Source organism: Porphyromonas crevioricanis (genome assembly GCF_900476255.1).
Classification (GTDB): Bacteria; Bacteroidota; Bacteroidia; order Bacteroidales; family Porphyromonadaceae; genus Porphyromonas; species Porphyromonas crevioricanis.
Window position 1 is genome coordinate 949387 of record NZ_LS483447.1, and the last position, 57671, is coordinate 1007057.

General features: G+C 45.5%; 48 protein-coding genes (2 of these 48 only partly in view). 33 read left to right on the plus strand and 15 right to left on the minus strand.

Annotated elements, in window-relative coordinates; translation table 11 throughout:
- The 5 genes from rpsO to DQN70_RS04305 all read right to left on the minus strand — a co-directional run.
- Positions 1-57: the 5' portion of a 30S ribosomal protein S15 gene (gene rpsO / locus DQN70_RS04285; protein WP_023937190.1), read on the minus strand. 213 nt of this gene lie to the left of the window's left edge; only the first 57 of its 270 coding nucleotides appear in the window; it begins with the start codon at positions 55-57; the stop codon falls past the left edge of the window.
- A 152-nt stretch (positions 58-209) separates the two neighbouring features.
- Entirely contained in the window at positions 210-1082 is an 873-nt protein-coding gene (rfbA, locus tag DQN70_RS04290; RefSeq protein WP_023937188.1) for a glucose-1-phosphate thymidylyltransferase RfbA, read from the minus strand.
- Between the two features lie 10 nt (positions 1083-1092).
- A complete protein-coding gene (locus DQN70_RS04295) occupies positions 1093-2067 on the minus strand; it encodes a DUF5106 domain-containing protein (protein WP_023939624.1) in 975 nt (324 codons plus the stop codon).
- 164 nt (positions 2068-2231) lie between these two features.
- Entirely contained in the window at positions 2232-2900 is a 669-nt protein-coding gene (locus DQN70_RS04300; RefSeq protein ID WP_023937186.1) for an OmpA family protein, read from the minus strand.
- 89 nt (positions 2901-2989) lie between these two features.
- Complete coding sequence (locus DQN70_RS04305) at positions 2990-3970, minus strand: dihydroorotate dehydrogenase-like protein (RefSeq protein ID WP_036887276.1); 981 nt, start codon at positions 3968-3970, stop codon at positions 2990-2992.
- A gap of 550 nt (positions 3971-4520) precedes the next feature.
- Here DQN70_RS04305 and DQN70_RS04310 point away from each other — a divergent pair.
- The 25 genes from DQN70_RS04310 to DQN70_RS04430 all read left to right on the plus strand — a co-directional run bounded on the left by DQN70_RS04310 (position 4521) and on the right by DQN70_RS04430 (position 34926).
- Entirely contained in the window at positions 4521-5138 is a 618-nt protein-coding gene (locus DQN70_RS04310; protein WP_036890372.1) for a TetR/AcrR family transcriptional regulator, read from the plus strand.
- 70 nt (positions 5139-5208) lie between these two features.
- A complete protein-coding gene (locus tag DQN70_RS04315; protein WP_023939622.1) occupies positions 5209-7596 on the plus strand; it encodes an efflux RND transporter permease subunit in 2388 nt (795 codons plus the stop codon).
- 10 nt (positions 7597-7606) lie between these two features.
- Entirely contained in the window at positions 7607-8026 is a 420-nt protein-coding gene (locus DQN70_RS04320; protein ID WP_023939621.1) for a hypothetical protein, read from the plus strand.
- A 16-nt stretch (positions 8027-8042) separates the two neighbouring features.
- The gene (locus DQN70_RS04325; protein WP_023939620.1) at positions 8043-8831 is read left to right on the plus strand and encodes an outer membrane lipoprotein-sorting protein; all 789 of its coding nucleotides are present in this window, start codon (positions 8043-8045) and stop codon (positions 8829-8831) included.
- Positions 8831-10099, plus strand: a complete 1269-nt coding sequence (locus DQN70_RS04330) for a DUF1302 domain-containing protein (protein WP_111759335.1) — start codon at positions 8831-8833, stop codon at positions 10097-10099. Before DQN70_RS04325 ends, DQN70_RS04330 begins: the two co-directional genes overlap by 1 nt.
- A gap of 18 nt (positions 10100-10117) precedes the next feature.
- Entirely contained in the window at positions 10118-11869 is a 1752-nt protein-coding gene (locus DQN70_RS04335; protein ID WP_023939618.1) for an ABC transporter ATP-binding protein, read from the plus strand.
- A 44-nt stretch (positions 11870-11913) separates the two neighbouring features.
- Positions 11914-13635 (plus strand): ABC transporter ATP-binding protein, encoded by a 1722-nt coding sequence (locus DQN70_RS04340; RefSeq protein ID WP_023939617.1) that lies wholly within the window; start codon positions 11914-11916, stop codon positions 13633-13635.
- 512 nt (positions 13636-14147) lie between these two features.
- Positions 14148-15470, plus strand: coding sequence for a UDP-N-acetylmuramoyl-tripeptide--D-alanyl-D-alanine ligase (locus DQN70_RS04345; protein ID WP_023939616.1), 1323 nt, complete (start codon positions 14148-14150; stop codon positions 15468-15470).
- On the plus strand, positions 15464-16900 hold the full coding sequence (gene rpoN / locus DQN70_RS04350; RefSeq protein WP_023939615.1) for an RNA polymerase factor sigma-54: 1437 nt from the start codon (positions 15464-15466) through the stop codon (positions 16898-16900). The genes DQN70_RS04345 and rpoN overlap by 7 nt, the downstream gene beginning before the upstream one ends.
- Positions 16901-16934: 34 nt before the next feature.
- Positions 16935-19079: a tetratricopeptide repeat protein gene (locus tag DQN70_RS04355; protein WP_023939614.1), complete on the plus strand. Its 2145-nt coding sequence runs from the start codon at positions 16935-16937 to the stop codon at positions 19077-19079.
- A 7-nt stretch (positions 19080-19086) separates the two neighbouring features.
- Positions 19087-20487: a tRNA uridine-5-carboxymethylaminomethyl(34) synthesis GTPase MnmE gene (gene mnmE / locus DQN70_RS04360; RefSeq protein ID WP_023939613.1), complete on the plus strand. Its 1401-nt coding sequence runs from the start codon at positions 19087-19089 to the stop codon at positions 20485-20487.
- A 245-nt stretch (positions 20488-20732) separates the two neighbouring features.
- Positions 20733-21635: a helix-turn-helix domain-containing protein gene (locus tag DQN70_RS04365; RefSeq protein ID WP_042225711.1), complete on the plus strand. Its 903-nt coding sequence runs from the start codon at positions 20733-20735 to the stop codon at positions 21633-21635.
- Positions 21636-21722: 87 nt separating this feature from the next.
- A complete protein-coding gene (locus tag DQN70_RS04370) occupies positions 21723-22826 on the plus strand; it encodes a site-specific integrase (protein ID WP_042225702.1) in 1104 nt (367 codons plus the stop codon).
- A gap of 100 nt (positions 22827-22926) precedes the next feature.
- Complete coding sequence (locus tag DQN70_RS04375; RefSeq protein ID WP_023939610.1) at positions 22927-23655, plus strand: hypothetical protein; 729 nt, start codon at positions 22927-22929, stop codon at positions 23653-23655.
- A 92-nt stretch (positions 23656-23747) separates the two neighbouring features.
- Positions 23748-24110: a helix-turn-helix domain-containing protein gene (locus DQN70_RS04380; protein ID WP_023939609.1), complete on the plus strand. Its 363-nt coding sequence runs from the start codon at positions 23748-23750 to the stop codon at positions 24108-24110.
- 6 nt (positions 24111-24116) lie between these two features.
- Complete coding sequence (locus tag DQN70_RS04385; protein WP_023939608.1) at positions 24117-25493, plus strand: DUF3987 domain-containing protein; 1377 nt, start codon at positions 24117-24119, stop codon at positions 25491-25493.
- 98 nt (positions 25494-25591) lie between these two features.
- On the plus strand, positions 25592-26653 hold the full coding sequence (locus DQN70_RS04390) for a DUF6371 domain-containing protein (protein WP_023939607.1): 1062 nt from the start codon (positions 25592-25594) through the stop codon (positions 26651-26653).
- A gap of 100 nt (positions 26654-26753) precedes the next feature.
- Positions 26754-27107 carry a MobC family plasmid mobilization relaxosome protein gene (locus DQN70_RS04395; RefSeq protein WP_111759336.1) on the plus strand — a complete coding sequence of 118 codons (354 nt, stop codon included), beginning with the start codon at positions 26754-26756 and terminating at the stop codon, positions 27105-27107.
- Positions 27104-28030 (plus strand): relaxase/mobilization nuclease domain-containing protein, encoded by a 927-nt coding sequence (locus DQN70_RS04400; protein WP_023939605.1) that lies wholly within the window; start codon positions 27104-27106, stop codon positions 28028-28030. The genes DQN70_RS04395 and DQN70_RS04400 overlap by 4 nt, the downstream gene beginning before the upstream one ends.
- 8 nt (positions 28031-28038) lie before the next feature.
- Positions 28039-28722, plus strand: coding sequence for a hypothetical protein (locus tag DQN70_RS04405; RefSeq protein WP_231968871.1), 684 nt, complete (start codon positions 28039-28041; stop codon positions 28720-28722).
- Positions 28723-28893: 171 nt separating this feature from the next.
- Positions 28894-29115 carry a helix-turn-helix transcriptional regulator gene (locus DQN70_RS04410; protein ID WP_042225699.1) on the plus strand — a complete coding sequence of 74 codons (222 nt, stop codon included), beginning with the start codon at positions 28894-28896 and terminating at the stop codon, positions 29113-29115.
- Positions 29116-29199: 84 nt separating this feature from the next.
- Positions 29200-30057: a DNA adenine methylase gene (locus tag DQN70_RS04415; protein ID WP_023939601.1), complete on the plus strand. Its 858-nt coding sequence runs from the start codon at positions 29200-29202 to the stop codon at positions 30055-30057.
- A 56-nt stretch (positions 30058-30113) separates the two neighbouring features.
- Entirely contained in the window at positions 30114-31931 is a 1818-nt protein-coding gene (locus tag DQN70_RS09595; protein WP_145980601.1) for a hypothetical protein, read from the plus strand.
- Positions 31928-34078, plus strand: a complete 2151-nt coding sequence (locus tag DQN70_RS04425) for a hypothetical protein (RefSeq protein ID WP_023939599.1) — start codon at positions 31928-31930, stop codon at positions 34076-34078. The genes DQN70_RS09595 and DQN70_RS04425 overlap by 4 nt, the downstream gene beginning before the upstream one ends.
- 44 nt (positions 34079-34122) lie before the next feature.
- Positions 34123-34926, plus strand: coding sequence for a TIGR02391 family protein (locus DQN70_RS04430; protein ID WP_023939598.1), 804 nt, complete (start codon positions 34123-34125; stop codon positions 34924-34926).
- A gap of 249 nt (positions 34927-35175) precedes the next feature.
- Here the strand turns inward: DQN70_RS04430 and DQN70_RS04435 are convergent, their stop codons facing one another.
- The 8 genes from DQN70_RS04435 to DQN70_RS04475 all read right to left on the minus strand — a co-directional run bounded on the left by DQN70_RS04435 (position 35176) and on the right by DQN70_RS04475 (position 42941).
- On the minus strand, positions 35176-37440 hold the full coding sequence (locus DQN70_RS04435) for an AAA family ATPase (protein ID WP_023939597.1): 2265 nt from the start codon (positions 37438-37440) through the stop codon (positions 35176-35178).
- 1 nt (position 37441) lies between these two features.
- The gene (locus DQN70_RS04440; protein ID WP_023939596.1) at positions 37442-38083 is read right to left on the minus strand and encodes an ABC-three component system middle component 1; all 642 of its coding nucleotides are present in this window, start codon (positions 38081-38083) and stop codon (positions 37442-37444) included.
- Positions 38076-39320, minus strand: coding sequence for an ABC-three component system protein (locus tag DQN70_RS04445; RefSeq protein ID WP_042225697.1), 1245 nt, complete (start codon positions 39318-39320; stop codon positions 38076-38078). The genes DQN70_RS04440 and DQN70_RS04445 overlap by 8 nt, the downstream gene beginning before the upstream one ends.
- A complete protein-coding gene (locus tag DQN70_RS04450) occupies positions 39310-40263 on the minus strand; it encodes a HipA domain-containing protein (RefSeq protein ID WP_023939594.1) in 954 nt (317 codons plus the stop codon). Before DQN70_RS04450 ends, DQN70_RS04445 begins: the two co-directional genes overlap by 11 nt.
- On the minus strand, positions 40253-40588 hold the full coding sequence (locus DQN70_RS04455) for a HipA N-terminal domain-containing protein (protein ID WP_023939593.1): 336 nt from the start codon (positions 40586-40588) through the stop codon (positions 40253-40255). The genes DQN70_RS04450 and DQN70_RS04455 overlap by 11 nt, the downstream gene beginning before the upstream one ends.
- A complete protein-coding gene (locus tag DQN70_RS04460; protein WP_023939592.1) occupies positions 40585-40809 on the minus strand; it encodes a helix-turn-helix transcriptional regulator in 225 nt (74 codons plus the stop codon). Before DQN70_RS04460 ends, DQN70_RS04455 begins: the two co-directional genes overlap by 4 nt.
- 543 nt (positions 40810-41352) lie before the next feature.
- Complete coding sequence (locus DQN70_RS04465) at positions 41353-41838, minus strand: HU family DNA-binding protein (protein WP_042225695.1); 486 nt, start codon at positions 41836-41838, stop codon at positions 41353-41355.
- A 623-nt stretch (positions 41839-42461) separates the two neighbouring features.
- On the minus strand, positions 42462-42941 hold the full coding sequence (locus DQN70_RS04475; RefSeq protein ID WP_036890387.1) for a Dps family protein: 480 nt from the start codon (positions 42939-42941) through the stop codon (positions 42462-42464).
- A 364-nt stretch (positions 42942-43305) separates the two neighbouring features.
- Here DQN70_RS04475 and clpP point away from each other — a divergent pair, with 364 nt between their 5' ends.
- The 8 genes from clpP to DQN70_RS04515 all read left to right on the plus strand — a co-directional run bounded on the left by clpP (position 43306) and on the right by DQN70_RS04515 (position 56330).
- Entirely contained in the window at positions 43306-43983 is a 678-nt protein-coding gene (gene clpP / locus DQN70_RS04480; protein ID WP_023937162.1) for an ATP-dependent Clp endopeptidase proteolytic subunit ClpP, read from the plus strand.
- A gap of 10 nt (positions 43984-43993) precedes the next feature.
- Complete coding sequence (gene clpX / locus DQN70_RS04485; protein WP_023937160.1) at positions 43994-45220, plus strand: ATP-dependent Clp protease ATP-binding subunit ClpX; 1227 nt, start codon at positions 43994-43996, stop codon at positions 45218-45220.
- A gap of 62 nt (positions 45221-45282) precedes the next feature.
- A complete protein-coding gene (recQ, locus tag DQN70_RS04490) occupies positions 45283-47463 on the plus strand; it encodes a DNA helicase RecQ (RefSeq protein ID WP_036887178.1) in 2181 nt (726 codons plus the stop codon).
- Between the two features lie 36 nt (positions 47464-47499).
- The gene (locus tag DQN70_RS04495) at positions 47500-48888 is read left to right on the plus strand and encodes a peptidylprolyl isomerase (RefSeq protein WP_023937157.1); all 1389 of its coding nucleotides are present in this window, start codon (positions 47500-47502) and stop codon (positions 48886-48888) included.
- 6 nt (positions 48889-48894) lie between these two features.
- The gene (locus tag DQN70_RS04500) at positions 48895-51006 is read left to right on the plus strand and encodes an OstA-like protein (protein ID WP_023937155.1); all 2112 of its coding nucleotides are present in this window, start codon (positions 48895-48897) and stop codon (positions 51004-51006) included.
- A 17-nt stretch (positions 51007-51023) separates the two neighbouring features.
- Entirely contained in the window at positions 51024-51287 is a 264-nt protein-coding gene (locus tag DQN70_RS04505; protein WP_023937153.1) for a hypothetical protein, read from the plus strand.
- 3 nt (positions 51288-51290) lie between these two features.
- Positions 51291-53234 (plus strand): DNA mismatch repair endonuclease MutL, encoded by a 1944-nt coding sequence (gene mutL / locus DQN70_RS04510; RefSeq protein ID WP_023939587.1) that lies wholly within the window; start codon positions 51291-51293, stop codon positions 53232-53234.
- Between the two features lie 30 nt (positions 53235-53264).
- A complete protein-coding gene (locus DQN70_RS04515; RefSeq protein WP_023939586.1) occupies positions 53265-56330 on the plus strand; it encodes a glycoside hydrolase family 3 N-terminal domain-containing protein in 3066 nt (1021 codons plus the stop codon).
- 10 nt (positions 56331-56340) lie between these two features.
- Here DQN70_RS04515 and DQN70_RS04520 read toward each other — a convergent pair whose 3' ends face one another.
- Complete coding sequence (locus DQN70_RS04520) at positions 56341-57201, minus strand: class I SAM-dependent methyltransferase (protein WP_023939585.1); 861 nt, start codon at positions 57199-57201, stop codon at positions 56341-56343.
- Positions 57202-57303: 102 nt separating this feature from the next.
- Positions 57304-57671, minus strand: partial view of an asparagine--tRNA ligase gene (gene asnS / locus DQN70_RS04525; protein ID WP_036887267.1) — the 3' end only. Its footprint extends 1039 nt past the window's final position; only the last 368 of its 1407 coding nucleotides appear in the window; its start codon lies off the right edge, out of view — the gene reads right to left on this strand; the stop codon is at positions 57304-57306.

The following is a 57671-nucleotide window of genomic DNA, read 5'->3' on the forward strand; positions in this document are numbered from 1 at the left end:
TGTAGCCTTACCATACTTGCCGAAGATCTCTTCCTTCTTTTCTTTGTCGAGATACATTCTCTTATTGTTTTTTATTAAACATAAATACTACCCCCGCCTAATACGGGCGTAGATCGATAATCAGCCACGAAGGTACAACTAACATTTCTCCTGCACAAGCCCTCTCAAACACCATACAAGTGGAGTATGTGTCCGGGGAGGTTTCCTTCTTAACCCAACAAGCTGTACAAGTAGAGGCCATAATCGTTACCCGGCATGAGAGCCGCCCTTTCTTGCAACTTTTCCCGAGACAGCCAGCCATGCCTGTAACCGATTTCTTCGAGACAGGCTATCATTAACCCCTGCCTTTTCTGTAAAATTTCCACATAGGTAGAGGCTTGAGCCAGAGCCTCGTGTGTGCCAGTATCCAGCCATGCAAATCCGCGCCCCAGCATTTCTACGTAGAGATTTCCTTGGGTGAGGTAGGCATTGTTTACAGATGTGATTTCCAGTTCCCCTCTATTCGAGGGGCGTACATTGGCTGCGATGTTTACCACAGATGGTGGGTAGAAGTAGAGACCTACAACGGCCAGATCGCTTTTGGGGTTGGAGGGCTTTTCTTCGATACTGATCGCTTTGCCGTTTTTGTCCAGCTCTACCACTCCGTAGCGGTTAGGATCCTTGACTCGATAGCCGAAAATGATAGCCTTACCCTCTTTCTCCACTTTGTCGGCAGCTGAAAGAAGGGTAGAGGAGAATGATTGTCCATAAAAGATATTGTCGCCCAACACCAGACATACAGCTTCGCTGCCGACAAACTCTCGCCCTATGATGAAGGCTTCTGCCAGCCCTCGTGGTTCGGGTTGCTCAGCATAGGCAATTGATATGCCGAAAGCCGATCCATCACCCAGCATACGGCGATATTGCGGTAGGTCTTGTGGGGTGGATATGAGCAGAATTTCGCGGATGCCGGCCAACATAAGTACCGAGATCGGATAGTAGATCATAGGTTTGTCGTAAACTGGCAATAGCTGTTTGCTCAGGCCGATGGTGAGAGGATAGAGTCGTGTGCCGGATCCACCGGCAAGTACGATGCCTTTCATCGAAGTGTATTTATAAGTGGAAGTTTAGATAATCCAGAACAGTCTCTATGGATACATCTTTGAGAAGGACTTTCTTTTCTTTGTCCAACAGATATATGGTGGGGGAGGCCTTGAGGTCATACAGCTCTCGGGAGAGGATCGCCCCATCCGTGTTCATCCCATTGTAGGCATAGGAGGGCAGTTGGGAACGGTAGTTGAGCCATGCTTCTTTGTCGTTCTCTGCATATACATAAAGGGAGCGCACACGTTTGGAGGTGTGTAGGCGTCCTATTTCCGGTGTATTGTTGATTTGCTCTATTGTCATCTGGCAAGTATGGCAACCCGGAGAATAGAATATGAGCAATAGGTATTCACCTGCGAAAGAGTGGAGCTTACGTTGGGAGCCGTCGGCCATTTCAAGAGCGAAGTCGAATGCTTTTGATCCCACCCTGTTGCGGCGGACAAGTTTAGCTCGAGCTTTGAGACGCTCCTGTGAGGCAAAGTCGAGTTTGGGTGATTGTTCAGCCCAGTCGAGGATGGGGATATAAAACTCTTCATTGTGCATCGGGGAGTTGGAGAAATAGTAATACTTCTCGTACATCTTTAGGAAGAAGTTGAGCATTTTTCCTGACGATTTTTCCAGAGGCACCAGCAAAGACTGTTGTATTTCTGCTAATGGCATATTGGCTGCCAATGCTGCGAAGTTGGCAAAACTGGCTTCCATACGTCCTCCTTTTTGTAGCTCGGTTGTGTCGGTAAAGGAGCATTTGTCCCAATAGTGTAGCAGCAAATATTTTGCGCGATCATGTGGCTCTATTAGATAAGAGGGCACATCCGGCAAGGGGAAGGCCAGCGTTTCCAGCTCGTGAGCTACCTGAGTGTTTCGGGTTGTGTCTGCCTGTGCCTCCGTTCGGCTGCGAGATCCGGAACAAGCCAAAAGGGAGAGAGATGTCGAGCTGAGAGCGAATGCCAGAGCGCAGACCGGAAAAAGGTTTCTTCGTTTCATTTGTTGGCTGCTAATCAGTTTGAGGTAATATTATGTGACTGTGAAAAAACAAAGACAGCGACAAGCGAGAACGGGGCTCGGATACCGGCCTTCTTCTCCGCTTGCGCTGTCTAATTTTCGTTGTCTCCTTTGCGTTTGATGCGGAGACTCTTGATAAGTTTTGCTTACAGAGAGCCCTGCTTTGCTTCCTTTATCATCTTGGCATTCGGCAGGATGTACACTTCCACACGGCGGTTCAGACGACGACCTTCCACTGTGCTGTTGTCTGCAATAGGCTCATAGCTACCCTTGCCACTGTATTGCATACGAGAGGTGGCAACTCCTTGAGCGTTAAGGAAGCTATACACAGCCTTGGCACGACGTTCTGAGAGCGGATTGTTCACCCTATCACTACCGGTACTGTCGGTATGACCTATAATCTCAATATCCGTATCTGGATTTTCGTTGATGTTTTTCGCAAATTTGCTCAGAGCGGAGCGTGAAGCGGCGTTCAGGTCACTCTTGCCTGTCTGGAAGAGGATACCGCTGTCAAATGTTACTCGGATAGCTTCGCCATCGTTGATTGCTTCTATCTTGGCATCGGGGAGTTGAGTTTCTAGCTCCTTTTTCTGCTTGTCCATCTTGTTCCCGATGATAGCACCGGCTGCTCCTCCTATGGTTGCCCCTATGATGGCACCCATGCCGGAATTCCCGGCCACCTTACCTATACCGGCTCCAATAGCGGCACCGGCACCTGTACCTATGGCTCCTCCCTTGATTGCGTTGCTGAGTCCGCATCCGCTGATCAGTAGAGCTGTGGCTGCCAGAGCTGCAATAATACTTGTCTTTTTCATGTTTTTTCTATCCTTATTTGTTTCTGTGTTGCTCCTGTTTTGCGACCGATATGTACCCGACACAAGTCCTCTGACAGGATGCGTATTGCTTAGTTGGATTCGTGTCTCGAAAAGTACTTCATAAATTGCATACGCTCAAACATTGTAGCCGATTTGATGTCAGCAGCGTTCAGGCGTCCTCTAAATTCCTCTATGGAGCGATAACCTTTGCGCTCCATCCACGTGGTCAGGCCAAGTATAGCTTCTTTGATAGCAGTGCTGCCCCCCTTATACAGGGCCGAACACATCTGCACTGCCGAAGAGCCTACCAAAATACATTTAACCACCTCTTCCCAGCCATGTACTCCGGTTGAGGCTGCCAAGCTCACACCAGGGATCAGGGCGGAGCAGATGCCTGTATATCTGAGAGTGTCGCAGATGTCTGTTGGTTGAGAGAAAACATTTCCGGAGCACAGACTTTCTGTCTCTATGTCTACATCGGTGCGATAGGAGCGGTTAAATAGCACGATTCCTTTGGCTCCGGTAGCACGCAATTTGTCTACCAATGCAGGGATGTTGCTTAATGTGCGAGAAAGCTTCACTGTCACAGGGATTTTTACAGCCTTGACAATGGATGCTACGATGGCGACATACTGGTCTTCATAGCTTTCTTTGGCAAACAGATCTGTCTCCAGGCGCATTACATTCAGTTCGATAGCATCTGCTCCTGCTTGCTCTATGCGACCTGCAAAGTCTGCCCATGCATCCGCCCGGAAGCAGTTGATACTGGCGATTACCGGTACATCGGTACTTTGCTTGGCTTGACTGATCAAGTCGAGGTATTGATTCACCTGTTCTCCACGCACATACTGGGCTATATAGTCGGCTGCCTCCGGGTAGTCGGTGTGCTCCAGCATTGACTGTCCCTGCATCTCGATTTGTTCCTCAAAGAGAGATTTCAACACGATAGCTCCCACTCCCTGAGCTGCCAGCTCTTTGATCTTGTTGATATTGCTTGTCAAACCCGAACTGGCTGCTACGATAGGATTTTTGAGTTGCAGCCCTGCATAAGTAGTCGTAATATCTATCATCTTGCTTGTTGTTTCAATGGGGAATGCCCCTGCCATTATAAATCGGTTCTTTCCTAATTTGTTCAACAAAGGTACAAAATGAAATTAAACACTTTGCCACACAAGGGTTTCCTCAACTTTACCCCCTTTTGACCCATCCTGAAAAAGCCCTATTCATCGGTGTTTTGAGAGAGCCGAAATTCTCTCCTCAGAGAATTTTTGTTCTCTCCTGTGTTAGCGAAAATTCTCTGAGGAGAGAATTTTCGCTCTCTCCCGTGCAAATAAAAATTACGTCCCGCTGCCCATTTATAGGATGTTGTATTCTATTAAAATGCAGTCTATTTGCCTATGTTTTTGATAAATGATCGTTTTGGGTCCGAAGGCCTCTAATTGGCAATTCGTCATCCATACTAAAAAATACTGAAAAAAAGAGAAGGAAATACCCAACTGTAGGCATTGTGAACAGTGTTCATGCTCGATACTTTTGTCTCAGATCTTGGTAATAAGCCTTTGGATATGAGGAGACTTCTTCCTTATTCTCCGTTGTGCCGAACCCTAATGAACAAAACAGATGAAGTCAACGAGCAATAACACAACTCGCCAAAGGATCGTACGAGCAGCTCGGGAAGAGTTCCTTGCCAAGGGGTTCCGTGGAGCCTCTTTGCGTGTGATAGCTGCAGAGAGTGCGGTGGCAGTTAGCAATATATACAACCATTTCGATCATAAGGATTGCCTTTTCAGAGAGGTACTCTCTCCTTTGTTGAATGCATTCAACAAGATGTTGGAGGAACACAATAGCGATGAGGATATGGAGTTGTACATGTCTGCTCCGGATCGCTATCGAGAGAAAATGGTGCAAGAGTTTATGTCTCTTACCCGTACATATCGGGCAGAGCTTAAGCTCCTGCTGTTGCTCTCTGGAGGATCTTCCTTGGAGTCTTTCAGAGAAGAGGTTGTCCGTCGCCAAACCGAGGTGGGTAAGGTGTATCTGGAGCGATTTCGAAAGAAATATCCGCAATTCAAGGCGGAGGTATCCCCTCTCTTTGTCAAGCTGAGTTCCACGTGGTGGATGATCATATTTACCGAGATCATAGCCAACGAAGAGTTGACCGAGCAGGAGATAGAGCGAGCTCTCTCGGAATATATTGCATTCGGAACGGCCGGTTGGACTGAGTTGATGAGAGGATGATGGCCGTTGGATCCGGTTTGAGAGAGGCATTTGGTCGGGAGTATTTTGAATAACCACATTATTTATAGCAATGAAGATCGAACGAATCAACAAATGGTTTTATCGTCGTGCGGAGTACATTATTCACAGGCGTTTTCTCTCTTTGGGGCTTTTTGTTTTGCTGCTTGTTATAGGGCTCTTTGGCTTGTCTTTTCTGAACATCAAGACCTCTTGGGAGGATTACTTCCTCGAAGACGATCCCATGATGGTCAAAACAGAAGAGTTCAAGTCCATTTTCGGTAACGACAACTATGCTGCCGTCCTTACGCGCTGTGAAGACAGTTTTAGCAAGGAGAGTCTGGAGCTGATCCGCAAATTGTCCAACGAGATGTTGGATAGTATGTCTTATGCGGATAAGATTACTTCGCTTACCGATATAGAATTTATGGAAGGCAATGAGGAGGGAATATCCATCGAGCAGATTGTTCCCGAGGAGATCCCTTCTGATCCGGCAGCCTTGGCTGAGATACGGCGCAAAGCCTATCGCAAGCCACACATTGCCAGCCGTCTGGTTTCCAAAGACGGTACATTGACTTGGGTGTTGCTCAAGCTTCGCCCTTTCCCGGAAGATTCTGTCTGGAATAAAGGAAAGGGGAGTGTTGCGCCTGAGATGCTTACAGGTAGAGAGCTTCACCGGATACTAAGCAAGAGCGAATATGCCCCGCTGAACCCGAGAGGTACCGGTATGCCTTATTTGTCTGCCCGTAAACTGGATTGGATCGGGAAGGAGATGACTCGAGTAATGAGTTTGGCTATTGTCTGTGCTCTAATCGTTCTTGCTCTCTTTACTCGCTCAGTCCGAGGAGTAGTGGTACCGATTCTCACGGCTGTGAGCTCTATCATCATTGCCTATGGCTTAGTGGGCTATTTCCGTTTGAGTATAGATAGTGCGATGATATTGATCCCGATGCTTTTGGCTTTTGCCATTGCGATAGCCTACAACATACATATCCATTCTTTCTTCAAGCGGCAACTTCGTCTGCATGGGAAACGCAAGTTGGCAGCTATCGAAACGATTGGAGAAACTGGTTGGCCCATCTTGTTTAGTGCCTTGACCACTTTTGCTGCTCTTCTGTCTTTCCTTACTATTCCTGTAGTTCCGATGCATTTTGTCGGGATTGTTACCTCACTCAGTGTACTTCTGACTTTCTTCATTTCTATGTTGGTCATGCCAGTAACTCTGAGCTTTGGTAAAGATCGCAAGCCAGTGGAGAACGCTGCCACGATAGGTAAGCAGTGGATCGATCGCCATTTGGAGGCTTTTGGGGATTGGATCCTGAACAATGAGAAAAAGATCTTGCTGGTGTTTGGAATATTCACTGTTGGTCTCCTCTACCACTTTACCAATATAGAGGCAGCTTTCGATATAGACAGGACTATGGGACGGAGGATCGACTATGTAAAGGATATAATGGAAGTAGGGGAGAGTGAGCTTGGTTCGGTCTATTCCTATGACATCATGATAGATCTCAAAAATCCCGGTGCAGCCAAAAATCCCGAAGCTCTCAAGGCTCTGGACTCCGTGGCTCGTGTTGTGGAGAACTATCCTCTCACCAAGCGTACTACATCGGTTTTGAATGTGATTAAGGATCTCAACCAGACTTTGCACGATGGTCAGGCAGCCTATTATACCATTCCCGACAGTCAGGAGGAGGTTGCCCAACAGCTCTTACTCTACGAGAATGCCGGTGGCAGTGAGGTGGAAAACTGGATTGACTACGAATACAGCCGTCTGCGCATTAAGGTAGAGTTGCAGGCCTACAACTCCGGAGAAGCCGAGCGGGAGATGCAAGATATTACCGATCTGGCACGCAAACTTTTCCCGGATGCACAGATAACACCGGTGGGATCGTTGCCACAGTTTACCACGATGATGCAATACATTGTGCGCGGACAGATCAGCTCATTTGTGATTTCGCTACTGATTATCGGCATCTTGATGATGGTTGTTTTTGGCAGTGTCCGTGTGGGGCTTATCGGCTTGATACCTAATATAATGCCTGCCATTGTTGTTGGTGGATTGATGGGTTGGATGGATTATCCTCTTGATATGATGACGGCCACTATCATGCCTATGGTACTCGGTCTGGCTGTGGATGACACGATACACTTCATCAATCATGGCCATTTGGAGTTCGATCGACAACGAGACTATCGTGGAGCTATTCTGAAGACTTTCCGTATTGTGGGGACTCCCATTGTTCTGACGAGCCTTATCGTTTCCTCCAATTTTGCCGCCTATACAACTTCGGAAAATCTCTCTTTCATCCATATGGGTATTCTTTCTGTGGCAGGGATGCTTTCGGCTCTTTTGGCCGATTTGTGTATTACTCCTTTGTTATTCCGTCGCTTCAAAATTTTCGGCAAGGAAGAGGGAGACAAGAGGAGAGAAGAAGAGAATCGTACAACCTTAAAATGAAGAAGTAGTTATGAAACAAATCGAGCAAATTAAGTTGGCTTTTCTGTGGCTATTGGTTGTCACAGGGATCATTTCCCACTCTGTTTTTTCTCTGGACAGTCTCTTCTACGGAGCAAATATTCAGCTGCCGGGAACGGATGGCTCCGAGCCGACCATCTTCGTGGTCAGTCATATTGTTTTCGGAGTAGGCTCTTTGCTGATGGTGCTGCTTACTCTTTTGATTGAGAGCAGAGGTTTTGTTTGGTTCAATCGAATATGGGCTTCTTTGATGGGGCTTCTCAATGCAGTTCACTTGATTGCAACCTTCGGAGAGAGTCCTTTCTGCATAGAACAGATTTTGCTCCTCTCTTTCGTCTTGGCAACAAACATTGTTCTCGTTGTTCGCTTGTGGAAACCTATGGAAAGTAAACCAGAATTAGAAACCGAATAAAAACATAATTGAAACAATGAATCGTATCGTATTTACAGGCCTTGTCATGGCCTTTCTCTGGACGACCGGATCTTTTGCGCAGAAGACAGGGCGAGATGTTATGCAGAAAGTGAAGGATCGCTCAGATGGAGACACTCGACAGTCGGAATTGGGCATGACTCTGATCAATAAACGTGGAAGTACCAGAGAGCGCAAATTGCTCTCCTATTCGATTGATATGGGCAAAGGGAAGAAAGACCGCAAGACAATTCTGTTTTTCCTTTATCCTGGAGATGTCAAAGGAACCGGATTTCTCACTTGGGATTACGATTCGGCAGACAAAGAAGATGATCGTTGGCTCTATCTCCCCTCAATGAAAAAAGTCAGACGGATCAGTGGTTCCTCAGCTAAGAAAGACTACTTCATGGGAAGTGACTTTACCTATGACGACATGGGGGGCAGACATGTGGATGAAGACACACATTTTCTCCTGGCAGAAGAGACTCTTGCCGGGCATAAATGCTGGAAAGTGGAGTCCAAGCCACGAGATAACCGTGATGTCTTTTCGAGCAAGATGACTTGGGTACGCCAGGATTGTTTGATCCCTGTCAAGGTCGAGTACTACGACAAAATGGGCAAGCTACATCGTCGGCTGGAGCTATCCGAGATCAGTAAGGTGAACGGATTTTGGGTGGCCAAGAAGATGCACATGACTAATGTACAGAATGGACACCAAACGATTTTGGAAATCAAAAACCCTAAGTTCGATTTACCTCTGGATGAATCGAAGTTTAATGTTGCCACTCTCGAGAAAGGCGGTATGTGATGATGTATCGAGATACTGTTTGTTTATATGCGATTCTGTTGCTTGGCCTGATTGTCGGGGCTTTGCCTCTGCGAGCCTTGTCTCCGGAAGGAGAGCGAGGAGTGACATTCGATACAAAGGGCTTTGTAGATACCTACCATGCGATGCGTGTAACCTCTCCTCATGATATTATGAGTTCGCGTACACGGCTGCGAGGAGAGTTTACCAAGCGTTTCGACGAGTCGGTTGTTATTGCTTCTTTCGATGCTGCGTATAACCCCATCACCGGAGGGCCTTGCAATCTGAAATTGAGAGAAGCCTATTTTGAACATCAAGAGGAGTTTTGGAAGATCAGTTTTGGGCGACAGTTTGTGATTTGGGGAACTGCCGATGGAGTACGTATTACCGACTTGGTCTCTCCAATGGATTTGACAGAGTTTCTCGCTCAAGACTACGATGATATCCGTTTGCCGGTAAATGCTTTGCGCTTCTCTCTGTACAACGAAAAGCTACGATTCGAAACCATATTGGTACCCACTTTCGAGGGGTATATATTGCCGACTGGGGAAAACAATCCATGGAGTATATTCTCCTCTTCAGGTCAAAAAAAGTCTTACGAAATCGAATGGGATGACAAGGATAGTAAGCCTGCCCTCAAATTGGCCAATATAGAATATGGCGGTCGTTTGAGCTTTACTCTGCCGGGTGTAGATTTTTCTCTTGCAGCTTTGCATACATGGAACAAAATGCCTGTTTTGCAGATCGAAAGAGGAATGACTCCTGGCAGTGTGCGTGTCTCTCCTCGCTATTACCGCATGGGTTTCGTTGGGGGAGACATTGCCAAGCCTCTCGGTGCTTTTGTCCTTAGAGGAGAGGCGGCATTCAACATAGATAAGCATTTTCGTTCTCCAGAGCAGGGATTCAATTCTCTCAATTGGCTTGTTGGAGCTGATTGGTATGCTCCTTACGAATGGATGCTCTCAGCTCAGCTTTCTTCAGAGAGCATTTTCGACTACGATCCTATTGCCGAGCAAGATGAGCATACCTCTCTGCTTACACTTCATATCTCAAAAAAAATGCTGGGTAGTACACTCTCTCTTGCCAATTTTACTTATCTCGATCTCAATAATGGAGCGTGGTTCAGCCGTTTTTCAGGAGATTATGCTCTGAGTGATCAGTTGCATTTATTGGCCGGTTACGATTGGTTTGCCGGGCAAGACAATGGGAGCCTGTTTGCCCGATATAGAGACAATTCGGAAGTCTGGATCAAAGCTAGATACAGCTTCTAAAAAGACATTGCATTTCCGATGAATACGATTCAAAAAATCCAATCCTACATGGGGCAGCGTAAGATTCTTCTGCCCATATCCTTTGCTCTCTCGGCCATGAATGGTTTGGTGTCATTGTTGCCTTTCATTCTTATTTGGTTTATCGTCCGTGAACTGTTGTCCGGTAGAGGCTTGGCAGATAGCTCTCTTGTGAAGACTTATGCTTGGTGGGCTGTGGGCGTCTCGGTCATAGCCATACTCCTCTATTTTTGCTCCCTGATGTTGTCGCATCTGGTTGCTTTTCGGGTCGAGCTAAATATGAGACGAGAAGCGATGCGTCGTGTATTGAGAATGCCATTGGGCTATTTCGATAAGAAACTTAGTGGCAAAATACGGAAAGTCATAGACGAAGATACCTCCCAGACACATATCTTGCTGGCGCATTTGTTGCCGGATATCATTGGGAGTATAACTGCTCCCTTGGGTGTCTTCATCCTTATATTCGTGTTTGACCCACGTCTGGGATTGGTTTGTCTGATACCCATATTGGCTGCCTGTCTTACGATGTTTATTATGATGAATCCGAATCGTAATGATTTCCAGCGGAGATACCTTGATGCACAGGAAAAGATGAGCAGCGAAGCTGTTGAATATGTACGAGGGATCCCGGTGGTGAAGGTTTTTCAGCAAACGGTATTCTCTTTTAAGCGATTTTACGATAGTATTATCTCCTATCGAGATTTGGTGATGAAGTACACTCTTAGCTGGCAGAAACCCATGTCTTTCTATATGGTGGCGATACATAGTTTTGCCTTTTTCCTCATCCCGGTGACGATCTTGCTGATCGGCAAATCAGATAATCCAACGGAGTTGCTGGCAGATATGTTCCTGTATTTATTGGTCACCCCTCTTTTTGCCACCAATATCATGAAGATCATGCATCTTGGACAAAATCTTTTCTTGGCAAATGAGACAATTAGCCGCTTGGAGCAACTTACCTCTGAGAGTTCTTTGCCTATTGCCGAGAAAACCCTTAGGCCTCAGCAGCACGACCTTGCATTCAACCAGGTGAGCTTCGGCTATCCGGGAACGACACAAAAAGCTGTCGATGGTGTAGACTTCATGATCCCGGAGGGCAAGACCTATGCTTTGGTAGGCCCTTCCGGCAGTGGCAAAACAACTATCGCTCGGCTAATCCCTCGCTTTTGGGATGTCTCTCATGGCAGTGTACGGATAGGTGGGGTAGATGTGCGTGATATGGCCAAGGAGGATCTGATGGAGAGAGTTGCTTTTGTTTTCCAGAATACCAAACTTTTCAAAACGACACTTCGGGAAAATATTACCTATGGAACTCCCGATGCTACAGAGGAGGCGATAAATAGGGCTATCGATCTTTCTCGAAGCAGGGAGATTGTCGATCGCTTACCTAATGGCCTGAATACACGAATTGGAGCGGACGGTATCTACCTCTCCGGTGGAGAACGACAGCGGATTGCCTTAGCCAGAGCTATTCTTAAGAATGCCCCTATTGTGGTGCTTGATGAGGCTACTGCTTTTGCCGATCCCGAGAGTGAGACACTTATACATCAGGCTTTGCAAGAGTTGATGAAAGGCAAGACAGTGTTGATGATTGCACATCGCTTGACAAGTGTGCAGCAGGCAGATCGTATTCTGGTGGTAGATAAGGGGCAGATTGCAGAGCAGGGGAACCATGAAGAGTTGCTCGCCAAGAAAGGTCTGTATAGTTCCATGTGGGATGAATACCAGCGATCTGTGGCCTGGACAGTATAGGAGGAGGCTTGTATCACTAATCCGAATAATAAATTGACACAAAGATGATTTCATACTTCCAAAATAGATTTGCTCTATCGAGACAGGGGGGCAAGTCCCTTTTCGGGGGGATTGTCTGGACTACGCTGCTCAATATTGCCCTGATGTTGCCGGCTGTGTTTACTTTCCTGTTTCTTGATGATTATTTCCATGCTCTTGCTTTGCATGGTTGGCGTTTTTATATAGCTGTTGCACTTGCTTTTATGCTGATATTGTTTGCCCTTGCCATGATTCAATACACCAATACTTACACGAACGTGTATGTGGAAAGTGCCAATAGGCGTATTGGTCTGGCTGAGAAGTTGCGCAAGTTGCCATTGGCTTTCTTTGCGGAGAAAAATCTCTCTGACCTTACTGCAACGCTTATGGAGGACAATTCGGAGCTTGAGAAAATGTTCTCCCATTCCATTCCACAGCTTTTTGCCTCTTTCTTGAGTTTATCGATGGTTGGACTTGGTTTGTTCTGTTTTAACTGGCAACTCTCTCTGGCCCTGCTTTGGGTTGTACCAGTGGCAGCTGCAGTGATTTTTGTATCCAAGAAGTTTATGTTGCGTCTGCATAGGAAGCATTACTTCGTCAAGCGAGCTGTCACGGAGCGTATACAGGAGGGTTTGGAGGAAATTCAGGAAATTAAGTCCTACAACGGAGAGGCAGACTACTTGGCTAAGCTTGATGACGAATTGGATAGCTGTGAGCAAGGCATGATCAAGGGAGAACTGCTTGTTGGCTGTTCTATCAATATATCTTATATCATCCTGAAACTGGGGTTGGCCTCGGTTATTCTCGTGGGGGCTTACTTGTTAGTCTCAGGAGAGGTTGATCTATTTACATATCTCGTATTTCTCATGATCGGGTCGACTATCTACAACCCGATTATGGAGGTATTCAACAACATGGCTATTCTTGCCTTTCTTGATGTTCGCATTGACCGTATGCGAGAAATGGATGCTATGCCTATCCAGCAAGGAACATCAGACTTTCAGGTGTCTAACTATGATATTACTTTCGAGGAGGTAGATTTTTCCTATGGAGGCGATAGACAGGTCTTGCGCTCTGTCTCTTTCACTGCCCGTCAGGGAGAGGTGACAGCCTTGGTGGGTCCTTCTGGTGGAGGTAAGAGTACTTCGGCCAAGCTGGCTGCCCGGTTTTGGGATGTTGATCATGGCCGGATTTTCTTAGGAGGGGTAGATATTTCTACTATCGATCCCGAAAGTTTGCTTCGCCATTACGCAATTGTCTTTCAGGACGTCCTTCTTTTCAATGCAAGTGTGATGGACAATATCCGCATAGGCCGGCAAGATGCAACCGACGAAGAGGTCAGAGCTGTCGCCCGATTGGCTCGGTGTGATGAGTTTGTCAGCCGTCTGCCGAATGGCTACGATACGATTATCGGGGAGAATGGAGAGAGACTCTCCGGAGGGGAGCGTCAGCGCATCTCTATTGCCCGGGCTTTGCTTAAAGATGCCCCTGTCGTCTTGCTGGATGAGGCTACGGCCAGTCTTGATGTGGAGAATGAGAGTCAAATACAGTCCGCTATTTCGGAGTTAATTCGCAATAAGACGGTGCTGATCATTGCCCATCGGATGCGTACAGTGGCCAATGCCCACAAGATCGTTGTACTCAAGGATGGACGGGTCGTTGAGAGCGGACATCCAGCCGAATTGTTGAAGCAAGGAGGTGAATTTGCCCATCTGTTTCAGTTGCAACATGCTTTGCCTCTGAGTTGATCTCCTCTCGTTTTTCTTTCTACAAAGGTTATGTGCCATAAGGGTGAACATTTGACAATGTACAGGATACAGACGGAGTGCCATAATACGCAAACTGCTGTGTTACTTGCGACATTCGGCTTTCCAGTATGCTCCCCTCAGCCTCAGTCTTAGAGCCTTGCTTTTTGCGCATTCTAACGCACATAAATGGGGCTGTGGGCAAAATCGAATTTTGCCACAGCCCCTTATTTCTTCTTCTGGAGAGTCTGTTGGGCTACAATGGCTTTTGCCTTACATTTGTGCTTAGAGATCATTGCGTAATACGGCAGTCACTGCATTATTGTCGACATTCGAGTATGGTCACGTACCAGAAAGTGCGTTCTCTTTCACTCTCTGTCTAAGAGCTTTGCGGTTACTGCAGTCTGAAAAATGGCCAAAAACAGCTGAAATAGCCTTTTTGATGGCCCATGTGACGGTCTCGTTTAAGGTAAAAAGGCCCTTCGCCTTGTGAAGGGATGCAAGCAAAGCTTCTTATGAATATCACTCAACTTTATAGTCATTTCCTTGCGCATCCGGAAGTCTGTACAGACAGTCGTCAGGTTAGTACCGACTGTCTGTTTTTTGCGTTAAAAGGGGAGCACTTCGATGGTAATAAGTTTGCTGCGGCTGCCCTGCAATCGGGTGCAGCTTATGCAGTAGTGGACGACCCAGCCGTCATCCCTCCCGAGGATGCGGAGCGTTATATTTTGGTATCGGATTGTCTACTCTGTTTGCAGCAATTGGCCGCACATCACCGCAGGGAATTGGGTTTGCCAGTATTGGGAATTACCGGTACCAATGGCAAAACAACGACCAAGGAGCTTGTTACAGCTGTATTGCGTCAGGCCTATAATGTCCTTTCTACGGAAGGAAATTTGAACAACCACATCGGAGTACCGCTCACCCTGCTTCGGTTGCAACCGAAGCATCAAATTGCGGTGATAGAAATGGGAGCTTCTCATCCCGGAGATATTCGGGAGTTGGTCGAGATAGCAGCTCCCGACTACGGATTGATCACCAATGTCGGTAAGGCTCATCTGGAGGGCTTTGGCTCCGTCGAGGGAGTGAAACGAACCAAGGGAGAATTGATGGATTATTTGCGTGAGCACAACGGTATTGCTTTTGTTTTCTCGGATGATCCTGTTTTGGTCGAGTTGGCTCATGACCTTCGGCAGGTTACCTATGGTACCTTCACTTCGGCCACTTTTTATGGCAAGATCATTCGCGCCAAACCCTATACACTTAGTTTCCGCTGGAAGCAAGTCGCCATCCCTCATGATATCTCTACACAGCTGGTTGGTGACTACAATTTGCCTAATGCCTTGGCAGCGGTGGCTGTCGGTCGCTACTTCGATGTGGCCACGGCGGGTATTCTTCGAGCATTGGAAGACTACAAACCTCAGAACAACCGCTCCCAACTGACCTGTACCCAGTACAATACCTTAGTGGTGGATGCCTATAATGCCAACCCTGTGAGTATGAGCTTGGCCATTGCCAATATGCAACAGATGCGTGGCAAGCAACCCAAGGTTCTTATTCTGGGGGATATGAGAGAATTGGGTAGCGAGAGCCTATCCGAGCATATTGAGGTCTTGGGCAAGATAGCGACAGGCGTGTATAGTCGCATTTGTCTTGTCGGATCTCTTTTCGGACAGGCAGCTGCTCATGCGAATTTGTTCGAGAAATTGCCATTGGAGCTTTATCCTTCAGTAAAAGAGTTGACCCTGCGTTTGGAGCAAGAGCCTCTGCGGGATAGCTTGGTGTTGATCAAGGGATCTCATGGTATCCATTTGGAGCAAATCCTACCTCTATGCTGAAAAATCGTTTGCAGCAGCAGTTGGAGCAATCGCTCTCGGCACGACAAATACAGCAGATAAAGTTGCTGGAATTGCCGATGCAGGAGTTAGAGCTGCGTATCAAGAAAGAGATAGAGGACAATCCCGCTCTTGAGCTGGAAGATTCGATACCGGAGAGAGAGAGTTCGGAACAGGATGTCAATGAAGAAGATCTTTCCTTGGATGATTATCGCAACGAGGACGACATTCCTGGTTATAAGCTCCGGCAGATACAGGATAGGGAAGCCCGGAACGACAATATTCCTTTTGCTGCTTCGGCCGAGACAGCTTCCCAACAGTTGCTCGGTCAGCTGGAGCTATTGCCCCTCACCGATAGGCAGCGCAGTATTGCTCCTTTCGTGATCGGTAGCATAGATTCCGATGGTTATTTGCGTCGTTCGGCCGTTGATCTTTCGGACGATTTGATTTTCAATACCGGCATTAGTGCTTCGCCCGAAGAACTTGCCTCTGTGATAGATTTGATCAAGACGCTCGATCCTCCGGGCATTGCTGCTGCGGATTTGCGTGAATGTATGCTATTACAGTTGCAGAGAATACCGCCGGATCCCAAACGTGATCTTGCTTTGGTCATCATCCGGGATTATTTCGATGATTTTGCCAATAAGCATTTCGATCGCCTGACCTCTCTGTTGGATATTTCCCCCGAAGAGTTAGCCGAAGCCTCACGACTGATTGTTCGCTTAAACCCCAAACCTGGGAATGCTCTGGCATTCGATTCTGTCGAAGAAATGCAGCAAATACGGCCGGATTTTGTCGTAACTGAGGACAATGGCGTTTTTTCTGTTTCCATGCCGGGCACGAGAGAATTGCCCGTATTGAAAATAAACCCCGAATACGTAGATATGGCCAGAGACTACAAGGCTTCGGCTGGGAATAGAAGTAGGGAACGCAGAGAGACGCTGCTCTTTGTCAAGCACAAAATGGAGCGAGCGAAATGGTTTATCGAGGCGATACGTATGCGACAGGAGACTCTGCTCAATACGATGCGGACGATCGTATCCCTCCAAGCCGACTATTTTCGATCGGGAGAAATATCCGACCTCAAGCCCATGATACTGAAAGATGTGGCCGATCTTGCTGGTTTCGACGTTAGTACAATTTCTCGAATTGTCTCCGGCAAGTATGTTGAGACGGACTTTGGCATTTTCTCTCTCAAGCATTTTTTCTCCTCAGCGATGACTACTGATGAGGGCGATGAGATCTCGAATATGGAGGTCATGGCAGCTCTGAAAACTCTTATCGAGAAAGAGGATAAGAGGCATCCGTTGTCGGATCAGGCTCTGACTCGCTTGTTGGAGGATAAAGGTTATCGAATAGCCAGACGTACGGTGGCCAAGTACAGACAACGATTGGGATTTCCCACCGGTCGTATGCGCAGGGAGATTCTCTGAAAGGGAAGTGTTTGACTTTGTACCTTTGTAGACCATGAATGATCGTAGACAAGACATATACAAGCTCATAGAAAAGAAACGAATCACCGAAGCTATAGAGCTATTGAGAGAAGTCCTGACGGCAGAGCAACCCTCCTTGCTGCCTCGGCTTGATAGATCGGCAGATGTTTATAGACATATGCTGGAGTTTTTTGTCTCAGGTGCGCCCGATCCTGATCGAGACCGGATACTTGCGAACTTGCGCTTGCAGCTTCTGGAGCTTTGTGATGAACTGCATCGTAGTATAGCTATCGTTTCAGACAGTGCTCAGTACTACGAAACTGTACGGATTCGCAAGGGTTTTTCGGATGAAAGTCTTTCCGGCTTGTTTTCTCTCCTGCAGGACAACTCTCGCCAGCCAGCTCAGTATGAGGAATTACTCAAGACCATTTTCTTTAGAATCTGGACGGCCTATGGTCTTACTCCCGAGGAGCAGGATGCTATTGTCGCAGCTCCGACCTCTCTCAAGCCGATGTTGATTTCTGCTCTTGGTTTAGGTTTGAGGACTTGGTGGCATACGGGAGATGTGACCTTCTTGCTTGGGCTTATCCAAAATCCTCACCTTGAATACGACAATCGTGTGCGTGCTCTCGTTGAGTTAGTGTTGGTGTTAGAGACCTATCCGCTCCATACCCGGCTTTTTGAGCCTGTGATTAAAATTCACTTGGATGCGGCTCAAGAGAGCTTTCCCTTGGGAGCTGTTTTGGAGCAGCTCTATATCCGGCTTTTCCGTGCACAACATACAGAACGGCTAACTCAAGAGCTACAGGAGGAGCTTTTGCCGGCTATGCAGAAAATATGGTCTGAAGGTAAGTCCTCGGGGATGCAGCAAGATTTGGAGCGACTGTTCGAAAAGGCAGCCTCTGATCCCGAGTGGATGCGCAAGATGCGTGAGTCCGGTATAGAGGATAAGATGAGGCGGATTTCCGATTTACAGGCAGAAGGGGCTGATGTGGTCTTTGGATCTTTTCGTCACCTCAAGGCCATGCCTTTCTTTTCGGATTTGCATAATTGGTTTCGCCCCTTCTCTCCGGAGGATCCTCAGGTAAAAGCCCTTTTGCAACAAACTTCGGCTCTCTCCGATGCGGCTCTCGTATTACCCTACATGCTTTGTGATTCGGATATCTTTTCTCTCCTTTTCACTCTCAAATTGATGCCACAAGAGAGTCGCAGCATGGCTCTGGCTCAAATGGGCTTCGATATGAGAGAAATGCAGGAACAAATCAATGAATTCAAGCGAGAGAATAAGGCAGCGACAGGGGAGAAGCTTTCCAATACAATAAAGCGATATGTCGAGAATCTGTATCGCTTTCACAAGTTGTTCTCACGTAGGGCAAGTTTCTATGATGTGTTTGCCAAGGACTTTTCTGTGCCGGAAGTGCTGAACGAATATCTATCTCCGGATAAAACACAGGCTCTATTCGGCCGCAAATTGCTCTCTCTGGGGCGTTGTGCTGCTGCTATCCCTTTCTTACGGAAAGCCGTTCAGACAGAGCCATCCAGAGAGTTGTACGAGCAACTCGGCTATGCCTATCAACTCTCCGGCAATCCCTCACGAGCTCTCAAGGCCTACAATAGGGCCGATATTCTCTCCGAGAGCGAACCGGGGAGCTGGCTTCTCAAACAAATGGCGTTCTGTGCCGGAGCAATGGGGCGGACCGAGAAGGCCGTGGAGCTGTACCTGCAACTGGCTACTCAAGAGGGAGGAGACAAGCGAGCCTGTCTGGTAGCTGCTGCCTTGCTTATGGAGCAGAAGCAATATCCCAGAGCAATAGAGCTCTATTTGCAGTATCGAGATCTGACTGGTAGAGAAGACCTGCAGATGCTTCGCCCGCTGGCTTGGTGTTATTTCTCAACAGCTCGCTACGAGGAGGCACGGGCAATCTATCAACAGATCTGCGGTGGAGGATCCGTGCTGGCTTCCGATGAATTGAATTTGGGGCATTGCTATGCTGTCGCTTCGGATCGAGTGCAAGCTCTTGAGCACTACCGTAAGGCTGTTTCTCTCTACGGAGATCATGGATTGAGAGATCTGATCAAAGCATACCGGAATGATACGGCCGATTTGGCTCAGGCCGGGATCTCTCCGGATTTACAAGCCTTATATGTAGACAGTATGGCACAACTATTCAACGAATAATTATTCCATGGATTCGCTACGCCTTGTAAATCAAGATACGATATGTGCCATTGCCACTCCTGCGGGTGAGGGCGGTTTGGCGGTATTGCGTGTCAGTGGCCCCGAAGCAATATCCATTGTAGATCGTTTGTTTCGGTCTGTTGGGGGTAAACAGCTGCATGAATGGCCGGCATACCGCTCCGGTTACGGAAGTGTCAGATATGAGGGAGGGGAAGTTTTAGACGATGTAGTTGCGACTCTTTTTCGTTCTCCCCATTCTTTCACCGGTGAAGATACCGTGGAGTTGGCCTGTCATGGCTCTCTTTATATACAGGAACAACTCCTTCGTTTGTTGATTGGCAACGGTTGTCGCATGGCTGAGCCGGGAGAGTTTAGCAAGCGAGCTTTTCTCAATGGTCGTCTGGACTTGTCTCAGGCCGAAGCTGTTGCGGACATTATTTCAGCTCGGTCTGCACAGGCACTTCGCTTGGCTCGTAAGCAGGCCGATGGCTCTTATAGTGCCGCATTCAACGCCTTGGCAGACAAGTTGATCGAGCTGACTGCCCTTTTGGAGTTGGAGTTGGATTTTTCCGAAGAAGATGTCGAGTTTGCGGATCGTTCTACTCTTATTGAGCTATGCTCCTCCACTTTGCAGCGTATAGAGCAGCTTATTACGACCTACTCGGCCGGAAATGCAGTGAAGGAAGGGGTCGCTGTGGCGATTGTTGGGCCTGCCAACGCTGGTAAGTCTACTCTGCTCAACGCCTTGCTCGGCAGGGATCGAGCTATTGTAAGCGATACGGCCGGTACCACCAGAGATACAGTGGAGGATAGCTTGCGCATAGGGGGCATCCTTTTTCGGCTCGTCGATACGGCCGGTATTCGTTCTACTGAGGATAAGATAGAGCAGATTGGTATCGAGCGGTCTTTTGCAGCTATTTCCGAAGCAAATATCATCCTCTATGTGCTGGATGGGCGATATTTGAGCCAATTGGATCGGGAAGAGACGAATAGGCTTTGCCGTGCAGCCGGAGAGACTCCCGTCTTGCTCCTACTTAACAAGAGCGATTTGGCGACTCCGGCCGAAGATCTGCTTCCCGAGGAGTTGCGCTCGATGAAAAGGATCTGCTTAGCGGCTAAAAAAGGAGAGGGGATAGAACTTCTGAAACAAGAGTTGCTGCAATTGGCGCAACTCCCTGAGGGAAGCAATGACATTATTGTGAGTAACACGAGGCATTATCAGGCATTGTTGAATGCAGCCGAAGCGCTTCGTCGTGTTGTTCAGGGGCTTGAGGATGGCATTAGCTCGGATTTCCTTAGTCCGGATCTCAGGGCTTGTATCGACAGTATAGAGGAGATCAGCGGTCGTCGCATTGGTTCGGACACTGTCCTTCACCATATATTTTCTCACTTCTGCATCGGAAAGTAATTCCTGATTATCAACGATAATCAAGCATCACCAAAAATCACAAAGGCGCTCATAATGAGTGCCTTTTCTTTTGCCCTTTCTACTTGTTAGGCATCATCTGTTGCCGTTCTTTCGCTGTATTTTGTACCTCATTTGTACCGCACGCTTCTCGCCACCCCTCCAGCCCCTCGCGTATATACCGAGATGCTGGACAAATGAGACATGGTGATACACCAATAGACAGTACACAACAAGAATATGGCGAAATGACAGCGAGCAAAATCCCAATCAAAAAAGTATGTGAGCACTGCAAACAGGAGTTTGTAGCATGGAAGACTACGACCAAATACTGTTCACACCAATGTAATAGCAGAGCCTATAAAAGCAGACGAAGAGAAGAACGAGTACAGCGAACTGAGGTTAATGAGCAAGAGAAGAAAGTCAAAGACCTCATAGACAAACCTTACCTCTCTATTGCAGAGGCAGGGCGATTGCTGGGTATCAGTAGACATACGATATATAGGTATATCTACTCAGGGCGGTTGAGGGCTTATAATATGAGTTCTCAACGCTCAATTGTCAAGCGTGAAGACATAGAACAGATGCTGGCAGAGCGACTTTATGAGAAGCGACAGCCCCGAGATGCAATCGTAATTACGGAACTATATACGACAGACGAGGTGTGTGATACCTACGACATTTCTCGTGCCACTCTCTTTGCGATAGCTAAGCGAGAGAATATCCCTCGTACCCATAACCGAGGAAAGACCTACTGGAGCAAGCGACATATTGATGTCTATTTTGCGAAGAAAGCTCCCAATGCTTCCATTACCAAATGGTGTACAGCCGAAGATATATCGTCTCGCTTTGGTATGACTATCACAGCGGTCTACAACTTCGTCTTTGACCGCAACATTCCCAAGAAGAAGGTCAAGGGGAAAAGTTATTACTCTACACAGCATGTAGAAGAAGCCAAAGGGGTAATCGAAGCCACAGCACCGAGCTACTACACCGTCAAAGAAGCGATGGCTAAGTATGGTCTCACCCGAGACCAACTCTACCACTACACCAAGCAACATAACATACCGAAGGTGAAGCAAGGGCGTAATATCCTCATCTCCCAGCGAGAACTCGACGAAGCATTACAACCACCAAGCATCATTCGATAGGTTATTTCTCGGTGCTTTATCCCACCGAAAGAACACTGATTTCCTTTGCTGACAAATAATAAGTATCACCCACTAATCAATAAAAGTATGAGACATACATGTACGAAAGTAACATTGAGACAGCGATTGTATGATAGCGGAAGGATCTCGCTTTATTTGGACTACTATCCGGCTATCCGTAATCCCGAGACAATGCAAATGAGAAGACGGGAGTATTTGGGCATCTATCTATATGCCCACCCCAAGAATGAGATGGAGCGTTCGTTCAACAATGATATGCTGAACAAAGCTGAGGCTATCCGCTGTATTCGTGTTCAGTCGCTCATCAATGAACAGTTTGGCTTCCTTGATAGAACCAAGATGAAAACCGACTTCCTTGCCTACTTCCTGAAGATGTGCCGGAAGAAAGACCAAAAGTGGCGCATCGTCTACCAACACTTCTACAACTATGTGCAAGGACATTGCACCTTTGGAGATGTGACCATAGAGCTCTGTCAAGGCTTTAGAGAGTACCTCCTTGATGCCAAGCAACTCAAGCGAACAGGGAAGGTGTCCGTTAATTCGGCAGCGGGCTATTTCTCCACCTTTCGAGGATTGCTGAAGATAGCTTACCGAGACAAATGGTTGAGAGAGAACATCAATGATTTCTTAGACAAGATAGAGGCCAAGGAAGTCAAGAAGGAGTATCTAACCCTTGATGAGGTAAAGCTGTTGGCCCAAACACCTTGTGAGCACGAGGTCCTTAAACGAGCCTCCCTCTTCTCCTGCCTTACCGGATTACGTATCAGTGATATTCTGAACCTCTGCTGGGAAGACTTTGAACTTGCACCAGACCAAGGGTATTGCATTCGTATCAAGACACAGAAAACTTCGACCGAAGCGACACTACCCATTAGCTACGAAGCCTATGAATTGTGTGGAGAACCTAGCTCGGGCAAAGTCTTTAGAGGCTTACAGCGAAGTATGATAAACTATCCACTAAAGAAGTGGATCAAGCAAGCAGGGATTACGAAGCATATTACCTTTCACTGCTTCCGCCATTCTTACGCTGTGATACAAATTTCATTAGGTACAGACATCTACACGGTATCCAAGATGCTAACGCACAAGAACGTCTCCACAACACAAATCTATGCTGACCTTGTGAACTCAAAGAAGCGTGAAACAGCCGAGAAGATTTCGCTGAAGTAACTCCGATGCTTCCTTTCTTTTCCCTATACTTCCTACTATTTCCCTAAGTGATAAATGGTGATGAGTACTTATCTAAGTTTGTACTAAAACAGAGATAAGCATGAGATCATCAGGCACTAACGATAACTATATCCCAGCAATAATCACCCTCGGATGTATTGCTCTATTTTCTCTTGCCGTTCGCTCTTCAGCCTTGAGCTGTGGGGCGGACGGCTTTACTGCATTCGCTCTATTCGTTTTGACGGCATCCATTGCCTCTGCCTTGTACTTCGCTCTTGAGTCTGCTCTGGCGGAAATTCTTGATAAGTGGCTTCGTCCTCAAAAAGAGCAGATCGTAGAGGGTGGGATAAAACAGGAAGCTACTCCTCCATTAGAACCTAATAGTTACGAGCGACACCGAGAGGTGGCTCAACTTGCCAAGGCACAGGAAGAACAGACGAAGTTAGATGCTGTCATCAGTTATACGCAGAGGACGCTCGCCCCTTATGTGAACGACTGCGAGCTCACGAAGCTGTGCTCGCAAATCACGCTCTTCCTCTTATCTGATTGGACGGAAGAAAAGGGGCAAGCTATCAAGATATCGCCCCAACTCAAAAGCATTGATTTGATGCACTTAGGTTGGAATATCTCTCGCCCTTTCGGGAAGAAAAGAGAGGAGATAGCCCTTTTCCTCAAACACACTTTTGCCCATACCTTGAGAGATGTAGAGGTGAGTTCTATCCAACGAAAGCTCACCAATACAGAGGGGAAATACCTTATCCCTCTCTGTAAAGACCTTGTCATTGATGAGCATTCAACCCCATTAGAAAGTTATCCAAAAGTTACTTGAAGGTGTTGTAGCGCACCGAGAGAACACCGATTTCCTTTGCTCGCAAATAATCAGAAACCCGCAGGGCAACCTGCACAAATTTATTTGCGAACATGGACAAAGAAATTACATTCGACAAGTTACCTGAAGCGGTAACGTATCTAACCGAACAGGTCTCTGCCATCAAAGAGATGGTTTCGGCACTGCGTCCTCCTATACCTGAAGAGAAGTCTCTCATCGGTATAGATGAAGCGTGCGAAGTCATTCAAAAAGCAAAACCTACCATCTATGCTCTCGTCCGTAAGGGGATTATCCCTGCTTACAAACGAGGTAAGAAGCTCTATTTCTATAAAGAAGAGCTACTGCAATGGGTAGAAAGCGGACGTAAAGGCATCCCTTATACGCCCTCCTCAGAGGATCAATTATCCTCCATAAGAGCAGGCATTCGACACAAGCCTAAATCATTCAAAGGATAATGGGCTATGGGAGAACAAACAATCGTGCCAGAAGTCCTGCTGGATAAAGCCATCAAATTGGGATTGTCATTCTCAGACTCTGCTTTTCCCATTGGTATCTTTCCCTCTGAGATACGAAACATCATTGCTGAAGTCCACGAGTGTCAAGGCTTTCCTATCGACTATATCGCATCGGCAATGCTGGTGGCTATCGCTGTAGGCATCGGGAATACGCACCTTGTCCAGCTCAAACGAGGTTGGCAAGAGAGTGCAATGCTTTACGTGGCATTAGTCGGACGCCCAGGCACGAACAAAAGTCATCCTCTTAGTTTTGCGATGAAGCCTTTTCTTGACTTTGACTATCAGGAGAATAAACTCTACGAACAAGCCTACTCTGAGTATGACAATGTTGTACGAATGAGCCGTAAGGAGCGTATAGAGGCTGGTTATTCAGAGCAACCTACAGAACCGATACGAAGAAGATTTATCGTCTCTGACATCACGCCCGAAGGTTTGAGTTTTATCCATGCTCAGAATAAGCGAGGTCTTTGTTTGTGGACGGATGAACTCTCGGCTTGGTTCAAGAACTTCAATCGCTACAATAGCGGTTCCGAGGAGCAGTTTTGGCTTTCTGTGTTCAGTGCTAAAGCGACCATTAGTGATCGCAAGGGAAATCGGAGTTCCATCTTTATCAAGCGTCCCTATATCTCTGTTGTCGGCACCATCCAAAAGAAGATACTCGGAGAGCTATCCAAGGGGGAACGCTCCAGTAATGGTTTTATAGACCGTATCCTTTTTGTGATGCCCAATTTACAGCAAAAAGCCCGATGGAGCAGAACAGAACTTCCCGAAAGCACCGAAGGACGATGGTCGAGTATCATTCAGCAACTTATTGAGATGCCTTGCTCCAAAGACGAAGAGGGAGAACTACTTCCTGAGATTATCCCCTTTGCCGAAGATGCTAAGGCTAGACTTTATATGTGGCAAGAGGAGCATGCCAAACTCTGCGATACCGAATCCAACGAAACTCTCGTCGGTGTCTACTGTAAGTTGGAAGTGTATGTCATACGCTTTTGCCTTATCATCCAAATGGCTCGTTGGGCGTGTTCCGAGGGAGATAAGACCGAGATTGACCTTGTTTCTGTGGAACGAGCCATCACTCTTACCGAGTATTTTCTCCATTCGGCACAGCAAGTGCACTCAGAGATTGCAGGTATTCAGCTCACTCAGCAACAGCAACAACTCCTTGCTGAACTGCCAGCATCCTTTCAGACTGCCGAAGCCCTGAGTATTGCCGAGCGATTGGGGATGAAAGAGAGGGCTTTTAAGGATTTTCTCAGTCGCAATATCGGACACCTCTTCGCTAAGGAGCGACACGGACTTTACCATAAACTCAATGTTTAACCCAGCGCACTTTCTGCATTATCAGCATTTCTCTACCCCTTAATTAAACCGAAAGTGTACAAAGTGCAGATAGTGTGCTATTCAAATCAAATTTATCAATGAGCAATTATAGATTCAAATTAGAACCATATAAAGATGTGCGCACACGCCATACCTGCCCAGCGTGCGAACGTCCCAGATGCTTCGCTCGCTACATAGACACAGAGGGAAAAATCGAGTTCCCTGACAACGTGGGACGTTGCGACCACGAACAGCGTTGTGGTTACCACTTTACTCCCAAAGATTACTTTGCCGAGCATCCATTTGCGAAAGAAGAGTTGTATTCGTCTGATAGTATTGATTACAAACCGACACCAATCATTCTACCGCCATCTTTCATCGAGAATGCAACGATGGAGCAGACCTTGAGAGGATATAAGCATAACAACCTCTATTGCTTTCTTTCCGAACAACTTGGAGAGAATGAAGCACTCCAACTGATACACCGTTATCACGTTGGCACATCTAAACATTGGGAAGGGGCAACCGTATTCTGGCAGATAGACACTATCGGAAGAGTCAGAACAGGCAAGATTATGCTCTACGATCCTGAGACTGGCAAGCGAGTAAAGCAACCATTCAATCATATCACATGGGTACATAGTTTGCTCAAACGCCCAAACTACAACCTTAGTCAATGCTTTTTCGGAGAGCATCTTCTTGATGCCGACAAGCAGAAACCAATCGCTCTGGTTGAGAGCGAAAAGACGGCACTCATTGCCTCTCATTATCTACCTCAATATCTGTGGTTGGCAACTGGCGGGAAGCATGGATGTTTCAAAAGCAGCAATCTCGTTCCTCTCTTCGGGCGTCAGGTAGTTCTCTTTCCCGACCTCGGAGCAACGGACTATTGGCAGGAGAAACTAAAGATGATGCAGAGCCTCGGAATGGAGGTGCAGCTCTTTGATTATTTGGAGAAACACGCTCCTCTTCAAGACCAGCAAGCTGGCTACGATATTGCGGATTACCTCCTCCAAATCAAAACACAAACTAGTGTGCTGAAAGACCTCATTCGGCAAAATCCTAACCTCCAACTTTTGGTCGATAAACTCGGACTTCGGGTCGTGAAAGAGCAAAGATTGGTACAACCTCTTCCACAGAAGAGAAGACTGCATAGGTAGAGAAGCAAGTTTGTGTTTTGGGTTACCCAAAACCTCCTTGACGCCCATCAAGCAGGGCGAAATAATCCCGATGGTCTCATCAATAAAAACGAAAGAAACAATGACAACAGAAGGCAAAAAGAAAGGGGGACGCCCCACTAAAAAACTATCCGAGAAGAGAAGCTATTCCGTCCTACTCAAACTGAATACGATGGAGTACTTCACCCTCAAAAGTAAAGCCTCAGAGGCTGGTATCAATAAGAATGAATTTCTGAGAATGCTCATCTCAGAAAGTTCCATCAAGCCCAGAGTTACGCCTGAGCAGATGCGAGAGATACGCCAGCTCTCAGGCATAGCAAACAACATCAACCAAATTGCTCATCGCCTTCTCACTTTTGGTATCTCTACCATACCGACCGAGTTACGAATGCTCAAACATTTAGTCGATGAACAACTCAAAGCCCTGAAATCATGATAGCCAAGATAATCAAAGGAACATCCTTTTCTGGAGTGCTTGCCTATATTCTCGGGAAGCAAGAGGGAAAAGCGAGAGTTCTCTATGCAGAAGGAGTTAGGAGGGATGCTTCGTCTCACGAGATAGCTAACGACTTTGCGCTACAAGCCTCAATGCGTCCTAATGTTAAGAAACCAGTCTGTCATACCATCTTGAGTTTCTCGGCTGAAGATGCTGAGCGACTGGACGACAAGACGATGAAAAACTTGGCACTACAATACTTGCAGAAGATGGGCTATGGAGATACACAGTACCTCATTGTACGCCATCTCGACAGAGAGCATCCCCACGTACACATCTGCATCAATCGTATAGACAACAACGGAAAAACTATTTCCGACAGCAACGAAAAGTACCGCTCAACAAAGGTCTGCAAAGAAATCACCGAGGCTAACCAGTTGAAATGGGGCGAAGGGAAAGAGGTTGTAAAACGTCATAGGCTTCGAGGGAATGACCGACTTCGGTATGAAATCTTCGATACCATCAAAGCCGTATTACCTCGATGCCAGAATTGGGACGAACTTTCTTCTGCTCTGAGACGCCAAGGGATAGACATACAATTCAAGACAAAAGGACAGACCGATCTGGTAGAGGGCGTACTCTTCAGCAAAGAAGGCATAAGTTTTAGTGGTTCACACATTGATCGCTCATGTAGCTACTCCAAACTCACCTTTGCTTTAGAACAGAATGCAAAGCAAGCTCTTTCTTCGCCTCACCCCTCTTCTGAAACAGAAAGTTTTATCGGAGAGCTGGGTGAAGCCATAGAAGACCTTGGCGAGGGTCTTTTCGATAGCAATGCGCCTGCCATAGATGTCGCAGAACTCGTATTCCAACGTAAACTAAGAAATCAAGCTAATAAGAAACTAAAACGTAGAAGATTATGAACGACCAAATGAACATCCTCCTAGAAGTACTCGAGGAAATCAAGCAACAGAACAGAGAACTCAAAACGAGTATCTCCAACCTTGCATCTCAACCAATCTCAACAACTACATCATCAGAAGAGGACGGCATCTCTCTTACGGATGTAGCACGCCTCATCGGGCAAAAGATTGAGATAGATGGCAAATTCAAGAATGAACTAACAGATGTCGCTATCGTCCTTGGTAAACGAATCCGAGAAATCAAAGATGACATCACAAAGACTCAAAAGCAACAAGCCGAAAACATTGCCTCTCTATCCGAGAAAATCCAAGAAACTCAATCTCCTCCAGAGATCAAGAAGTACTACCTCTTTGATGTCAAGCGATGGATGGAATGGCTCATCTGGGGTATATCAATCATTCTCCTCACTTGCACTATCGGCTGGGCAGTGTATCTTCGCAATGCCAATCAGACTCTCGAAAGCTATGCTCTCCGCTACCGCATCATACGTATGGAGCAAGGCTATAATAGCCCCACTATCGCCCATCTCGACAGTCTCTTCTCTTCCGAAGACTCCTCCGACTCCATTCACCAACTACGCCACCAAGTCAGCAACTACGAACTCGCAATCCAACGCCAAGCAGAGCTCGCCCTTCGAGAGCGACAACTCTCGCAAGAACAAACAGAAGTTCAAAAGGCATTAGCGAAATAAAAGTAACCCTCCTCACAGACGCTGTCTGCGAGGAGGGTATTAAGAGACCTAACACTCAGTGTATTACAATATACTCTCTTCATCTCCTATCATATTTCTCTCTCCATTCTATTTGAAGGATAGACTGAAAAAGTCTATATTTGCACAGAATAAGTATAACGTCGAGTGGAAATGAGTGCAACTAAATATCCTAATCGCCTACGTGTGGTTATGGCAGAAAAAAATATTACCAATCGTTGGTTAGCTCGCCAATTAGGGGTAACAGAAATGACTGTTTCAAGATGGTCTACCAACAAGGTGCAACCATCAGTCACACAACTTATCAACATTGCTAAAATATTAGATATAACGTTGGACGAGTTGGTCGAACCATATAGGGATAAAAATAAATAAAATAAGAATTTAAGCATTTAAAGTCTTTACTAGTATAGTAGAGCACCTTTTGTACTAAACAAGAACTAAAAGGAGATCATCAGAATGAAACCACTTCTTAAATATCGAGGAGGTAAGAGTAGAGAGATTGAAAACTTTATTCACTTTATTCCCGAAGACTATGAACGGTATATTGAGCCTTTTGCAGGAGGTGCATCGCTCTTTTTCTACTTAGAGCCCTCCAAGGCATTGATTAATGATATAAACCCAAGATTAATTGATTTTTATTTATCAGTGAGGGATGATTTTCATCAATTAAAAACGGAACTAATGAATCTAGAGCAAGTGTATCGTTTTAATCAGAATGAATACGAAATTGCCAAAAGTTCTACATCGCCTTTTGACTATATCGAAAACAAAAATGAGGAGTTGTACTATCAAATAAGAGATATGTTCAACGGCAAGGTGACGAAAGAGTATCTGGATGCCACACTGTATTATTTTATAAATAAGATAGCTTTTTCTGGAATGCTCAGATTTAATTCTAAGGGTGAATACAATGTACCTTTTGGTAGATATAAGAAATTTAATACCGAGTTGGTGTCCGAAGCCCATCGCGACTTATTACAAAGGGCAGAAATATTGCAACTAGACTATTCTGACATATTCAGCAAATGTACTACATCTGATTTTCTGTTTTTAGATCCACCATACGATTGTATCTTTACGGACTATGGCAACATACATCAAGATGATTTCTCAGAGAAGAATCATATTGCTTTAGCCAATGACTTCAGAAATCTTCCAGCAAAAACAATGATGGTTATAGGCAAAACTGATTTAATAGAGGAACTGTATAGGCCATTTATTAGAGCTGAATACTCAAAACAGTATGCTGTCAATATTAGAAATCGGTTTAAATCTGAGAGTACACACCTAATTATCACCAACTACAACATATGAACTCAACTACGCGAATTAAAGAATTCATAACAAGGAATTTTCCAAATTGGGAGAAAATGAGTTCCACTCAATTTACTGGTGCCGATTTCAATAACGATTATACAGAGATATACAAGATAGAAAATGACGAATTTATCTGTATCTCATACACCAACATAAGCATTACTGGTTCAGATAGACCGAAACCGCAATTAAGGGTCTTTCTTGAGGAGTATAAAAAGCCCTTTGCTTTTGCTAAGAAAAATCAGTTTAGATACTTCCTGTTCTCTATCTTTACGAAAGAAGAGGAAATGACAAGAGGGTTAGATAAGTTTAATCCCGGAGAGTTTATCATATCAATAGAAACGAATCTCGACACCGATAACTCCAGACGAGACCTAAGAAGTATTTATGATTATGCCAATGAAAGGATTGGTACAAAAAAGATACTTAAGTGCTCAAGATCAAACTACAGAGCAGACATCAATACGGCCACATTTATTTATGTAGGCAACGGTTCGAATGAAACGAAAGAGTATTTTGATGAATTTGTTTCTATATTTGACTCTAGGCCATACCTCAATTCTTCTTCAGATAACGGCAATATTACGTCCATCGACCTTTCTTATCCTGATTTCCCTCTCCAAGTTATCTACTATGGAGCACCAGGTACTGGGAAGTCTTATAAGATTAAGAGTTTAGACAAGGGAAAAGCGACGAAGCCTGTACGGACAACCTTCCATCCCGATAGCGATTACTCTACCTTTGTAGGGGCTTATAAACCATCAATGCTACAATCGGAAGAGCAGCTATACACGAAGGAGGCTCTCATAAGTGAACTTACGAAACTCAAAGAGCTCGGAGTAACTTATGCGACACAAAAGTTTGGAGCTAAGTTTTGGTACTCCTTAAAGCAACTAACGCTTGCAGAAAAGAAGGATATATTATCTGCATGTGGGTTGTCAGACACCTATACTGTAGAGTTCGATAAGGGCTGTGCCATTGGAGAAGATTTTCTGAGAGTATCAAAAGAGTCTCGTATCGTCTACCAATTCACTCCCCAAGCCTTCCTCAAAGCATATGTGCAAGCATGGGAGCACTATCCAGAGCCTCAGTACTTAGTGATTGAAGAGATTAATCGAGGCAATTGTGCTCAGATTTTTGGTGATCTATTTCAGTTGCTGGATCGTAGCAGCACGGGCTTCTCTGAGTATCCTATTGCAGCCGATAGTGATCTGAGTAAGTACCTGCACGAAATATTCGTTCAGCAAGGACGCTTTACTCTAAGCTCAGAAGATCGGGACGAGATCAATAAGCAGTACCAAGAGGAGTATGCGGATGTGATACTGGATGTGCAGCAGGGCGAGCTACTTTTACTGCCCAAAAACCTGTATATCCTAGCCACGATGAATACCAGTGACCAAAGCCTATTCCCAATAGATAGTGCCTTCAAACGTAGATGGGAATGGGAGTACATTCCAATCCGCAACGCTGGAAAAGGGTGGGTAATTAAAACTAACAACAACGAATGGGATTGGTGGACATTCTTGGAGTGTATCAATAAGAAGATTGGTAGCGTTACGGATAGTGAAGACAAAAAGCTGGGTTACTTCTTTGTAAAACCACAAGACGAACACACAATCACGGCAGAGACCTTTGTAAGCAAGGTGATCTTCTACCTTTGGAACGATGTGTTCAAGGACTATGGCTTCAGCGATGATGAGTTTCAAACGACAGATGGAGCAGAAATGACCTTTCCTATGTTTTACGAAACGGAATGTGCCGACCATCGAGTGAACGAATCGCTTGTCGCTCAATTCCTGCGAAATGTGGTAGGAGAACCCAAGCAAAGTCATACAGACGAGCAACCAACGGACGAAACAAGCGAATCGTGAGAATCATCATCGAGGGATATAATTACCGAGCCGATGCCGTGCGAGAGGTTCTCCACGAGCTAAGTCCATTAGAAAATATTGATGGCGAGGTTAGTGTGGGTTATGTAGGATATTACTACCATCCACACATCCGAGATTGTGTCTTTATTTTACCCAAGGTGCTGGTGAACGAAGAAAACAAAGTATTCTCTCGCCTTGACCCTCACGATATAATCGACCTTGATCATTGTTACCTTCTCACGGCTGAAGAGCGGAGTTTTATTTATGAGTTTGCGGTGTGGATATATCGGTGCATTGACGTCTACAATAAAAATAATCCTAAGAATGATATCGTCTATCGTCGCCAAATAGCTGAAATGGGTAAGGGAAAGCGGATGATAAGTAATACGTTTCTTGACATCTTGCTCACTCTGCTACGCTTTAATAAGGAACAACAGCATTTCTTTACTACCATTCTGCGCAATATACACTCGGGACACAATAAAATCAATTGGACTCGCACCATCAGGCATAGTACGGCATGGATTCAGCAAGATGCGCCTCTATATCTTGATCTAGTAAACAAAAAGCGACAAATAAACACCGATGAAGAACTCATCGTTATCTATTTCTCCATTCTTCAATATATCAGTAAAAAATATGGTTTTCCCGTTCAAATATCTTTGGGCTTCGACCTTATTAGTGGGCGGAAATTCGAACATTATCTAGCTGGCTATGGCAAACGAAGGCTGAAGCAGATTAAATACCGCTACTTTTCTGATGTACAATTACGTTTGTGGGAGATGTGCTATGCATTCTTCGACAGGGCTCATCGTATACATATCGTAGCAGAGCAGCGAGAGTACCTGCTCGTAAAGAACTTCAATATCGTATTTGAGACTATCATTGATGAACTTATAGGAGATAAGGAACCTCCCAAAGGTCTCAAGGACCAAGAGGATGGCAAGCGTGTAGACCACATCTACAGCTATCGTAACCTCACCAATAATAACGAAGATAAACCTATATACTACATAGGAGATAGCAAATACTATAAGATAGGCAATCGCATTTCAGAGGAGTCTGTTTATAAGCAGTTTACCTATGCTCGCAATGTAATACAATGGAATCTAAACCTATTTTTAGATGACCGCACGGAAGATGAGACCTTACGCCGGCAAAATCCCAAGTATAGAGATGAGCAGACCGAAGGCTACAACATTGTTCCGAACTTCTTCATTAGTGCCAAAATGGATGAGCAGTTGTCGTATGCAGATAACGTATCAACCTCCAATCTAAAGAAAAATACTTTTATCTCTCGACATTTTGAAAATCGTCTTTTTGATAGAGACACGCTGTTGGTATATCATTATGATGTGAATTTTCTCTATATTGTGTCGCTTTACGCCCGAGAAAATGCACATCAGAAGTCTCAATGGAAACAAAAAGTGCGACAACTTTTCCGAGAGAAGATCCAAACAGCCCTGCAAGAGAAATACGATTTTTACGCAGTAGCCCCCAAGCCTGGAGTAAACAATGAAGAGTACCTACGTACTCATTTTCAGGAATTGCTCGGGAAAGTGTATCGCCCCTTTGATGACCCTCGCTTTCTCTCTTTGGCACTTGACAACCAAGATGCTGAAAACAACAAGAAGGTACTATCCAAGCTCCGCCAAGACTATTATATAGAGCCCTGTGCGCTAGGAGAAAACCCGAAGCAGGTACTGAGTGGGGCATTCACCTCTGAAGCACTCGCTACTACGCATGCTCGGAGCGGAGTCCTGATGGTGATGATGATGAACTATCTGGATAGAGCTTCTCGCTTTCTCCCATCGGGACAGATTGCTATCGGACTCAAGATGACCAAAAGCGGAATGGAGATCGTACGCCATATAGACGATATCGGCTATATCCTATTTCATACCAGAAACGATGAGAAACAGCATCTCTTCGTCCTACAAGAGATGCCTCAGCTTGTGAGCAAGGACGAGCTAGATCTGCAAGCGGATATCTACCGCAACACCTCCACGTGTGAGATGTATCTATTGATTCAGTTCGATGGAGAACTCCAGCTGGACACTACCAACATACACTCTAGTCAGATCCCCATACAAGACAATAGCGAACGCTACGATCCAGAATTCGTTTGGCTAGAAATGCTAGGATAGTTCTATAGACTGGGTGCATACAGAATAATCTACCTCTACTAACAATGGGAACAAGAAGATGCTTTACTCCTAGTGTTTTAGAAATGATTTCTAAAATACTAGGAGATACGGAAAAGGGCTTGACGGGCAGTGAAATTCAGCACTTGCTAACTCAGTCTAATATCGAAGACACAGATCCTCGAATGACAAAATGGAAGAGGCTGTATAATGCATTCGCAAATTATCAGAATAAGAACAAACGGTCTGATGCCATCTTTCTCTTTATAAAGCTAGCATTATCACCTGCAAAGTATGTTGATGACCTCGATGCCTTCAACGATATACGAACAGATATAGACAAGCAATTATGCTTCATAGGATACCAATATCACGATAATGGTGAGTTTAGTGAAGTCGATCCAGCCAGCACTATTTCTGAGGCTCAGAAAAGAGCTGCTAGCTTGAAAAACAAGCTAGATCAAAGACAGGCACACCAAGCTATCTTCAAATATTGTAGAGCCGAATTGGTTGTCAACAACTACTTTCATTCTGTTTTCGAAGCTTACAAAGGGCTACAAGAAAGAATAAGGGAGCTATCTTCCTGTCGTGAGGACGGCTATAAGCTGATCGAATATGTCTTTAGTTCAAATCCCATTTTGATCATTAACAATTATCAGACTCCTTCTGAGATAAATGAGCATAAGGGTTTTTGTAATATCCTAAAGGGGCTGTGTGATATGTTTCGTAATCCTCCCGCTCACGAGCCTAAGATTAGCTGGATAGTCACTGAGGAAGATGCTCTCGATATATTGTCATTTATTTCATATTGTCATAGGCGACTAGATAAGTCGCACCGAATACGACTATAGATAATAAGAACAATAAGCTATTAGTAAAGCCATAGATCCCTCAACCCGACCTCTTCTCTGAACGATATCGGAGCAATCGTTGTTCAGAAACAGATCGTATAGTGAGGAAAAGCCTCGAATGAGGTTTTTCATAGAGAGAATATCGATTTTATATGGAATTTGAGAACGATCAACCACAGCACATAAAACTTCCCTTAAACGATTTATCTGCAGCCTCAAGGTGGAAAATCCATATACATCCTATACTCTTTACATATGATCATCTACTGGACGCAGGCAATGACGTACATCCATTACTCGGGCTGGTATACCTAATTTCTCAGATTTATATCGAAGAAGCCCTCCGTAATCTTCTTCATGAGTCGATAGTAGAAGATTATACCCACGAAACTCATGTCGTAGAGTCTCGATTAACCCCCACAGATTCATATCATCTATGGTTTGTACAGGATCGTCTATAGCCAAGAAGGAATAGTTAGCATAGAGTTTATTGAGAGCTAAGGTAAAGGCTATAATGAGAGCAGAGATTTGTCCACTACTGAGATTATATAGGCAATCAACATCACTATTATACGCCCCCGTAACAAACAAAACCTTATTTGCCGCATACTTCATGAATACACCTCTTCCAAAGTGGCTATCTTGCATAATTCTTCCACTATATATATAGAACAATATCTCGATATCAGAGATTAACTTCTTGAGATAGCCGTCTCTTTGGGCACTCGCCTCTTTCTGAATTTCCTTAATCTTGGTTGCTTGAGCCTCGCATGAGCTCCTTTTTTGATCCAACTGGTCTCTCTCTCTTATTAGCCTCTGCATTTGTAGAGAGGATTGCTCTCTCCATTTCGCAAGAAGATAAGTCTTCTTCTTTTGTACATTCTCGAGAGTAAAGTAGTCAAAAAGAATATCCTCCTTATACTCAGAGAGAAACCTGCCAATTTTATCATAATCAACACCCTCAGAGCAAGGTTGATACATTCTCTCTAATACAGATCGGATTACTCCTAAAGTTGCATTGAAGGAGTCTGCTGAGGTGAGTTCTATTGAAAAATCAGTGCGAATACGATCAAGGAACGAGAGAACTTCACTGCTCTCAAGAGACATTACTACCTCTTGATTAATACCGATCTGCTTTATTTGCTCTTTAAGTGGATGAAGAAAATCCCGTTGACAATGCTCTACGAAGCTTCTTAGTTGAGTATGGAGATCTGACTCTAATGATGCGAGAAGGTCATCAAGTACCTTACCATGTTTCTTTACAGCTGCAAGGAGATCGTTATTATTATCATACTGATGTCCACATAGAGGGCAGCCCTTCTCCTTGGCTAAGTTTTCCTTGCTGAGAATTGTCTGCATAGAGCTATGGGTAGTACATAGGTCTATATACGATTTTTGAATTGCGTCACATTGGTCGTAGCGCATGACCAAGGTCTTGGCATCGACTACAAGAGCATTAATAATATCTGAAAACTCTGGAAGTTGCTCCTCTGTAAATATCTTGATGAAAAGGAGTAGACTATCTTTGTTTACACCCTTATCAAAAAGATCTGTAAGCTTTTGAGTTAGTTGATATCGACTAAGATCTTCTTGCTTGTCCTTATAATATACATGTTGAGCAAGCCTCTTGATCTGCTCATCCATAAGGAATGGGGAAACTAGACGATTGATGATATACGCCTTGTAGTCATCTTTATGACGTAGGTAATCCATCATATTTGAAAGTACACCATCCTCTGCAATTAATTGCTCTATCAGCCCCTTGTCTAATTGAGGGTTCTTGATATCCCATGAGCGTGCACCTAGCTTTAGCAAGCTCACATACTCAGCCCCTTGATCATCAGAAACACTCGCCAAGGTCTCCTGTAAGCTTTTAATCTCCAAATTGACCTCCCTCAATCCTTCCTCGTGTTTCTTTTTGATAACACGCAATTGAGCTAGGCATTCCTTGGATCTATTTATAATATTTTCAAGACCCTCAATATCAAAGAGCCTATTGATATCATCACTTCGATCCTTTCCCTTGGACTTCAAAAACAAAGTAGATTCTTCTTGGTCTAAATAGTGCAGGAAATTATATTGGCTTATCTTAACACCCTCCACCCTTGTATACTCCTCTTCATTCTCTTTTTTAGCTAATAGCGTACTAAAAGGAGCAAAATTGATCGGATTAGTCAACTCCGAGGTCTGAACTTCCCGCTTCAACCAATAGTGACCTTCTAAATCCTCAATGAGAAGCTCGACCTTAACAGTCGCTATTCCGCTATCACAGACCAAGGGTTTAAAGTCTGGATTATAGTTTAGGCGTCTATCCGCATAATTGGTACCATACACTTCATAGCGCTTTATCTTTCCTGTTAGGACTAACTCTATGGCATCAAATAACGTTGTCTTACCAAAGCCATTCTTACCTCCGAAAATGACTGTATCATACTGAGATATGTCAATCTCAGTTTCTTCTCTGAACCTCTTAAAGTTTGAGAAGCGGATTTTCTTGATTTTAAACTTTCCCATCTTATGGTTTGGTAATTAAATCATCAAGTTTGCAAGCAACCTCTTTTGCTAAATCTTCAGCCTGAAGGTCTATTGACTGCAACCAGTTAAAAGCTTCCTCTAATTCCTTTGATGGAGTATATTGATTAGAATACAAAGTGGCTGAATTCTGCGCTTGTACACTTGCCATAATGAACGGGAGTTTATGCGCAGTAGAATAGAGTAAATGATAGGGACCTGATATATCTATCTCGTTCTTCAAAGCGTCAAAGTTCCCTGCCTTCATTAGTATTGAGGAGAAGTCCTCGACACTATACTCTACAATAGCCCTTGCACTGCGATCAGTATAGGCAAGTACATACTTCTTGAAGTAAAAAGGATCGTTCTCGATCTCAACAATAGCATCCAATACTTCTTCGCTGATTTTTTCCACTTGAAGCAAGATTAGGAGAGAGGTATTCTTCTCCGCCTCTTTATCTTGAGCAAAAATAGTCCTAGCTATTTCTGCAATACCCTCTTGACTTTCAAGGTTGAATATTTCCACTGCATTCACAATGGCCCAAAAGTCTTTGTGCTCAGCATGTTTAATGAAGCCTACACCATCAGATTCATTCAATGGTTGATACTTGAACTGCTCAAATAGCTCAATGATAAACTCATTCATAATCTCCTGTATTAAATTTGCTCACACTGAGCAGTCCAACTTTCTTCGTTTTAAAGATATTTTCGTCACTATCAGACTTGTCTATCTGATTAATTGTGGAGACCTTATCCCTTATGTCAGTAATAAACTCGTTACCATCCTTTGTTACAAGTGTATTGTATTCCCTAAGGCAGTCAAGATTTGCTCGGTTCTGATACAACTGTCTGCATACCTTAGATAAAGGAAGGTGCTTGACTGCTATTGGAGCTTGTCGCTTACTCCGTTCGCACCAATCCACTTCAGGTCTTAGCTTGAAGGTACAGCTCGCTACAAGTTGTATGAGCTCTTGAGCGATAGAGCTGTTACATACGTTCTCTTTCGATCTCTCACAGGGACGAATATGTTCAACGGGTAGGAGTCGTTGAACAATATGCTCAAAATCAACTATCGGCATATTCCCGATAGAGTCTACTAGAAATTGGATATGCTTGGGATCCCCTCCTTCCCAATCGTCCTCAGATTCGTAGCTACTTTCAATCTCATCCTTTATCGAATGCAAAAAATCATATTTTAGTAGTCTATAGAAATCCTCCCTTGGATATGCTGCGAAGTCATCAAGAAAGAGGATGCTAATGATTTCACTAAACGGGATGCCACTGTTAGGATGAGTTGCGATTTCATACAAATACCGCTTCTCTTTAAGGTATAGTCCATGAATAGCTATAACCTTCATGTCGACCCATGAAATGAGAGCGTTATATACTCGCATCCTATGTCGCTCTATTCCTTGATCCTCAAAAATCCTAGCGATTATTCTTGAAATCTTTAGACTTAGTATATCAGCATTGAATGATTTATCGCCTTCAAAATCTTCAAAGAACGACACTCCCTCTATAAGTCTAGGTTGTTGATTAGAGTGAAAGTATGTGGTTGTATCTTCAGTGCAAATGCTTTTCTGAACTAAATCTGCCTTAGTTGCCACAAGTAGCTTTTGAGCTTCGTCAAAGCTCTTTGACTGCTTGTACAACTTACACTGATGAAGACTTATTGCTTGGCCATTTTCATTATGTACCGAAAAATCATCATAGGCATCGAGATACAATTTATATCCTTCAAGTTGATTTGTAGATCCACCCGAATTATATGCCTTTCTGATATGATCGAGAGCGACATAAACTGCACACATCCCTTGATAGATGTATCCAGACCATGAGCCGATAGCAGAATTAATTAATTTACGTTCAGAGCTATTTGGCATAATACAGAACAATGATGTGTTTATCTTCTATTAGTCTTATGTATCGCTCCTGCATATCGAGAGGGAGGAAGCTCTGGCGGATGCAGGCTTCCCATTCGGGGAGGATGCGCCCAAAGCGAGCAAAGATGTTGTCGCACACTTTTTCATCCAGACCTGAGGCTATCATTGCTTCGACGAAGTGCTGGCGGGTGAGTTTGCGCTTTTTGCCACAGAGGGTCAGTGCAAGTTCTTCTGTATCCTCGGGAATAACGAGAGCCGTAGACAACAGATCATAGGCTGGAGTGAGTTGATATTCGTTGCCCATTGGCGCATAGAGCGAGTAATTCTTGAGGTGCATATCCGCATTACCTATCAGCCACGAAAAAAGTACCTGCTCCCAATACTTGACAAGGTCAAGTTTAGGCACAGAGCTATACTTGGAGATGAGTTTGGCTATCTGCTCGTGTGAACCTTTGTATTTATACTCTGTCAAACGCTCTGAGAGCTGACACATATCTTCCATTGGGAGTTTTTCGCCCTGCTCTGTTCGGTCTATGCGACGAGTGATATAGCATAGTTCGCCATCGCTGAATCGCATCAGTCCATGAGGAACTGTTTCAATCTTGGCAATCTCTGCAAGGCGCATCGACACATCCTCCAATTCGGGGAGGTACGGATAACGCTCTGTTTGAGGTTTAAGAATAAACCGTCCCCACAAGCCCACAATGGTAAATCGCTTGGGCGAATTGCTCATCTGATCAAAGTCGAGAGATAGCTTGGGTTGTACTCCTGTCACTGTGGTCTGCGAACGAACGACCTCGTCAGCCAACGCTCGTACTTCGCTACTTGTATATGGCAATATCGGAGCTTGGGACATCCCAAACAATTTGCGACAACACTTGGCATGGTAATCCACCTCTCCATCAACCAAAGGATCGTAGCAGTATAGGCATCTATTCTTCATCTTCAATCGTTTTTAGAGGTTCGATACTTACCGCTCCAATGCAGTCTCGGCAACAAGCCAACAGCAAAGCCATTCGATCTCTTGTGTCTATCTTCCAATTCTTCTGAGCAATATCTAACAGCCATCCCTCAGGAATAAGTCCGTCAAAGAATGGATGAAGCGTATTACTTTGGAAAGGTTCTTCTCGCAAAGGCATCGTTAGGCTTATTCCTTGAGCTTCGGGCATAGTCAGATAGTCCTTGTCGTAAGCAAAGGAATAGCCCTCATCACTTTCTGTGAGAATACCTGCCTTGAGCCTCTTCCAATAAACAATTGCCTGCTTCATACTTCATCTCCTTCTCGTTTCATTGGCACAGGACCGCACTCCGAACCGAAGAGTTCAAAAACTTTATTGACCTTATCGAGGCGGAGCGTGGTCTTGCCTTGCTCTAGTTCACGCACAAAGCGTAGCCCCACTCCTGCTTTCTCAGAGAGGTCTACTTGTGTCAGTTTATATTTCTTGCGCATCTCCTTCACATACTGCGCTATGATTGTCCTCGCTACCATCTTACATCAATTGCTTGAAGTTTCACACTCAAGGCATATCATTGTGCACTGCACACTCTGCTCAAGCCATTATATACCTTATCAGTGGCAAATATAAGAAATATAAATCGATTATACCCCTTTTCGGGGATATTATTTTCAGTAAAAGAAGAAATTATACCCAATAGGGAGTGCTATGATATTTTCCCTGCGTCATTTTGCTTTGATATGCTCCGAAATGGGTACTTTTGTAGTGAGCAAGTGTGCTAAAAACAAATGGGAGGTATTGTAATTAGCTGATTAATAGACAATACTGACAAAAAGAAGATTAAGAGATTGAGAACAAAGCTATGCGATACAAGTACGTAACCACCTATAAAACAGTTAGATAAAACTGTTTTCCCATTTGTTTGAGGGGTATTTGTACCGATTAAATGGCTAATCGCCTAAGTGATAGAGAGGTAATGATGCTGCATCGGCAAATAAGACAACTCCCCGCATAAAATGATTATACGGGGAGTAATTGGCGATTTTCTTCTTTTTTAATGTAACGAAATAAGCGTTTTACGCCCCAATTTGTCCATTGTCGTCGGAGGGCGAAGAGCCACCGCCATTGTTTTCTTTTTTCTTGCCCAAGGAATTGTAGGCGACATCCAGTACACGCTCGGCACGCTCCAGGCGAACGCCCTTGAGAGCCGTCTTAACCTTCACGCGAGGCGTATAGATGACCTTGGCCTTGTCCACGAGCTCGACGCCGACCTTCTCGGCATTATCGACGCCCGAACCGGTCTTCGCCGTGATGCTGGGGCGATAAGTGCCCATGTCGCCGCAATCGACGCTTTTGCCGTCCTGAAGCAGACGGATAAGCACCTTCGCGGCACGGTCAAACACCGCCTTAACATCAGCCGAAGAGACTGTTGTCTCGTCCGCCACGAGTTCGATAAACTCCTCGAACGTCACATCCGAATGCAAATGGATTGCGGGGTACCAAAGCGTCTTGTTGGTCTTGCCAAAACCGACTTTACGCTCAACTGCTTTGATTTTAATCATGATGATATAATTTACTGTTAAACAAAGTGTTATAAATCTCTGCTAAGTTAGCTGAATTTTCGTGCGCAGAGAAATATTTTTTCTTGCGCACGGAAATAAATTTTCTTGCCCAAGAAAATTTTTCTCCTTGCCCGAGAATATTTATCGCTTTGCCCGAGAAGCCTCGTCGCCTTGCTCGATAAGCTCTATCGGCTTTCCTAAGAAGCCTCATCACCTTGCCCGAGAATATTCATCGCTTTGCCCGAGAAGCCTCATCGCCTTGCTCGATAAGCTCTCTCAGCTTTCCTAAGAAGCCTCATCGCCTTGCCCGAGAATCTTCGTCGCCTTACCCGAGAAAAATCCCCAGCTCACATTCGTATTTGTTGATATTTGAGGTCAAGCAAAATCCTTAGATTTCAAGTGTAAGTAGATCTCTTGGCCGGCAAAGGTGATTGAGCGAGAAAGATAAAATCCCCTCAAAGATGCCAGCAAGACGTCTTCGAGGGGATTTTTGCGCCTTTACGAGGAAAGGCAGAGAGGGAGGAGATCTAATGCAAGGTTAATGGCACACAGGGTTATTTGCAGATACACACGCCTCTATTTGTGAGGCCATCGCATGAACTCCTCAAGATTGTTTCAGTAGCTTAGTTCAGATAGGCCGTGAGCATCCAAATTTCCTTTTCCTGCTCAGCCAGAAAATCACCCATCAGAGCAACGGTAACTTCATCGCCGGCCTCGGCTGCAGCCCGTAATGTTTCCCTTTCGAGAGCCATCAATAGCTTGTAGTTGTCGAGTATTTCGGGCAAAATCTGTGCAGGGTCGGTCATTTTGCTTGTCTCTTTGATTTTGCTTTGACCAATGAGGATGCTCATTCTGTTCTCCGGAGTGACTTCCAATTGCAGGAGCCGCTCTGCTATCTCATCGATTTTCTCGGCCGTGGCATCGTACCATTTCTCGAACTGGGCGTGCAATTCATAAAAGAGAGGCCCACGTACGTGCCAATGATAGCCACGGAGATTATTGTAATAAACTTGGTAGGAAGCCAGCAAGGTTTCCAAGCCTACGACTGTTTCTTTCAAACCGTTGGGGTTCAATCCTGTGATGGAAAGGATGTTCTTATTCATAATCATTCTTTTTTTTGTTTGGTTATCTGTGGGCAAATGTATGGTGAAAAACTATGATGAGGAACTGTTTTATCCTATGGTAGAATAGACGAAATCTATATTTTGGAGTAGCCCCTGTGATGATCTCTTATCGTCGAGGCATTGCGGAAGTCGTATGTGTTTCTTGCTCACTCTCCAAATGCTAGGAACAATGGCCGGATAAAAAGTATAGGCAGGGGTGCATAAATTTTCTACCTTTGTTTGGGTAGGGCGATTGGCCTGATCCGAGTTCTGCTGGTTTTGAGGCAGGGCGGTCTTTGCAGCTATCCTCCTTCTTATCCTATATATACTACTTACTACAGCAGCACAACGCAGAAAAATAATAATGAATACAAAAGACGATTTCAGAAAATATGCCACCGGTCATCTGCGCATGAGCAGTACCGGCTTGGACGACTATCTCAAGGTACAGAGCAGCTATATCTCTCCTACGATTATGGAGGAACGACAACTCAACGTTGCTCAGATGGATGTCTTCTCTCGTTTGATGATGGACCGTATTATCTTTCTTGGGACGCAGATAGATGACTATGCCGCCAACGTAATTCAGGCACAGTTGCTCTATTTGGATAGCAGTGATCCTGGGAAAGATATTTCCATATATATCAATTCTCCGGGAGGATCGGTCTATGCCGGCTATGGCATCTACGACACCATGCAATACATAGGTAGTGAAATCTCTACCATATGTACCGGTATGGCAGCCTCCATGGCCTCCGTATTGCTGGTGGCAGGAGAGAAAGGCAAGCGGTTTGCTTTGCCGCACTCTCGGGTAATGATTCATCAGCCATTGGGGGGTATGAGCGGTCAGGCCAGCGATCTGGAGATTGCAGCCCGTGAGATATTGCGAGTGAAGAAAGAGTTGTACACAATTATCTCCACTCACTCCGGCAAGAAGATAGAGGATGTGGAGCGAGACAGCGACCGTGACTATTGGATGACAGCCGAAGAAGCTCTCAGCTATGGCATGATAGACAAGATTTTGACCAAGCAGCGGAAATAGGCTTCGGTGTATGAGCAAAAATAATAAGCCCCAGGAGGGGCATTGCGACTTTTGTGGAGCACCCGAAAGTCAGACCTCTCTCTTGTTGAGAGGCCTGAGTGGGTCTATTTGTTCAGATTGTGCCATGAGGGCTGTCGAGGTGAGCCGAGACATGATCCGCCAATCGGATAAGACACTCGAGACCCTCAACGAAACCCCATTACCCAAGCCGAAAGAGATCAAGGCCTTTTTGGATCTCTATGTCGTGGGGCAGGATGCAGCCAAGCGATACTTGTCCGTTGCCGTATATAACCATTATAAGCGGCTTTTGCAGCAGGGAGATGAGAATGAGACGGAGATAGAGAAGAGCAATGTGATACTGCTCGGCCCTACTGGTACGGGTAAGACCTTGCTGGCTCGCACTATTGCCCGGATGCTCAAGGTGCCTTTTACTATCGTGGATGCCACAGTGCTCACCGAAGCCGGTTATGTAGGAGAAGATATAGAAAGCATCATCACACGGCTGTTGCAGGCTTCGGACTATAATGTCTCCAAGGCCGAGCGAGGGATTGTGTTTATTGATGAGATAGACAAGATCGCTCGCAAAAGCGATAACCCCTCTATTACCCGAGATGTCAGCGGAGAGGGTGTGCAGCAAGGTTTGTTGAAATTGCTTGAAGGCTCTGTGGTAAATGTGCCACCCGAAGGAGGACGTAAGCACCCTGAACAGAAGCTCATAGCCGTAAACACCAAGCAGATACTCTTTGTCTGTGCCGGAGCTTTCGATGGGATAGAGAAGCGTATTGCCAGACGCCTCAATACAAGGGTCGTAGGCTATACTTCCAGTCAGAATGTCAAGCAGATTAAGCCGGAGGATATGCTGCAGTATGTCACCCATCAAGACCTGAAGAGCTATGGATTGATCCCTGAGATTATCGGGCGTCTTCCCATTTTGTCTTACCTCGATCCACTGGATAGAGATACTCTCAAACGGATTCTCACCGAACCGAAGAATGCTATCACCAGACAGTACACCAAGTTGTTCGAGATGGACGGGATCACACTCAAATTCAAAGACGAAGCCTTGGATTTTATTGTAGATAAGGCCATAGAAGAGAAGTTGGGTGCCAGAGGACTCCGAGCTATTGTGGAGACAATCATGCTTGACGCGATGTTTAACCTGCCCGGTGAAGACCAGAAGCAACTGACCGTAACACGTGCTTTTGCCGAAAAAGAATATTTGCGAAACAAGAAGTAGGAGTTTGGCCCTTGCCAACAAACAACAGCGACTATACCTGTAATCAACATTATGATCTATCTATGGTGGACGACTTAACTCTTAAACTGAAAGAGTATTTCGGCTTCGATACATTCAAGGGTAACCAAGAAGCTATCATACGAAACGTATTGGAGGGGAAGGATACCTTTGTTCGGATGCCTACGGGAGGAGGCAAGAGCCTTTGCTACCAACTGCCGGCTCTTATCTTGCCGGGTACGGCCATCGTAGTATCTCCCCTAATTGCCTTGATGAAGAATCAAGTCGATGCTATACGTTATGTGAGTAGTGATGACGGTATAGCACATTTTCTAAACTCTTCTCTTACCAAGGTACAGATAGAGCGGGTGCGGCAAGACATCCGAGCCGGCATTACCAAGCTGTTGTATGTAGCCCCCGAATCGCTCAATAAGGAAGAGAATATAGCCTTTCTGCGGACTGTGCATGTCTCTTTTTATGCAGTCGATGAGGCTCACTGTATTTCGGAATGGGGGCATGACTTTAGACCAGAGTACAGGCGTATTCGGCCTATTATCAACGAAATATCTCCTCGCCCTGTGATTGCTCTCACGGCTACGGCCACCCCCAAGGTGCAGCACGATATACAGAAGAATTTGGGCCTTAATTCTCCGACGATATTCAAGAGTTCATTCAACCGCCCGAACTTATTTTATCAGGTAAAACCCAAGAATGAAAATGTAGATCGGGAAGTGGTCAAATTTATCCTCTCCATGCCCGGGAAAAGTGGAATTGTGTATTGCATGAGTAGGAATAAGGTTACTACCTTTGCCCAAATTTTGCAGGCCAATGGGATTAGCGCTCTCCCTTACCATGCGGGTATGGATCCCAAAGAGAGGGCGGAAAACCAGGATGCTTTTCTGGAAGAGCGTGCCGATGTGATTGTAGCGACAATTGCTTTCGGTATGGGTATCGATAAGCCGGACGTGCGCTACGTGATTCACTACGATATGCCTAAGAGTCTGGAGGGATACTATCAGGAAACCGGCAGAGCCGGGCGAGATGGGGGTGAGGGTATTTGTCTGGCTTTCTATAGTAAGAAAGATCTTGCCAAGCTGGAGAAATTCATGAAAGGTAAACCCATCAGCGAGCAGGAGATTGGCAGGCAATTATTGATTGAGACGGCAGCTTATGCCGAATCGAGAGTTTGTCGTCGCAAGTTGCTCTTGCACTACTTCGGAGAGGAGTACGAGAAAGATAACTGCGGCAGTTGTGATAATTGTTTGATGCCGGTAAAACAGGTGGAAGCAAAGGAGTTATTAGTGAGCGTGTTGGAGGCCGTCCAGGAACTCAAAAGCAAGTTCAAAACGGATTACGTAATCAAGATACTTCGCGGAGAAAACTCTGCCGAGGTGGAATCGTTTAAGCATGATCAGCTGGAAAGCTTCGGTGTGTGTGAGAAAGAATCCGAAGAGACTCTCAATAGTGTGATCAGACAAGCCCTGATCGAAGGATATTTAAGTAAGGATATAGAGAATTATGGCCTGCTCAAAGAGACTCCGAAGGGTAAGAAATATCTCAAGAAACCGGTTAGCTTCCAGATCCCCAGTGAGGATGAAGAGGAAGACAGCGAGAGTGCTGTGCCACGTACTTCGGGTGGCGGATCGGGTGGTGCGGTAGACCCGGTGCTATTCTCCATGATGAAAGATCTGCGCAAGAAGATCGGATCTCGCCACAAAGTGCCCCCCTATGTTGTCTTTCAGGATGTCAGTATGGAGGCTATGGCTACATTCTATCCTGTGACCATGGAGGAGCTGCAGAAGATCCCGGGAGTGGGAGCCGGCAAAGCCAAGAGATACGGGCAGGAATTTTTGGATTTGATTAAGCGGCACGTTGAAGATAATGACATAGAACGTCCTGAAGACCTTCGAGTGAAAACGCTGGCCAATAAGTCGAAGATGAAAGTTGCTATTGTGCAGCAGATAGACCGTAAGGTGGCTTTGGACGATATAGCCATGAGCCACGGATTGGAGTTCGATGAATTGCTCTCCGAGATAGAGGCGATTGTCTACTCTGGTACGCACCTCAACATCGACTACTTTATCGAAGAGGCTATGGACCCCGACCATGTCAGTGACATTTATGACTACTTCAAAGAATCGACTTCGGATTCTCTCGAAGCCGCTCAGGAAGAGTTGGGTGATGAATATAGCGAGGACGAAATACGACTACTGAGGGTAAAGTTCCTCTCCGATTTGGCCAATTGATTTATACCAAGTAATACAGAGCAAACATCCCATACCATGCAAAAGAAATTTTCTCGTACACTGTTGGCCGTGGCCTTAGCCCTGTCGCCTGTATCTGGTCTGTTCGGCCAAAAGAATGTGATTGATGAAGTTATATGGATGGTAGGGGACGAACCTATCCTCAAATCGGATGTGGAAAACCAAAAGCTCTATCTGATGAGTGAGGGGCATAAGCTGGCCGGGAATTACGATTGTTATATCCCCGAGCAGATAGCTGTGCAGAAGCTCTTCCTGAATCAGGCCAAGATAGACAGTATACAGGTCGATGACGCTCAGGTGAACCGCTATGTGGAGACTTGGCTTAACAATGCCGTGTCTAACTATTATGGTACACGGGAGAAGATGGAGGAGTACTTCAACAAGAAGTATTCGCAAATAAGGGAAGACCAAAGGCGCATAGCGCGCAACAGTGAGATTGTACGGCAGATGCAATACAAGATAGCACAGAACGTAAAGGTCTCTCCTTCGGAAATTCGTTCGTTTGTGCAAAGTACACCAGTTGACAGTTTGCCGTATATCCCCACCAGTGTGGAGGTACAGGCCATCAGCATTAAGCCGGAGATTGCTTTGGCCGAGATCGACGCAATCAAGGATAAGCTACGTGGATTTGCATCCGAGGTAAGCAAAGGGAATAGTGAATTTTCCACTTTAGCAAGGCTGTATAGCGAAGACAAGCGGACTGCCCTGCAAGGTGGAGAGTATGGCTATGTAGGTCGGGCTTCTCTTGATCCTGATTTTGCCAATGTCGTTTTCAATATGCCTAGTACGGATCGATACGTTTCTCAAGTGATCAAAACAGAGGAGGGCTATCATATCGTGCAGCTTATTGACAAGAAGGGCGATCTGATCAATTTCAGGCAGATTTTGCTTCGTCCTCAAATCTCTGATCAGGCTCTGGAGGCGGCAGTTGCCAAGCTGGATTCGTTACGTATGGAGGTAAATAAGGGGCAGATCTCTTTTGAGGATGCAGTCCGTGATTACTCCGAGGATAAGGACTCGCGTAACAACGGAGGCTTACTACTCAATACGAGTGAGAATAGCGAACTCTCTGGCTCTCCTTCTTTCAGATATGAGGATTTGCCACAAGACCTTGGTAAGGACATTTATAAAATGAAGCCAGGTGAGATATCCCAACCCATTGTTGTGACAACCAAAAAGGGCAACAAAGAGGTGGTGATTGTCAAGCTCAAGACCTTGAAAGAGGGGCATCGTGCCGATTTGGTAAACGATTTCCAGGTCATCAAAGAAATGGCTCTGAGCAAGAAGCGCCAGTCTGTACTGGACGAGTGGGTACGCACAAAGCAAAAAGAGACCTATGTGTATATGAATCCCGAGTATAGAAACTGTGAGTTTCAGTACCCGGGTTGGCTTCATCACAACGATTAAACGGGAATGTCGCATCGGGAGCGTTCTCTTGGCTTCGTCCCTCTGGCGATAGTTTTTTGTCTGTGTGCCATCGGGTTTCTGGCTTGGTCGCCCAAACCTAATGAGCCGGAGAAGAAACGTATCATTCTTGAGCACGCCGATTTATTGAACTACGATGCCAACTATTCACCCGACATCAAGCGTTTGGTCGGCAATGTGAAGTTTCGCCACGGCATTGCCGTGATGAAGTGCGATAGTGCTTATCTCAATGAGCGTGCAAATTCATTTGAAGGATTTGGTCGTATACATATTCAAGAAGACACTGTAAACATATATGCCAAGCATATAGATTATGATGGTTTTTTGCGTCTGGCTCGTCTTAGACATGAGGTGAGCCTTGACAATGGGCATGCTACACTCTATACGGACAGCCTGGACTATGACCGCAATGTCGGACTGGCTTATTATTTCAATGGAGGGACAATCGTAGATTCGGTCAATACTCTTTCTTCCGGCTATGGTCAGTATGATGTGCGTACCGAGGAGGCCGAATTTCAAGAAGCCGTATCGCTTGAGAATGAAAATTTTGTGATGGAGACAGAGAATCTCCACTACAGTACAAAATCTCATATTGCCACTATGCTGGGGCCCACAACGATCGTTTCCGATTCGGGGCGCATCGTCACTACTCGTGGTGTGTATGATACTCAGAAAGATGTGGGGATATTATTGAATGGATCGACTGTTCACTCTCGTGGGCGGAGCATGACTGGAGATTCCATCTACTATGATAGCAAGCAAAAGTGGGGAGAAGTCTTCGGTAGTATGCATTTAATAGATACAACCCACCGAGCTGATTTGTATGGACAGTACGGCTATTTCGATGAAAAGCGAGAGTATGCTTTTGCTGCTGAGAGAGCTCGAGCCGTAGATTACTCTCGTGCAGATACTCTGCATGTAGGAGCGGATACTTTGGAAATGATATCCTACAAGGACAGGCAATGGCCTGCTATCCCACGACCACAAAAGTCCGAAGAATACTATGCTTGGTTTGCTTCCGAGGAACTAACGAAGAGTACACAGCCTTCGGACTCACAGCTCCCTGTACAGCCCGGGGTATCGCCGGAGGCTGTTAGCCGGCAAGATACAGTGGATAGATATATTATCCGAGCCTATCGGAATGTTCGAGCTTGGCGTAGAGATGCTCAGGCTGTGGCGGATTCGTTGGAATACAGCTCTGCTGATTCTCTTATCGGCTTGTTTGGTAGGCCGGTTCTTTGGAGTGAAGAGAATCAACTGTCTGCAGACACGATACATGTGTATTTGTCCGATTCCACATTGGAAGCCGCTGTGGCCAGAAGTGGAGTGATAGGTATGCAGCAGATCGATACGATGATGTACAACCAGCTCTCTTCGCAGAAGCTCAATATATTCTTTCAGGACAGTACTGCTCGTTTTATGGAAGCCTTGGATAGTGTAGAGAGTATTTTCTATTTTGCCAAGGAAGGTACTAAGCAGTATTATGCCATGAACAGGATGAAGAGTGACCGCATGTTTGCTTCTTTTGCCAATGATTCTTTGCAGAAAGTAAAGTGGGTACCTTCTTGGGGTAAAGTCTATCCAATCAAGCTGACCGATCCTGCTCTCAGGAGATTGCCCGGCTTTGGATGGAAAGGAGATGATAGGCCGAGTGGCCCGGATGATATCTTTCGATCCAAAGAAGGGAAGAGGTATCGACCTCCGTCACTCAGAGACCTGAGTCGTTTCAGAGGAGCAGATGCGGCATTGCTGGCTTATCGACAATTGGAGTTAAAACTTTTGCAGAGGGATAGTTTGTCTTCCTTGCAGGGAGATATCCCCCCGTCTGCCCCTCTAGAGGGAGAAGCCGAGAGGAGGGAAGACCTTGCAATAGGCTCTTCTTCGTCCACGCAGACCAAACGGCAGACCGATAATCCCACTGTCTTCTATCCTCTTCGCTCATCGATGAATAGGGAAGAGGAGGAAAGGCAAGATCAAAATGCTAACAAAGATCCACAATGGCTCTATTTCAAAGTTTCTACAGACCTCGCAAACCCAGGTCTTTCAACCATAAACCCATCTATTGGGATCCCAAAAAGGAAGAACTGGAAAAGCGAATAGCTCGTATTCGCTCCGAAATGATTGAGAGAGGAGAACTTCCTGCTGAGGGGGTAGATGAACAGGCTAAGCCTCTGGCAGAGCAAGACACTCCGAGGACACTCAGTGATGTTGAAAGACGTATCCGAGGCAGTTTTGTGCAGGGAACCAGTCACCTGCGCTCCCAAAGAGAGAGAGGAGAGAATGCTTCCACTCGCCTGCAAAAAGTGATCAAGCTACTCTTGCTCATGATTGTTGCAGCTGCTGTTGTCGTGGCCTTGCGCCAGTTTAATATTTTCATCTGAACAATGAGCGACATTATCCATCTCCTTCCGGACAGTATTGCCAACCAGATTGCAGCGGGGGAGGTTATACAAAGACCAGCTTCGGTGATCAAGGAGCTTGTCGAGAATGCGCTGGATGCCCATGCTACCCATGTTAGGATTGAGTTGTCAGAGGCTGGGCGAGATCTCATCCGAGTTATCGATAATGGGATCGGCATGTCTGCTACTGATGCCCGTATGGCCTTTGAACGCCATGCAACATCGAAGATTAGCAAGGTGGAGGATCTCTTTTCCTTGCATACAAAAGGTTTCAGAGGAGAAGCTCTGGCTTCGATCGCTGCAGTATCTCAAGTAGAGTTGATTACTCGTCCGGAGGATGAGGAGTTGGGTATCAAGCTGTGTATATCAGGTTCGGAGTTGGTTGCTTCCGAGCCTTGTACAGCCCCTGTAGGGAGTATCTTTTCCATCAAAAATCTCTTCTACAACATCCCTGCTCGGCGCAAGTTCCTCAAAAGCAACGATACAGAGCTTCGGAATATCCTGCAGGAGATAGAGCGAATTGTATTAGTGCACCCGGAGATCTCATTTGAGGTCCAGCACAATGGACAGCAGATATACAATTTAGAGAAGAGTAGCACGAAGTTGCGTATTATCGATACACTCGGCAAGAAATACGACAAAGATCTCATCTCGATAGTTCTGGATGGACCGATATTCAAGATAGAAGGTTTTGTAGGAAGGCCTGAGGGAGCTCGTAAGCGAGGAGCCAAGCAATTCTTTTTTGTGAACAATCGCTTCATGAGACACGCTTTTTTCCACAAAGCCGTACTTAGTGCCTACGAAGGAATTGTCAGACCTGGAGAACAACCGAACTACTTTATTTACCTGACAGTGGATCCGGCATCTATTGATGTCAATATTCACCCAGCCAAGACGGAAATTAAATTTGAAGATGAACAGAGTATTTTCCGCTTTTTGCACAACCTGACCAGAGAGGGGTTGGCTTCAGCTCACGCAATTCCGACAATAGATTTCGAGGCACAGCATACGATTTCCATCCCTCCTTATCGAGGGGTTGAAAAAGGAGATCTGACACTCCCGGCGGTAGACCTTGATCCCAGCTATAATCCTTTTGATGTGCCGGCCACAAGGGGGACTACTACCAAGAATTCCCCCGATTTGTCGGAGGAAAGTAATATTCCTTGGGCCGATCTTTTTAAGCAGATCAGAGGTAAGCACCATCCTTCCGAAAGCTATTCGCCGGAGCAGCTCAAGGATTCGGCCAAGCAGTCTCACCCGATGTATGATATGCCATTCCCGGCAGGACGCTATACGAGTATTACTTGCATGTCTCAGGCAAATGCTGCTTCGGAGCTTTTCGATCCCCCAACTTCTTCTTCTCCCTCCCTTCGTCCTTTCTATCTGTACGGAGATCGATATTTGATTACGACGCGGCCAGAAGGCCTGGCTTTGGTGGATTATCATCGAGCGCACGAGCGTGTCCTCTACGATCATTTCCTTGAGCAATGTCGGAGAGGAAAGATAGAGCAGCAACAGCTCCTTTTCCCTGATACACTCTCATTCCCCACTTCAGATCATGCTAAACTTCCGCCTATTTTGGAGCAGCTGCGGAAAGTCGGATTTGATTTGTCTCCTTGTGGAGAGAACTATTCCCTTACAGCAGCTCCCCTGATTATTGCCACCGATGCCGGAGACATTGTTACGGAGATCATACAGGCCTATCTGGACGGAGTGTTATGTTCGGCAGAAGAGGAGGTCTGCAAGGCTATTGCTCATAAGATAGCTTCCCTCAGGGCTTGGCCCTATGGCAGACAACTTTGTGAAGAAGAGGCCTTGAAGCTCCTTTCGGACTTATTTGCTTTGCCGGATGCGACCTATACAGCCGGGGGAAAACTCATTGTTTCGATTATAGAAGAAGCTGAGATTCAAAGCCGTTTTGGGCGTTGATGCGGTTTCTCTGCTTAAATAAACTATGCTATGAGAAAGAGTTGTTTATCCATTCTGTCTTTGCTGTTGCTTATGCTTTTTCCCTTGTCGGGAGAGAGTCAGCGCACGATCGAATATAAGCCTCGGTTACTCTCCCGTGTGGATGAGCATGAGATGCATTCGTGGGTAAATGCCCGAATAAAAGAAATGAGTCTGGAGCAACAGATAGGGCAACTCATCATGCCTATCATATACCCCAAGACAGATAAGCAATCTATCTTGCAAGCTCAAACATTGGTCAAGGAGATTGAGGTAGGAGGGATACTCTACCAGAAGGGCCTATTGTCTGAGCAATATGCCATGAATATGTCGCTTCAGGCTGTTGCCGATCTGCCTCTTCTCATTTCTCTGGATGGTGAATATGGGCTTTGGATGAGGCTCAAAGATGCCCCTCGCTATCCCAAGGCTATGGCTTTGGGGCATATCCGAGACAAACGCTACATATATTGGTATGGGAGAGAATTGGCTCGGCAGTGTCGCCTGATGGGGATACATATAGATTTTGCACCAGTACTCGACATCAATAATAATCCTCGAAATCCCGTTATCGGGACTCGCAGCTTCGGTACTGATATAGATAAGGTGCTGGAGAATGGATTGATCTTTTCTGCCGGATTGGAAGATGGAGGTATTCTTTCTGTGGCCAAGCACTTTCCTGGTCATGGCAATACCGATGTCGATTCGCATAAGGCATTGCCTCTTATCTCCGGATCAAAGGAGGATTTATTTTCCACGGAGATTGTACCTTTTCAAGCCTATACGCAAGCAGGTTTTGGTGGAATGATGATCGGTCATTTGAGGGTACCTGCGTTGGAGACAGATCCACAGACTCCGGCCTCCATGAGTATGGCTATCGTTTCGGATCTATTGATTAGACAACTCGGTTTCCGTGGATTGATTTTTACCGATGCTATGGAAATGCAGGGGATGCAGACTCCTGGGGAGCATCCCATTAGTGTGCGGGCTGTGCAGGCAGGGGCGGATATTCTTCTCGGACCTACTAATCCTAAGCAAGTGCAACGAGAACTCATGCAAGCTGTATCCTCTGGTGTGTTAAGCAAGAAGGAAATTGAGCTGCATTGTCGCAAAATCCTTTCCTATAAGTACGCTTTGCTAATTACTCCTGGTATTCCCGATATATATTCATCCAAGGAGATCTCTGGCCTTGTGCGTTCCCCTTATGGGTTGCAGTTCTGTAAACAGTTGTGGAGAGAGAGTATTGAGATCAAGAGAGGAGCCGACAAGTTACCATTGGAGATAGATGATCGGGTAGCTCTTTTGCAACTGGGGGCATCTAAGAGCAATCGTTTTGGTGCTGAGTTGCAGCGTGCTGGTCTAAAGAAACAAATCTGCTATCCTACGGCCTCGGCTGCCGAAACCAATCGTATACTGGAGCAACTCAAATCCTATCAGACCGTGATAGTGAGCATTTGTTCTTCCAAGCCGTCTGCCTTTTCTTCTATCGTGAATCGCCTTGTGACTTCCAAACGGGTGATATTATGTTTCCTTACTACTCCTTTTGCTGAAGAAGCACTGAAACTGAAGGCTTTGCCGACAGTGTTGCTGCATGCTTTCGAGTCTTGTGATGAGGCCATGCAAGCCGCTGCGGAGAAGCTGTTGTCGCCTGCTTATACCTATGCTCTGAAGTTGAGTGCCGAAGATGAAAACCTCTATCAGCAGATACTTGTCGCGATCGAGTTGGTGCGACAACAAGGAAAAGAGAAGCCGGATCAGATTGTCCCACAGGGAGGAATGGAAGGAGAGACGAATTCCGATTTATTACCATCTGTATTACCACGAGAGAAGTTGCAGCTCTTGCGTCATAAGATAGAAGAGATCGTAAGCCATGCGATTGAAGAAAAAGCATTCCCAGGTTGTCAGATCTTGGCAATACATCGAGGGAAACCTCTGTACGAGGGGTATTTTGGTCATCTCACTTATGACAATAAAGAGCAGCCCGTGGGGCATAATATTATCTATGATCTTGCTTCCATAACCAAAGCTGCTGCGACTACACCGGCTGTCATGCTGTTGATAGATCAGGGTAAACTTTCTCTCTCTACCCGTGTGGAGGATGTCCTTCCTCGATTTAGAAAGACGGCAGTTGGCAGTTTGAGGCTACGAGAGCTTTTGCTGCATACCAGTGGTTTACTTTCTGGTCTTAATTTCTATGAAGATCTGATAGATCCTAATTCCTATCAGGGACCGTTGAAGACATCTTCTTATGCTTCCGGATATATACAAGTGGCTCACCGTTCTTGGGCCAATCCGGATTTTTCTTTTCAGCCTCTGTGGATAAGCGAAAATCCAGGAGGTAATTTTGATCGGCAGTTCTCCTCCAGACTTTGGATTAGCAGGGACTTTAAGGATGTGATGCTCGATCGTATTGCGGCTCTCAAACTCAAAAACAGAGGACGGTATCGGTATAGTGATCTCAATTTTGTCCTTATACAGCAAATGATAGAGGCTCGGAGCAAGTTATCTCTGGATGAGTTTGTGGGCAAATATCTCTATCGTCCTATTGGTAGTCATTTGTGTTTTAATCCGATCCGCAAGGGGGTGCCGACGAGCCGTATTGCTCCGGCACAGGATGATCGTTTTATTCGCAAAGAAGTATTGAAGGGAGTTGTAGATGATGAGACTGCAGCTTGCCTCGGAGGAGTGTCCGGTAATGCCGGCTTGTTTGGTAGTGCCCGGGATTTGGCTCCTCTGTTATTGCTCTATGCGAACGAAGGGAGAGCTCAGGGAAAGCAAATTATAAACAAGAGTACTCTCCGGCAGTTTACCTCCAAAGAAGATCCCAGACACAATCGCTTCCTCGGATTCGATAGGCAGAGATCCCGGGAGTTGAACTATATCGCCGGTGCGGCCTCCATGTCCACCTATGGACACACTGGGTTTACCGGTACATGTTTTTGGGTGGATCCTAAAAAAGACCTGATCTTTATCTTTCTTTCTAATCGCAGCTATCCCTCACGGACACATACTGCATTGATGAGGCTGAATGTGCGTCAGCGTATTCATCAGGCTTGTTATGAAGCATTAGAACAGCAGTGACAAAAAAGCTTTAGATTGCTGATCGAGAGAGTACTATTATATCCTGATATTTACTTGCGGAGAAGAGTTCATCTCCTTTTTGGTCGGCTAAAGAGGATTCTGTACGCCATTTGCCGGGTATGAATTTGGCAATACTGAGATCTGCTGTTTGGATCAACGGTGCAATACGATCTATTGGGAAAGCTACATTGCCCTCTCTCAGGCTCTGGTCTATGTAAAACAAGCCATCGGCAAGCTGATTGAATTTCATGTCGCTTTCCCCCCGGTTCATCTTTCCCAGAGAATCATCGTCTATTATAAACATACTGCACAAGCAGTGTCCTTCCGGCCGTAAGACTCTCCCAATTTCTTTGAGATAATGTGCTACATCTTCCTCAAGCATATGGGTGAAGACTGAGTATAGTGCAATAATATCGAACGAATTATCGGGAAAAGGGAAACGAAACTCACAAGCCTGCTTATGCGTATTGTTGTAGAGAGCGTTGTTGAGATCGACATGGAAGAATTTGAAATTGTGGTGCTTGGATGAGATATTCTTGTGGCACCAATCAATGCCCTCTTTTACCACATCGAAACCGGTATAACTACCACTTGGCTCAAGGTAAGATGTTAGAGAAACGGCCAAGCGTCCGATGCCACAGCCAATGTCCAATACATCAGACTCAGTAATAAGTCCTGCGTGGGCTTTTAATTCCTCTCTCTGCCGGTCTCCTTGTTTATGATAGTCTCCCTGACCTACGAAGATGGCTCCTTTGGGAGGTGTCATTCCCTTGGTGGGATGCAGTAAATCATAAGGTAGGTAGTAGAGTCGCCTGACATATCTTCTCAGCTTGGGAGAGAGACGATAATAGAGCTTTCTTTTTATCTCCATAGATTGATTGTATAGCACAATGAAAGAAACAATGCCTCCACGCTTATCTCAACGAAACTAAAAAGGCTGTCTCAAATACACGTTTGAGACAGCCTTTCGTCATTAAAATTCAGCACTCTTGGGGGTGCGGGGGAAAGGTATTACATCCCTGATATTGGCCATCCCACTTACGAAGAGAAGTAGCCGCTCAAACCCTAATCCGAAACCTGAGTGTGGGCAGGTACCGAACTTGCGAGATTCAAGGTACCACCAAATATCTTTTTCCGGTACATTCATCTCCTGGGCTCGTTTCCGCAATTTGTCGTAGTCAGCTTCACGCTCGCTACCTCCGATGATTTCACCGATTTTGGGGAACAGGATATCCATACCTCTCACGGTCTTGTCATCATCGTTCAGCTTCATGTAGAAAGATTTGATTTCTTTCGGGTAGTCCGTTAGGATAACCGGAGTCTTGAAGTGTTGCTCCACCA

Excerpts from the sequence above, each read along its gene's own strand:
- DQN70_RS04440 (WP_023939596.1), bottom strand. The coding sequence starts at position 38,083 with ATGAATGAGTTTATCATTGAGCTATTTGAGCAGTTCAAGTATCAACCA.
- DQN70_RS04390 (WP_023939607.1), top strand. The coding sequence starts at position 25,592 with ATGAGCAATTATAGATTCAAATTAGAACCATATAAAGATGTGCGCACA.
- DQN70_RS04505 (WP_023937153.1), top strand. The coding sequence starts at position 51,024 with ATGATTGAGAGAGGAGAACTTCCTGCTGAGGGGGTAGATGAACAGGCT.
- DQN70_RS04475 (WP_036890387.1), bottom strand. The coding sequence starts at position 42,941 with ATGAATAAGAACATCCTTTCCATCACAGGATTGAACCCCAACGGTTTG.
- mnmE (WP_023939613.1), top strand. The coding sequence starts at position 19,087 with ATGGATTCGCTACGCCTTGTAAATCAAGATACGATATGTGCCATTGCC.
- clpP (WP_023937162.1), top strand. The coding sequence starts at position 43,306 with ATGAATACAAAAGACGATTTCAGAAAATATGCCACCGGTCATCTGCGC.
- DQN70_RS04515 (WP_023939586.1), top strand. The coding sequence starts at position 53,265 with ATGAGAAAGAGTTGTTTATCCATTCTGTCTTTGCTGTTGCTTATGCTT.
- DQN70_RS04375 (WP_023939610.1), top strand. The coding sequence starts at position 22,927 with ATGAGATCATCAGGCACTAACGATAACTATATCCCAGCAATAATCACC.
- DQN70_RS04355 (WP_023939614.1), top strand. The coding sequence starts at position 16,935 with ATGAATGATCGTAGACAAGACATATACAAGCTCATAGAAAAGAAACGA.
- DQN70_RS04400 (WP_023939605.1), top strand. The coding sequence starts at position 27,104 with ATGATAGCCAAGATAATCAAAGGAACATCCTTTTCTGGAGTGCTTGCC.
- rpoN (WP_023939615.1), top strand. The coding sequence starts at position 15,464 with ATGCTGAAAAATCGTTTGCAGCAGCAGTTGGAGCAATCGCTCTCGGCA.
- DQN70_RS04370 (WP_042225702.1), top strand. The coding sequence starts at position 21,723 with ATGAGACATACATGTACGAAAGTAACATTGAGACAGCGATTGTATGAT.
- DQN70_RS04295 (WP_023939624.1), bottom strand. The coding sequence starts at position 2,067 with ATGAAACGAAGAAACCTTTTTCCGGTCTGCGCTCTGGCATTCGCTCTC.
- DQN70_RS04435 (WP_023939597.1), bottom strand. The coding sequence starts at position 37,440 with ATGGGAAAGTTTAAAATCAAGAAAATCCGCTTCTCAAACTTTAAGAGG.
- DQN70_RS04410 (WP_042225699.1), top strand. The coding sequence starts at position 28,894 with ATGAGTGCAACTAAATATCCTAATCGCCTACGTGTGGTTATGGCAGAA.
- DQN70_RS04315 (WP_023939622.1), top strand. The coding sequence starts at position 5,209 with ATGAAGATCGAACGAATCAACAAATGGTTTTATCGTCGTGCGGAGTAC.
- DQN70_RS04500 (WP_023937155.1), top strand. The coding sequence starts at position 48,895 with ATGTCGCATCGGGAGCGTTCTCTTGGCTTCGTCCCTCTGGCGATAGTT.
- DQN70_RS04305 (WP_036887276.1), bottom strand. The coding sequence starts at position 3,970 with ATGATAGATATTACGACTACTTATGCAGGGCTGCAACTCAAAAATCCT.
- DQN70_RS04320 (WP_023939621.1), top strand. The coding sequence starts at position 7,607 with ATGAAACAAATCGAGCAAATTAAGTTGGCTTTTCTGTGGCTATTGGTT.
- DQN70_RS04455 (WP_023939593.1), bottom strand. The coding sequence starts at position 40,588 with ATGAAGCAGGCAATTGTTTATTGGAAGAGGCTCAAGGCAGGTATTCTC.
- DQN70_RS04365 (WP_042225711.1), top strand. The coding sequence starts at position 20,733 with ATGACAGCGAGCAAAATCCCAATCAAAAAAGTATGTGAGCACTGCAAA.
- DQN70_RS04335 (WP_023939618.1), top strand. The coding sequence starts at position 10,118 with ATGAATACGATTCAAAAAATCCAATCCTACATGGGGCAGCGTAAGATT.
- DQN70_RS04445 (WP_042225697.1), bottom strand. The coding sequence starts at position 39,320 with ATGCCAAATAGCTCTGAACGTAAATTAATTAATTCTGCTATCGGCTCA.
- DQN70_RS04405 (WP_231968871.1), top strand. The coding sequence starts at position 28,039 with ATGAACATCCTCCTAGAAGTACTCGAGGAAATCAAGCAACAGAACAGA.
- DQN70_RS04325 (WP_023939620.1), top strand. The coding sequence starts at position 8,043 with ATGAATCGTATCGTATTTACAGGCCTTGTCATGGCCTTTCTCTGGACG.
- DQN70_RS04430 (WP_023939598.1), top strand. The coding sequence starts at position 34,123 with ATGGGAACAAGAAGATGCTTTACTCCTAGTGTTTTAGAAATGATTTCT.
- DQN70_RS04450 (WP_023939594.1), bottom strand. The coding sequence starts at position 40,263 with ATGAAGAATAGATGCCTATACTGCTACGATCCTTTGGTTGATGGAGAG.
- DQN70_RS04385 (WP_023939608.1), top strand. The coding sequence starts at position 24,117 with ATGGGAGAACAAACAATCGTGCCAGAAGTCCTGCTGGATAAAGCCATC.
- clpX (WP_023937160.1), top strand. The coding sequence starts at position 43,994 with ATGAGCAAAAATAATAAGCCCCAGGAGGGGCATTGCGACTTTTGTGGA.
- recQ (WP_036887178.1), top strand. The coding sequence starts at position 45,283 with ATGGTGGACGACTTAACTCTTAAACTGAAAGAGTATTTCGGCTTCGAT.
- DQN70_RS04330 (WP_111759335.1), top strand. The coding sequence starts at position 8,831 with ATGATGTATCGAGATACTGTTTGTTTATATGCGATTCTGTTGCTTGGC.
- DQN70_RS04345 (WP_023939616.1), top strand. The coding sequence starts at position 14,148 with ATGAATATCACTCAACTTTATAGTCATTTCCTTGCGCATCCGGAAGTC.
- DQN70_RS04340 (WP_023939617.1), top strand. The coding sequence starts at position 11,914 with ATGATTTCATACTTCCAAAATAGATTTGCTCTATCGAGACAGGGGGGC.
- DQN70_RS09595 (WP_145980601.1), top strand. The coding sequence starts at position 30,114 with ATGAGTTCCACTCAATTTACTGGTGCCGATTTCAATAACGATTATACA.
- DQN70_RS04380 (WP_023939609.1), top strand. The coding sequence starts at position 23,748 with ATGGACAAAGAAATTACATTCGACAAGTTACCTGAAGCGGTAACGTAT.
- DQN70_RS04495 (WP_023937157.1), top strand. The coding sequence starts at position 47,500 with ATGCAAAAGAAATTTTCTCGTACACTGTTGGCCGTGGCCTTAGCCCTG.
- rfbA (WP_023937188.1), bottom strand. The coding sequence starts at position 1,082 with ATGAAAGGCATCGTACTTGCCGGTGGATCCGGCACACGACTCTATCCT.
- mutL (WP_023939587.1), top strand. The coding sequence starts at position 51,291 with ATGAGCGACATTATCCATCTCCTTCCGGACAGTATTGCCAACCAGATT.
- DQN70_RS04465 (WP_042225695.1), bottom strand. The coding sequence starts at position 41,838 with ATGATTAAAATCAAAGCAGTTGAGCGTAAAGTCGGTTTTGGCAAGACC.
- DQN70_RS04300 (WP_023937186.1), bottom strand. The coding sequence starts at position 2,900 with ATGAAAAAGACAAGTATTATTGCAGCTCTGGCAGCCACAGCTCTACTG.
- DQN70_RS04395 (WP_111759336.1), top strand. The coding sequence starts at position 26,754 with ATGACAACAGAAGGCAAAAAGAAAGGGGGACGCCCCACTAAAAAACTA.
- DQN70_RS04520 (WP_023939585.1), bottom strand. The coding sequence starts at position 57,201 with ATGGAGATAAAAAGAAAGCTCTATTATCGTCTCTCTCCCAAGCTGAGA.
- DQN70_RS04310 (WP_036890372.1), top strand. The coding sequence starts at position 4,521 with ATGAAGTCAACGAGCAATAACACAACTCGCCAAAGGATCGTACGAGCA.
- DQN70_RS04415 (WP_023939601.1), top strand. The coding sequence starts at position 29,200 with ATGAAACCACTTCTTAAATATCGAGGAGGTAAGAGTAGAGAGATTGAA.
- DQN70_RS04460 (WP_023939592.1), bottom strand. The coding sequence starts at position 40,809 with ATGGTAGCGAGGACAATCATAGCGCAGTATGTGAAGGAGATGCGCAAG.